35 protein-coding genes (1 of these 35 running past the window's edge) are annotated in these 57,671 nt (G+C 50.3%); 14 read left to right on the forward strand and 21 right to left on the reverse strand.

The features are described 5' to 3' along the window. Positions 1-176 precede the first annotated feature (176 nt). Genes uxaC through BUB18_RS28505 form a run of 7 tightly spaced genes read right to left on the reverse strand, consistent with a single transcriptional unit; the run spans position 177 to position 12,759 of the window. Complete coding sequence (gene uxaC, locus BUB18_RS28475; RefSeq protein WP_073087731.1) at positions 177-1,583, reverse strand: glucuronate isomerase; 1,407 nt, start codon at positions 1,581-1,583, stop codon at positions 177-179. Between the two features lie 21 nt (positions 1,584-1,604). Further along, positions 1,605-3,260 (reverse strand): UxaA family hydrolase, encoded by a 1,656-nt coding sequence (locus BUB18_RS28480; RefSeq protein WP_073087732.1) that lies wholly within the window; start codon positions 3,258-3,260, stop codon positions 1,605-1,607. 2 nt (positions 3,261-3,262) lie between these two features. Beyond that, entirely contained in the window at positions 3,263-4,726 is a 1,464-nt protein-coding gene (locus BUB18_RS28485) for a tagaturonate reductase (protein WP_073087733.1), read from the reverse strand. A 12-nt stretch (positions 4,727-4,738) separates the two neighbouring features. Beyond that, a complete protein-coding gene (locus tag BUB18_RS28490) occupies positions 4,739-5,914 on the reverse strand; it encodes a glycoside hydrolase family 88/105 protein (RefSeq protein WP_073087734.1) in 1,176 nt (391 codons plus the stop codon). Further along, positions 5,904-8,135 carry a glycosyl hydrolase family 28 protein gene (locus tag BUB18_RS28495; protein WP_083550977.1) on the reverse strand — a complete coding sequence of 744 codons (2,232 nt, stop codon included), beginning with the start codon at positions 8,133-8,135 and terminating at the stop codon, positions 5,904-5,906. Before BUB18_RS28495 ends, BUB18_RS28490 begins: the two co-directional genes overlap by 11 nt. A gap of 15 nt (positions 8,136-8,150) precedes the next feature. Continuing rightward, positions 8,151-9,788, reverse strand: a complete 1,638-nt coding sequence (locus BUB18_RS28500; protein WP_073087735.1) for a RagB/SusD family nutrient uptake outer membrane protein — start codon at positions 9,786-9,788, stop codon at positions 8,151-8,153. A gap of 19 nt (positions 9,789-9,807) precedes the next feature. Beyond that, positions 9,808-12,759: a SusC/RagA family TonB-linked outer membrane protein gene (locus BUB18_RS28505; RefSeq protein WP_073087736.1), complete on the reverse strand. Its 2,952-nt coding sequence runs from the start codon at positions 12,757-12,759 to the stop codon at positions 9,808-9,810. 227 nt (positions 12,760-12,986) lie between these two features. On the opposite strand from BUB18_RS28505, the gene BUB18_RS28510 reads away from it, so the two are divergent. Beyond that, positions 12,987-14,009 carry a LacI family DNA-binding transcriptional regulator gene (locus BUB18_RS28510; protein WP_073087737.1) on the forward strand — a complete coding sequence of 341 codons (1,023 nt, stop codon included), beginning with the start codon at positions 12,987-12,989 and terminating at the stop codon, positions 14,007-14,009. Positions 14,010-14,061: 52 nt separating this feature from the next. Here BUB18_RS28510 and BUB18_RS28515 read toward each other — a convergent pair whose 3' ends face one another. The 3 genes from BUB18_RS28515 to cobA all read right to left on the reverse strand — a co-directional run bounded on the left by BUB18_RS28515 (position 14,062) and on the right by cobA (position 17,284). Then, a complete protein-coding gene (locus BUB18_RS28515) occupies positions 14,062-15,699 on the reverse strand; it encodes a glycoside hydrolase family 43 protein (protein ID WP_073087788.1) in 1,638 nt (545 codons plus the stop codon). Positions 15,700-15,819: 120 nt separating this feature from the next. After that, complete coding sequence (locus BUB18_RS28520) at positions 15,820-16,512, reverse strand: Crp/Fnr family transcriptional regulator (RefSeq protein WP_073087738.1); 693 nt, start codon at positions 16,510-16,512, stop codon at positions 15,820-15,822. Beyond that, the gene (gene cobA, locus BUB18_RS28525) at positions 16,499-17,284 is read right to left on the reverse strand and encodes a uroporphyrinogen-III C-methyltransferase (RefSeq protein WP_245805754.1); all 786 of its coding nucleotides are present in this window, start codon (positions 17,282-17,284) and stop codon (positions 16,499-16,501) included. The genes BUB18_RS28520 and cobA overlap by 14 nt, the downstream gene beginning before the upstream one ends. Before the next feature lie 180 nt (positions 17,285-17,464). Between cobA and nirB the strand changes: the two genes are divergently transcribed. From nirB to BUB18_RS28590, 13 genes are all read left to right on the forward strand, one after another. Further along, the gene (gene nirB / locus BUB18_RS28530; RefSeq protein ID WP_073087739.1) at positions 17,465-19,960 is read left to right on the forward strand and encodes a nitrite reductase large subunit NirB; all 2,496 of its coding nucleotides are present in this window, start codon (positions 17,465-17,467) and stop codon (positions 19,958-19,960) included. A gap of 24 nt (positions 19,961-19,984) precedes the next feature. Beyond that, entirely contained in the window at positions 19,985-20,353 is a 369-nt protein-coding gene (gene nirD / locus BUB18_RS28535) for a nitrite reductase small subunit NirD (protein ID WP_073087740.1), read from the forward strand. A gap of 94 nt (positions 20,354-20,447) precedes the next feature. Continuing rightward, on the forward strand, positions 20,448-21,749 hold the full coding sequence (locus BUB18_RS28540) for an alginate export family protein (protein WP_073087741.1): 1,302 nt from the start codon (positions 20,448-20,450) through the stop codon (positions 21,747-21,749). A gap of 17 nt (positions 21,750-21,766) precedes the next feature. Continuing rightward, a complete protein-coding gene (locus BUB18_RS28545) occupies positions 21,767-23,050 on the forward strand; it encodes an MFS transporter (protein WP_073087742.1) in 1,284 nt (427 codons plus the stop codon). 21 nt (positions 23,051-23,071) lie between these two features. After that, positions 23,072-26,566, forward strand: coding sequence for a nitrate reductase (locus BUB18_RS28550; RefSeq protein WP_073087743.1), 3,495 nt, complete (start codon positions 23,072-23,074; stop codon positions 26,564-26,566). Next, positions 26,567-28,003, forward strand: a complete 1,437-nt coding sequence (locus tag BUB18_RS28555; RefSeq protein WP_073087744.1) for a rubredoxin — start codon at positions 26,567-26,569, stop codon at positions 28,001-28,003. 241 nt (positions 28,004-28,244) lie between these two features. Next, positions 28,245-29,147 (forward strand): helix-turn-helix domain-containing protein, encoded by a 903-nt coding sequence (locus BUB18_RS28560; RefSeq protein WP_073087745.1) that lies wholly within the window; start codon positions 28,245-28,247, stop codon positions 29,145-29,147. A 155-nt stretch (positions 29,148-29,302) separates the two neighbouring features. Beyond that, positions 29,303-30,067 (forward strand): SDR family oxidoreductase, encoded by a 765-nt coding sequence (locus BUB18_RS28565; protein WP_073087746.1) that lies wholly within the window; start codon positions 29,303-29,305, stop codon positions 30,065-30,067. Between the two features lie 146 nt (positions 30,068-30,213). Then, positions 30,214-30,813, forward strand: a complete 600-nt coding sequence (locus BUB18_RS28570) for an RNA polymerase sigma factor (protein ID WP_073087747.1) — start codon at positions 30,214-30,216, stop codon at positions 30,811-30,813. Between the two features lie 85 nt (positions 30,814-30,898). Next, positions 30,899-32,065, forward strand: coding sequence for a FecR family protein (locus BUB18_RS28575; RefSeq protein ID WP_073087748.1), 1,167 nt, complete (start codon positions 30,899-30,901; stop codon positions 32,063-32,065). A gap of 235 nt (positions 32,066-32,300) precedes the next feature. After that, positions 32,301-35,588 (forward strand): SusC/RagA family TonB-linked outer membrane protein, encoded by a 3,288-nt coding sequence (locus tag BUB18_RS28580; RefSeq protein WP_073087749.1) that lies wholly within the window; start codon positions 32,301-32,303, stop codon positions 35,586-35,588. Between the two features lie 26 nt (positions 35,589-35,614). Then, positions 35,615-37,258, forward strand: coding sequence for a RagB/SusD family nutrient uptake outer membrane protein (locus BUB18_RS28585; RefSeq protein ID WP_143160134.1), 1,644 nt, complete (start codon positions 35,615-35,617; stop codon positions 37,256-37,258). Positions 37,259-37,487: 229 nt separating this feature from the next. Continuing rightward, entirely contained in the window at positions 37,488-37,931 is a 444-nt protein-coding gene (locus BUB18_RS28590; protein WP_073087750.1) for a hypothetical protein, read from the forward strand. On the opposite strand, the gene BUB18_RS28595 is transcribed toward BUB18_RS28590, so the two are convergent. From BUB18_RS28595 to BUB18_RS28650, 11 genes are all read right to left on the reverse strand, one after another. Next, positions 37,928-39,037 (reverse strand): calcium:cation antiporter, encoded by a 1,110-nt coding sequence (locus tag BUB18_RS28595; protein WP_073087751.1) that lies wholly within the window; start codon positions 39,035-39,037, stop codon positions 37,928-37,930. The genes BUB18_RS28590 and BUB18_RS28595 overlap by 4 nt on opposite strands. A 348-nt stretch (positions 39,038-39,385) precedes the next feature. Beyond that, entirely contained in the window at positions 39,386-42,241 is a 2,856-nt protein-coding gene (locus BUB18_RS28605) for a M1 family aminopeptidase (RefSeq protein ID WP_083550982.1), read from the reverse strand. 62 nt (positions 42,242-42,303) lie between these two features. Further along, positions 42,304-43,443: a helix-turn-helix domain-containing protein gene (locus BUB18_RS28610; RefSeq protein ID WP_073087754.1), complete on the reverse strand. Its 1,140-nt coding sequence runs from the start codon at positions 43,441-43,443 to the stop codon at positions 42,304-42,306. 107 nt (positions 43,444-43,550) lie between these two features. Next, complete coding sequence (locus BUB18_RS28615) at positions 43,551-44,135, reverse strand: RNA polymerase sigma factor (RefSeq protein ID WP_073087755.1); 585 nt, start codon at positions 44,133-44,135, stop codon at positions 43,551-43,553. Positions 44,136-44,234: 99 nt separating this feature from the next. Next, on the reverse strand, positions 44,235-44,828 hold the full coding sequence (locus BUB18_RS28620; RefSeq protein ID WP_073087756.1) for a collagen-like protein: 594 nt from the start codon (positions 44,826-44,828) through the stop codon (positions 44,235-44,237). Positions 44,829-44,887: 59 nt separating this feature from the next. Continuing rightward, a complete protein-coding gene (locus BUB18_RS28625) occupies positions 44,888-45,916 on the reverse strand; it encodes a PorP/SprF family type IX secretion system membrane protein (RefSeq protein ID WP_073087757.1) in 1,029 nt (342 codons plus the stop codon). A 24-nt stretch (positions 45,917-45,940) separates the two neighbouring features. Then, positions 45,941-47,944 (reverse strand): OmpA family protein, encoded by a 2,004-nt coding sequence (locus BUB18_RS28630; protein WP_073087758.1) that lies wholly within the window; start codon positions 47,942-47,944, stop codon positions 45,941-45,943. Positions 47,945-47,960: 16 nt separating this feature from the next. Further along, the gene (locus tag BUB18_RS28635) at positions 47,961-48,965 is read right to left on the reverse strand and encodes a PorP/SprF family type IX secretion system membrane protein (protein WP_073087759.1); all 1,005 of its coding nucleotides are present in this window, start codon (positions 48,963-48,965) and stop codon (positions 47,961-47,963) included. A gap of 24 nt (positions 48,966-48,989) precedes the next feature. Beyond that, positions 48,990-53,093, reverse strand: a complete 4,104-nt coding sequence (locus BUB18_RS28640) for a PKD domain-containing protein (RefSeq protein WP_073087791.1) — start codon at positions 53,091-53,093, stop codon at positions 48,990-48,992. A gap of 26 nt (positions 53,094-53,119) precedes the next feature. Further along, complete coding sequence (locus tag BUB18_RS28645) at positions 53,120-53,461, reverse strand: T9SS type A sorting domain-containing protein (RefSeq protein WP_073087760.1); 342 nt, start codon at positions 53,459-53,461, stop codon at positions 53,120-53,122. A gap of 17 nt (positions 53,462-53,478) precedes the next feature. After that, positions 53,479-57,671, reverse strand: the 3' end of a protein-coding gene (locus tag BUB18_RS28650) for a T9SS type B sorting domain-containing protein (RefSeq protein ID WP_073087761.1). The gene runs 4,714 nt beyond the window's last position; 4,193 of the gene's 8,907 nt are visible here — the last part of the coding sequence; the start codon falls outside the window, past its right edge; it ends in the stop codon at positions 53,479-53,481.

The raw sequence follows: 57,671 nt of genomic DNA on the forward strand, positions 1-57,671 counted from the left end.
AGAAGACTATTTATCAACACAAAACCTTAATAAAAGCCTTTTTTTTTCTAAAAATAGAAAGAGGCTATCTCAAATTACTTTTGAGACAGCCTCTTTTAGAGTTTAGTCTTGTGGCCAGCGGCCACAAGACTAAACCGCTTTGAGCGCCTGCCGAAGGCAGGTGCTCAAAGCGGTTATTATTTCCAGCCAAAATAATTACTGGCATTATTATAACAAATATCCTGCACCATACTTCCCACCAACGCCATATCATCCGGAATCTCTCCTTTCTCTATTTCCTCCCCGAGCATATCGCAGATCAAACGGCGGAAATACTCGTGACGCGGATAAGAGAGGAAGCTGCGGCTATCCGTGAGCATGCCTACAAAGCGTGATAACAGCCCCATATTGGACAATGCGTTCATCTGCCGGGTCATCCCCTCCTTTTGATCGAGGAACCACCAGGCGGCGCCAAACTGCACTTTACCGGCCACGCTGCCATCGTTAAAGTTCCCGGTCATGGTGGCCATCAGTTCATTATCTGCCGGGTTAAGGTTGTAGATGATGGTTTTGGTCAGTTGATCATTGCTGTCGAGGCGATCCAGGAACTTCGCCAGGGCACGTGCCTGGGAGAAGTCGCCGATGGAATCCCAACCGGTGTCCGGGCCGAGCTGGCGCATCATACGGGAGTTGTTGTTACGCAGGGCCCCCAGGTGATACTGCTGTACCCATCCTTTTTTCCAGTCCATTACGGCCAGTTCAAACAGCAGGGCAGATTTGATTTTACGTATGTCCGTGGCAGTTAGCTCCTTTCCTCCTCTTACTTCGCTGAAGATGCTGCGTACTTCTGATTCCGTATAGGCGTCCGCGTATATTTCTTCGATACCATGATCCGAAACGGTACAGCCGTTGGCCGCAAAGAAGTCGTGACGCTGTTGCAGTACCAGCAGCAGGTCGTCATAGGTACGGATGCTCGCATTGGCAGCCAGTTCCAGCTTTTGGAGGTAGGCGTTGTAAACAGCGGGATTATCCACGTTCATGGCGGCATCAGGGCGGAAAGCGGGGAATATGCTGATACCGAAGTTTTCCGCTTTCATCTGCTGGTGGTAGCGCAGGTCGTCCGCCGGGTCGTCCGTAGTGCACACCACTTTAACGTTGCGACTCTTCAGTAGTCCGCGCACGCTGTATTCCGGCTGTTGCAGCAGGCTGCTGCAATGGTCAAACACCTGCCGGGCGGTGTTACAATTCAGGATATCATTGACCCCGAAGTAGCGCTGGAGCTCCAGGTGAGTCCAGTGGTAGAGCGGGTTACGTAATGTTTTAGGAACGGTGGAGGCCCATTTTTCGAATTTTTCGTAGTCGGACTTATCCCCGGTGCAATAGCTTTCATGCACGCCGTTGATGCGCATTGCGCGCCATTTATAGTGGTCGCCATAGAGCCATGCCTGGGTGATGTTCTCAAACCGGGTATCGGCGGCTATCTGCGCGGGTGGCAGGTGGCAATGGTAATCGATAATGGGCATATCCTTCGCGTACTCATGGTACAGTCGTTCGGCAGTACCTGTGTTCAGCAGGAAATTCTCGTCCAGAAATTTCTTTCTCATCAGATTGTGGAATTTGAAAAATTACAATGAAACACCTCTTTTCCAGGGGATAAAGTCATCCTGACCATTTACTACAGATTTCGCCGGAATGTTTCCGCTGGCTACTTCTATAACGTAGTCGAGTATACGCTGTCCTGCTTCTTCAATGGTTTCCTCACCGTCGATGATGGTACCGGTGTTGATGTCAATGATTTCAGGCATATGCTGGAATAGTTTGGTATTACTGCTCAGTTTAAGTACCGGTGCGATGGGGTTACCTGTCGGGGTACCCAGTCCGGTGGTGAAAAGGACGATATTGGCACCACTGCCTACTTCGGCGGTGGTGGATTCCACATCATTGCCTGGTGTGCAGAGCAGGTTCAGACCTGGCTGCTGTACTTTTTCCGGATAGTCCAGCACTGCTGCTACTGGTGAGGTACCGGCTTTTTTGGCGGCACCTGCAGATTTGATAGCATCGGTAATCAGGCCGTCTTTAATGTTACCGGGAGAAGGATTCATGTCAAAACCGGAGCCAGCTTCTTCCGCGCGTTGTGCATAGGTACGCATGAGGTCAATGAACCGGTTGGCATCATCGGTGCTGCGGCAACGGTCACTCATTTCCTGCTCCACGCCGCAGAGCTCAGGAAATTCGGCCAGGATGACAGATCCGCCGAGGGCTACGAGCAAATCGCTCGTATAGCCGATGGCCGGGTTGGCAGAAATACCGGAGAAGCCATCGGAGCCGCCGCATTCCAGTCCTATCGTGAGTTTGCTGAGCGGTGCCGGCTGGCGCGAAACCTGGTTGGCCTGCATCAGTCCTGCGAATGTTTGTTTAATGGCATTGGTAATGAGCAATGGCTCCGAACCGGTTTGTTGCTGATCGAGTATATACAGTGGTTTGGAGAAATTCGGATCTCTTTTTTTGATTTCGTCCTGCAGCATGCTGATCTGCGCGTTCTGGCAGCCCAGGCTCAATACTGTAGCACCGGCTACGTTGGAATGGGTGATATATCCCGCGAGCAGTCCGCACAGCGTTTGGGCGTCCTGGCGGATACCGCCGCAGCCGCCTTCATGCGTGAGGAATTTAATACCGTCCACATTCGGGAAAATGCGTTTGCTGCTTTCTGCATTCTCTTCGGCGGTCCAGCTGGTTTCGGTAATCTGTTGGATGTCGCCGCCCGCCTGCTGTACCTTGATTAGCTGTTGCATGAAGGAAGCATATTTATCCGGCTTGGCGTAGCCCAGTTCTTTTAGCATGGCGTTTTTCAGCACTTCTACGTTCCTGTTTTCACAGAATACGAGGGGGATCACCAGCCAGTAGTTGCCGGTACCCACGCTACCGTCTGCACGATGGTAGCCCATGAAGGTGCGGTCCTTCCATTTGCTGATGTCCGGAATATGCCAGCCGGTGCGTCTTTCGGTGGACAATGCATAACCGTTGGCGGCATGCTTCACATTTTCAGTGGAGATGCGTACACCTGTTTCCAGCTCCGTTTGTGCCTTACCTACCAGTACGCCGTACATGGTAATTTTCTCCCCTTTTTGCAAAGGTGTGGTGGTAAATTTATGTTTGGCCGGAATTTTTTCCTTAAGCGTATAGTCGGTTCCGTTATAGTTAACTACGCTGCCTGCTTCGAGGTCTTGTAATGCTACCAGTACATTATCTGCAGGGTGCACTTTTAATACTTTCTGCTTCATGATCAGGAGATGATTATTTCCGCCGCTACTCTTTCCAGGTAAGCATTCACACCTTCCCTGATCAGGGCCTGCAGCATATTTGTTACTGTTCTTGAGAAACCTGGCAGGACGCTGAGGTCGCTACCCCAGTGTTCACTATTTGCCAGGCTGATTTTCACTACCTCGGGCAGCTCGTGTTCCTGCCAGAGTTTTTTATAGTAAGATGCAAAACTATCGTCTACAGCGAGGCCGTGGTCCTGCTTCATAAACAGCAGGTGTGCGGCGAATCCGAGGGCGATCAGGGCGGGTACCTGCTGCATGCGCTGTTCATAGCGCAGTAGGATAGGCACTACCCTTGTTTTCAGCTTAGATGTAAAGTTGCCGCAGATGCTCAACCATTTGTGGTCGATATACGGGTTGCGGAAACGGTCCTGCACAGCGGCAGCAAAACGCACAGCCGCATCCTGGCGTATATTGCTGTCCGTTATGGCAGGAATAATTTCGTGCAGCAGCAGGCCTTCGATATAGGCAGCCATGGCTTCATTATTCATGGCGGCTTTTACCGTTTCGATGCCTGCCAGCGCTGCAATGCCGCAGCTGAGCGTGTGGGCGCCATTGAGCTGGCGCAGCTTCAGCTCACGGAATACATTGATATCCGGTGTGATCACTACACCACTATCCGCAGCCGCGAAGGATAAAATCTCTCTTACCCGCTCGCTGCCTGATTCAATGGCCCAGAGGCGGTAGGCTTCCGACATAATCAGCAGCTGATCTTCATAACCACAGTCGATATCAGCTGCACCGGGGATAATAGAATCCACCAGCGAGTTACAGAAATGGTTATGGGTGGTTAGCCACTGAATGAAAGCGGCTGGCAGCTGGTTGTAAGCAGCCAGTTGCTCCACAATATTTTTCAGCAGTAGCCCATTATCCGGCAGCAGTTCGGTAGGTACTATTACCATTCCGCTACCGGCGCTGCCGTTGAAATGCTGGTATCGTTTATAAAGGAATGCCAGCAGCTTGCCGGGGAAAGAGGACGGCACACCCTGTAATACATTTTCTTCTACGTAGGCGATGCCCACTTCTGTAGTATTGGAAATCACTACCTGCATATCTTCGCTGGCAGCGCATGCCAGGATCTGCTCCCATTGGGTACTGGCAGTGAGTACGCGACTGATACTCGCGTTTACGATGTCCTGCTGTACTTTTTTACCACCTTCTACCCCGCGGATACACTGTGTATACAGGTTATCCTGGTTGTCGAATTCGGCGGTAGTACCACGGGAAGTGGATTTCACCACCACTACCCTGCCATTGAAAATGCCCTGTTTATTGGCTTTGTCGATAAAGAAGTCCGGCAGTCCACGTAACAATACACCGGTTCCGAATTGCAGCACTCTTTCAGGCAATGAAAAACAGTCAGCTGCAGGTAGCTGGAGTGCATCTCTGTCGTGCAGCAGAGGGAGCACACCTTTTGATAACTTCATGAAAAAAGGGTTTTACTTTTTACGCATCATTTCAACTTCGTTGGCGGCGAGGATATAAGACCCTACACCTTTAGGATCGTTGTCGATCACTTTTTCGCTGAGGTAGTATTCATAGCTGCCATCCCTGTAAGGCTCGCCGCCGAGGCCTGCTACGCTTACAGTTCCGCCCAGGGTAATATCTCCCTCCGGATTTTTACGTATAAATTGTTTAAGGATACCATCATATCCTTTGTTTACAACTTTTTTATAGGAAGATGGCAGATACCCGAGGCGCATACCTTTCGCCAGCGCATATACAAACATGCAGCTCGCGGACGCTTCCACATAGTTCCCTTTACCGTTAGCCTTGTCCAGTACCTGGTACCAGCAGCCGGTTTTAGGGTCCTGAAACCTTTGTACGGCCACGGCTAAACGACCAAGGATCGCTTTCAGGCTATCCTTGCCCGGGTGGCCTTTAGGGTATTGCTCCATCGCATCTACCAGGGCCATGGCATACCAGCCCATGGCGCGGCCCCAGAAGTTGGGCGACTGCCCCGTTACTTTATTGGCCCAGCGCTGTTCTTTGGATTCATCCCAGGCATGGTACAGCAGTCCGGTTTTAGGATCTCTGCTGTGCGCTTCCATCAGCACAAACTGGCGGGTAATGTCTTTGAAGTCCTCCGTTTCGCCGGTCATTGCGGCATACTCAGCATAGAAAGGCTCGCCCATATACAGGCCATCGAGCCACATTTGCCAGGGGTAGCGCTGTTTATGCCAGAAGCCGCCGGCGTGGGTACGTGGCTGGCCTTTCAGCTGCTCACGCAACAGGTCGGCGGCCTTTTTATATTTAGGGTCTTTGGTGGCTTTATACAGCACCAATATGGCCCTGCCGTTCTTCACGTTATCGATGTTATAATCCTTCAGTTTATAGGTACGGATGCTGCCATCAGGTTCAATGAAGTGGTCCATACTTTTCTTAATATAATCGAAGTACTCCTGTTTGCCAGTTCTTTGCCAGAGTGCATTGAAGCCTTCCAGGATCACGCCCTGGTCGTAAGTCCAGCGCACCGGATTTCCCGGATGCATGGATAAGGAGTCCTTCCAAATGCGCATACAGGTAGCTGCCATGCCGGCAGCCCCTGTTTGTGCATTTGATTTCAATGCCAGTATCAGCAAAAAGGTGATTACAAAATTGAATCTATAGCGCATGTTCTACTGATGATTTTTGTTTTGTGTCTTTATACTTACTATCGGAAAAGGTGATATCTGAAGCGTTGCGTTTGATTACCGGTTCTTTACCAGAGCTGGTTACCACGTACACGTCCTTAAAATGGATGCCTTTTGCTTCCAGGCAGCTGATGCCTTCTTTCGCCTTAATCGTCATGTTGGTCATGTTGATATTGCTGATTGGCATTTCCGGTAGGCCGCGGATAAATACGGCTGATTTGGCGCCATGGCATACCAGGTTTTCTATGAAGAAGTTACGGAAGATGGGAGTTGCCTCTGTAACCGCTATGTGTTCAATTTTCGGACCAGACCTGTTTTCGCCTGCCAGCGGAATAGGATCTTTGGCAGCGTAGTACATGTCAAACAGAATGGCTTCGCCGGGGATTTCGCGCATATTGATATTGGAAACGTAGATGTTTTCTACTACTCCACCGCGACCACGGGTGGTTTTGAACCGCAGGCCTATATCCGTTCCCATGAAGGTGCTGTTGCTCACATAAATGTTGTTGGCTCCCCCTGACATTTCGCTGCCGATTACAAAACCGCCGTGTGCGTGGTATACGGTGCAGTTGTCGACGATTACGTTTGCGGTAGGCTTACCACGTTTGCGGCCCTGTTCATCCCTGCCGGATTTGATGCAAATGCCGTCATCTCCCACGTCAAAAGTGCAGTCGAGGATTTGTGCGTAATTGCAGGATTCCAGGTCCAGGCCATCGCCGTTCTGTGCGTACCATGGATTTTTAGCGTATACATCGCGGAGGGAAATATTTTCGCAGAGCAGCGGGTGAATGCACCAGGCCGGTGAGTTCTGGAAGGTAACCCCTTCGAGCAGTACGTTCTTACAGTTGGTGATACTTACCATGTTGGGCCGCAGAAAATCCTTGTAGGCTTCGAAATCGCCTGCTTTACTATCTCCCGAAATAACCCCGGGATCCTTTACCATAGTACCGGCAAAGTGCTTTTGGGTAGGATACCAGGTAGTGCTGTCTTTATTGAGCACACCGCCTTTTTTCAGCAGGTCCTTCCACTGGCTGTCGGTCATTTTACCTTTTTTCACGGCGCGCCAGGCATCACCGCCACCATCCAGGATACCTTTACCGGTAACCGCAATATTTTCCTGATCCAGGGCAGATATCGGAGGCTGGCAACGCATAGCCACCAGTCCTTCGTAGGTAGTTTTTACGAGCGGGTACTGATCAAAATCTGTCGTAAACTGCAGTACGGCGTTGGCCGCCAGGTGCAGGTTCACATTACTTTTGAGCACAACAGGACCTGTAAGCCAGAGGCCATTAGGCACCAGTACCACTCCTCCGCCTTTGCTGCTGCAATCATTGATGGCATCGTTGATGCTTTTGCTGTTGAGGGTGATACCATCTGCTTTGGCGCCGTATTGCAGGATGCTGAAGGTATCGCGGCGGAAATGCGGTTCATATACTACCGGTAGTTCGTACGCGTATTTGCCGGTGAAATCTGACTTTTGCAGCCAGTTTTCCAGCGGAATATTTTGCTGGTTGATGGCATCTGCCACCAGGGCTGCCATGCGGGTAGCACCGTAGGTGTTAAAATGCGTGTCGTCCGTTACACCGTTAGGCAGTGTTTTGTAATGCCCAGCCGGCGTTGTTTTGAACCATTTCACGGAGCCATGTTCGCCGGCTTCGCTCAGTGCCGCACTGCTGGACTGCTGCAAATCAATCATCGGCACGTTCATGGCTTTAGCCACTTCGCGCACCACTGCCGGATAATCGCCATGGGTATCTTCCAGTTTACCGCTGGTAAACTTACGACGGGCAACCGGTGTGATAAGAATTGGGTTCGCGCCTTTGGCACGGGCTTCTGTTACGAAGCGTTCCAGGTTAGTTTTATAATCGCCGCGGGGTGCTGCATACCGGGTGGAATCTTTTATTTTACTATCGTTGTGTCCAAACTGTATGAGCACCCAATCACCGCTTTTAAGCCGGGATACCACGGTATCCCAGCGATGTTCATTGATAAAGCTTTTGGTACTTCTGCCGTTTACTGCATGATTATGTATCGTCACACCTGACTGAAAGAATTTGGGAAACAGTTGTCCCCAGCCTCTTTCCGGGTTCTCTTCGGTGGGCTTATCGGCCATGGTACTGTCGCCGATGAGATACACCGCCGGTGGTTGTTCTGCTGGCGCCAGCCCGATCAGGGAAAGCAATAATAGCTGTAAAAATTTCATGGTTTCTTTCCTGTCTTAGTTATACTCCGGATTCTGTTTAAATTCATCTTTGTTGGTCACCGCATCAATCTGATCCTGCGGGATAGGTCGTACCAGGTGGTAAGCCTTCAGGTAGGCATTTGCATCCGGATTGTATTTCGCAATACGTTCCTGCAGTTTACCGGTGCGTTTCAGGTCAAACCAGCGCAGTTGTTCCCCTACCAGTTCACGGGCACGCTCATCGAGGAGGAAGTCCAGTGAAATATCCGCGGCTGTTACTGTCATTTCTGATTCATGGCCTGCGATGGCAGCGCGCTTGCGCAGTGTATTGATATAATCAGCTGCCTTGCTGGCATTGCCGAGTTTAAACTGTGCTTCTGCGGCAATGAGGTACATTTCAGCGAGGCGGAGGATAAAGGCATCGCGGGCGCTTTGTTCCTCGTTCATGGAAGCCCTGGTAGCATCGTCAAATTTTTTCATGGAGATGTAGCGGGTACGGTCAAGTCCACCGCCGTTTTCCTTGTAAATATCATTTCTGTCATAAATCCGGTACTTAGGATTATCAGGCAGTACATACTTACTGATGAAGATGGCCGTATCGCCCAGCTTCATGCCCGCCGGAGCCGTTTTTGTATTGTTACAATACCAAACTTGTTTGAAGGAGGCTTCGTAACGGGCATCTGCTTTTTCGTTGAAGAGATTCAGCAAGAAAAGCGTGGGCATATAACGGTTAAATGGACGCATGTTGGCAATATCACGCTGCATACCTGGCAGGTCGTCGTACTTCATGGTAAACAGCATATGCGCGTTGTTGGCGCCTCTGCTGTGGCCATTCGGATACAGGGTAGCATCCTTACGGTCGTCGAACACCAGGTTCTTCATGTAATTTACCGCCCAGATCACCTCCGTATTCACGAGGTTATCCATGCGCCAGAGATCTGAATATTTCGGTAGGAGTTTATAGCTATAACCACTGATTAATTTCTCGGCCAGGTCTGCTGCCTGTTGGTTCATACCACGGGTAAGGTACATCCTGGCGGCGAAGGCTTCTGCTACCGGTTTGGTAGCACGGCCGTAGTCAGAAGTGGTTAAAGGTAAATTGGCGATAGCGTAGTCCAGGTCCCGGAAGATCTGTGCATAGAAGGTATCGATTGGTGTGCGGTTAGCGGTGGTGACCACGCCATCGGTTTCCTTGGTGGTGAAATGTACACCACCCCAGGTTTCCACGATATGCCAGTAGTAAAACGCGCGCATGAACCGCAGTTCCGCGCCGCGGATTTTCTTTTTATCTTCCGTCATGCCTGAACCGTCGATGCGGTTTACCCCTGCATTACAAAGGTTAATCGCCGCATACAGCTGCTGCCAGAGGTTCTTTATCGCACCGTTGCTGGCCTGCAGGTTGTTGTAGTTCGTCAGATCCGGGTACACATCTCCTGTGCCACTGGTCCAGATATCGGTACCCATTTCAGAGATATTATAACCATCTTCCTTACCATACCACCAGCGATTGTAGGTATACACGGCATTTACGAGCGATTCAAAACCTTCCGGTGTGGAATACACGGGATCGGAGGTAGTGCTGCCCGGATTGTATTCTTCCAGCTGTTTGTTACACGCAGCGAGGGAACCTGCTGCGAGACCTGCGAATAATATATACTTGTTCAATAATTTCATAACCCTGGTTTAATAAAGATTAAAACTCAACATTCAATCCGGCCACATACATTCTGGTCAGTGGCTCGCTCAGTGCACCGCCTCTTTCCGGATCGTAGTCTTTCACTTTGCTGAAAGTAAACAGGTTTTTACCGGTCACGTACAGGCGCAGGCTCGACAGGCTGATTTTCTTCAGCACATCCGGTGAGAAAGTATATCCAAGAGAGATATTCCTGATTTTCACGAAAGAACCGTCTTTATATCCAATAGTAGAAATGAAAGGCGTACTTGCTTTAGAGCGGCTCGCATCTGGTTGTGGATATTCGTTGGTAGGATTTTCCGGTGTCCAGTAGTTGAGCGGGGCACTATTTTCCAGGCCCTGCGGATCATATTTGTTGGCGTACTCGGAGTTGATCCATTGGCCAAATCGCGCAAAGATGTAAATATTCAGGTCGAAGTTCTTGTATTTAAAATCGTTGTTAAAACCACCGGTCCATTTAGGGATCTGGCTACCGATTACCACACGATCTTCGATATTGATAATACCGTTACCATCCTGGTCTTTCACTTTGATCTCTCCTGGTTTGCGACCGAATTTCGCTGCCAGATCCGCTTCATTGGATTGCCAGATACCTAATTTTTCGTAATCAAATAACACCCTGGTAGGATAGCCAATGAACCAGCCGCTGGCAACATCATCTGCACCGCTGGCCAATGCCACGATTTCTTCATTGTTGCGGGAGTAGGAAATATTGGAGGTCCAACGAAAATCCCTGCCGCTGATGTTTACTGTGTTGATACCGATTTCAAAACCACGGTTGCGTGTTTTGCCGATGTTCTGCACCACCGAAGTATTACCGGTAGAAGTAGGCAGGGTACGCATCAGCAATAAGTCTTTGGTTCGGGTATCATATACATCAATGTTACCCGTGATGCGGTTTTCGAGGATACCGAAGTCCATGCCGATATTTTTAGTGGTAGAAGTTTCCCATTTGAGTTCCCTGTTACCTGCCTGCTGTCCGATGGTATAAGCAATGGCTGCATTGGTATCATCCCAGGAGAAAGGAATTTTAGTCAGTACTGCCGCCGTTGAATATGGTTGTACAGCATCCGTACCGGCGATACCGTATGTTACTCTCAGTTTCAGGTCACTGATAACCTGTTGGTTTTTCATGAATGCTTCGTCACTTACACGCCATGCACCGGCAACGGATGGGAAGTACGCCCATTTCATACCTGGCGACAGCTTAGAGGAACCATCAGAGCGGGTGGTGAAGGAGAACAGGTATTTACCTTTATAGTCGTAGTTCAGACGACCGGTAAAAGAAATCAGTTTAGTTCTGAAAAAGTCGGTGTTGATAGAGATACCACTAATATTGTTTTCCAGGGCGTGGTAGAGCTGTGATGGCAGCAGTTGCCCGTCGCCCTGCATGTTCCTGTTATCCCAGTTATCTGTCAGCAGGCTCGTAACACCGGTTACACCGAGGTTATGATTACCGAATGATTTATTATAGGTGAGGATGTTTTCCCAGCTGAGGAAAGTACGGGAGCTGTTGAGCGACTGACTTCTGCTGGTGGATTGTGTACCTCTGTCGATGGAAGCCTTGCTGGCGAAGATTCCCTGTTTGGTATTTTCGAGTGTAACGCCGAGGTTGGAGCGGAATTTCAGGCCGGCCAGCGGTGTAATTTCCACATAGGCATTTGCCAGTGCCCGGGTGGTTTTGGTATCGTTGGCGTAGGCATTTGGTTGTTCGTCTGCCAGCGGATTCACAGCGGAACCGGAGTTAGGGAACAGCACGAAATTACCCTCTTCATCGTAAGGAGTGGTGAGCGGCAGGAACTTGTTGGCCTGGTTCAACGGATCCCTGCGCTGGCTCTGATCGTAATAAGTGATCTGGCTCTGTACACCTACTTTGATCGCATCGGTGATGGTTTGATCCACATTGAAGCGGGTGGTGTAACGTTTCAGCTCATCTAGTTTGAATAAGCCTTTTTCGTTGAAGTAGTCGAAAGAGAAATAGACTTTTGTTTTATCGGAACCGCCGGAGATACCTGCCTGGTAGTCCTGCTGTAAACCGTCGTGGATCAGCAGATCAGCGTAGTTAGTCCAAACGTTGTTTTTAATATTTTCCAGTTCGAAGGCGTTGAAGATTTTAGGATCATCCGCTTCGCTGGCCCATCTGCCGGTAGTGCGGTTAGCTTCTCTTTTGAGGGCTACGTATTGCGGACCGGTCATCATATCAGGGTAGCCGTTTACCTGGGATACACCCACATAGGAGCTGACATTCAGTTTAGGCTTGCCGCTGGCACCGCGTTTGGTGGTTACCATGATTACACCGTTTGCACCACGGGAACCGTAGATGGCGGTGGTGGAAGCATCTTTCAATACTTCCATGGACTGGATATCGTTCGGGTTAATGTCTTCGATGCTGTTGTACTGCACACCATCCACGATGTAGAGAGGGCCGTTAGCCGCTGTAATAGATCTGTTACCACGAACCGTTACATTTACTTTTGCGCCGGCGGCACCGCTGCTGCGGGTGATGTCAACACCGGGTACCTTGCCCTGTACTGATTCCATCACGTTGGTGGAAGGCACTTTTTTGATTTCATCTCCTTTGATAGAAGCTACTGCACCGGTGAGGTCACGTTTTTTAACTGTACCGTAACCGATAACTACCAGTTCATCGAGTTTTTTGTTGCTTTGTTCCAACCGTACCGTCATCGCGCCTGGCGTAGCAGGGATGGTAAGGGATGCGTACCCCATGTAAGAGAACAATAATTCAGTTTTGCCGTCTGGCATCGTGAGGGAGAAGTTTCCCGCGGGATCCGTCTGAGCGCCGCCTGTACCGCCTTTAACCTGCACGGTAACTCCCGGCAAAGCCTCGCCGGTAGTAGCATCAGTCACCTTTCCTTTAACGGTTCGGGACTGTGCAAGTGCCCATTGGCTAAAACAGCACAGCAGTAAGCAAATCAGGTGAATTTTTTTCATAACGTCTTGCGTGAAAGTTTTTGGCTAATAAAGTTTTAAGCGAATAGGTCTGCGTTGTTCAAAAACGTGGTTCGTATTGCTGTAAAAGGTCTAAAATTTTAGCTGTCGTATGACACAAGTCTACACAACTATTTACTAAATGAGAACTTTATTTACGCAATCGTTCCCGGAAAATTCACTACATTCACGATGGGGAAAAACACAGGAAAGCCCTTGCTGTAAAAGAAATGAAGTATAAAGCAACTACGATCAAAGACATTGCAAAGGCGCTGAATCTCTCTACCTCCACGGTTTCGCGGGCATTGCGCGACAGCCATGAGATCAGTGCAGCTACCAAGCAGGTAGTGCTGGAATACGCCGCCAGGCTGAATTTCCAGCCCAATCCTATTGCTTTGTCTTTAAAAGAAAGAAAGAGCCATTCGATAGGTGTAATTGTAGCAGAGATAGCCAATAGTTTCTTTTCACAAATCATCAACGGGATAGAATCTGTTGCGAATGAACAAGGATATACGGTCATCATTTCCCAGAGCCATGAGAACTTTGAGAAAGAGGTGAGAACCCTGCAATACCTGGCCTCGCGGAGTATTGACGGCCTGTTGATTTCCGTATCCAGTGCCACGAATGATCTGCAGCAATTGAAGTCGCTGCACCAGTCCGGATTACCGATTGTATTTGTGGATCGTTCCGTGGAAGACATCCACACGCACAAAGTGGTGGTGGACAATTACCAGGGCGCCTACAATGCCACCATTCACCTGCTGGAACAGGGTTACCGCAGGATTGCCTGTGTGGCTAATTCCGAGCATTTGAACATCACAAAGGAAAGAGTGGGTGGTTACATGGCTGCATTACAGCAGTACCAGTTGAAGCCTGATCCGCAGATGATAAAATATTGTTTCCACGGAGGTATGTTATTACATGAAGTGGAAACCGCAGTAAGCGAACTCATTAAACTAAAGCCTAAGCCGGATGCGATCTTCGCAACGTCCGACAAGCTCACCACCGGATGTATGCGCATGTTAAAACGTCATAAAATAGCGGTTCCAAAAACGATCGCACTCACCGGTTTTTCCAACTCTGAACTGATTGAATTATTACATGCACCGATTACAGTGGTGCAACAGCCGGCATTTGAAATGGGCCAGGTAGCAACGGAACTGTTGCTACAGCTGATAGAGAGCAAGCGGCCAGTAAAAGATTTCAAGACCATTAAACTACAGACGCGGCTGGTATCTCCCGACAACAAATAAAAAAAAATTCCCTGGCAGACGTCAGGGAATGTTCATTTAGCCTTTCTTATTACTATTTAGTGATTCTAAACCAATCGACATCCGCAAAGCCGGCATCATTTGTTTTTGCCGTGCGGCTGCAGCACAGCCCCAGCTTGGCTCCTATCCATTTGCCGGGTTTTGCTGTGAATTCATTTCCTGCCACATGGAAAGTGCTGCCATCAGTACTGTAACTGAAATTACACTTCCCTCCCTTCGTAACCTGTACCCGGAAAAATATATCCGTTTCCGTTAGTTTGGTTACCTGCTCTACCTGTTCTTTTTTACCTTTATCCGCCTGTGCACAATGCAGGGCATTGAGGTATAAGCCATCGGCTTTATGTTCTACGGCCAGTCCTGCGTAATCCAGTCCCAGCACAATAAACGACATACGATCACCGGCCAGCCTGGGTGTAAATTTAAACTTCACCGTAGCGGTAAATTCTTCTGCCGGAAATTTTTGCGCCAGCACATTCGGCACATCCCACAGGCTGTTGGTGGAATCGGGTACCTGTGCGCCAAATAATCTTAAGCTGCCTTTTGCAGACGATGGAAAAGCCCAGCCTGCAAAAGGATTTGCCTGCCACTGCCATTGTTTGCCGATGGTGTTGCCGTTGAACTCATCTGATTCAGCCGGTGTGGAAACAGGCCATGTTTTGCCTACATCTGGTTTGCGATAGGTTAATACCGGTTCACCTTTGCCGTCTTTATCTTTATCCTCACCGATCACCGGCCAGTCGTTCACCCAGGTCATTGGCTGCAGGTGCACTACCCTTCCGTAGGCATCCAGGTCCTGGAAGTGCAGGAACCAGTCGGCCCCTTTTTGCGTTTGCACCCAGGCTCCCTGGTGCGGGCCATTGATGGGCGACTTACCCTGGTCCATCACGATTTTACTTTCGTAGGGGCCATAGATATTTTTGGAACGCATCACCAGCTGCCAGCCGGTAGAAACGCCACCAGCAGGCGCAAAGAGGTAATAGTATCCGTTGCGTTTGTAGAACTTAGGGCCTTCCAGCGTTGGATTAGCATCGTGGCCATCAAACACCAGCACCCCTTCGTCGATGGCTTTAGTGCCTTCCGCATTGAGTTGTTTTACTACGATAATGCTTTTGATACCGGCCCGGCTGCCTGCGTAGGCATGTGCGAGGTACACTTTACCATCGTCGTCCCAGAGCGGGCAGGGATCTATGAGTCCTTTACCAGCTGCTACCAGTTGCGGTTCGCTCCATGGGCCATTGATATTTTTGGCTTTTGTGAGATAGATACCGAAATCGGGATCAGGGTAATAGATATAAAATTCGTTGTTATGATACCGGATGGCAGGCGCCCATACGCCGTTACCATGCTGTGTTTTAGCGAAATGATCATAAGGCGGCTGGCGCAGCAGCGCGTGGCCTGCAATCTGCCAGTTGACCAGATCTTTTGAATGAAGTATTGGTAATCCGGGTATGGCATCAAAGCTGGAGGCGATCATATAATAGTCCTCTCCCACACGGATGGCATCCGGATCAGAATAATCCGCGTACAACACCGGATTCTTGTAAGTGCCATTGCCGTTATCTGCTACCCAGACTTTCGAAACATCATTTCCTGACTGTGCGGAGGCGGGGGAAAGTGCAAATAGTGATATCCCTGCTGGCAGCAGTACATAGGTCAGCCATACTTTTTTCATATCGTGAAACAATTCCGGGATCAAAATAGTAAATGAGCCGCAGATGCGCGGTGATTATTTACGCAATCGTTCCCGGCAAGGCTCCGGCAGCAACGCTGCTTTTGCTTTCCCCTGGCAGGCTCACATTGCTTTTGCCTGTTCCGCGAGTGCGGCCACGTTGTTTATCATCAGGTGTTTACCTTCCGTTTTGATAAAGCCATCGGTGATTAACTCATTGAGCACCCGGAAGGTGGTTTCATAGGTGGCGCCGATGCATTCGGACAGATCCTGCTTGGTAAGGGGGAGATTAATATAGCCTTCTGCGGTAGTGCCGAACTTGCGGTAGATCAGCAGGAGCACATTGGCCAGGCGTGTTTTCACCGGCATATGCGCGAGGCCGTGCATGTATTTTTCTGCATCCTGCAATTCCTTTGCATAGAAGAGCATGAGCTGATAGAGTAGTTCATTATTGACCCGCAGGGAAGCGTTGAAGAAGTCGAGGTCCACATAGCATACTGTAACCGGGCTCATAGCCGTAGCCGTTACCGGGTAAATATTTTCAGGACCACCGATACCACGGTGTCCCACGATTTCTCCCTTTTGGGCGAAGCGTACGATCAGGTCCTTTTCAGTGCCCCAGTGTTTATGCACTTTCACCACCCCGTCGAACACGAAGAACATGCCCTTTACCGCATCGCCTTCTTTAAAGAGGGTATCATTCTTTTTATAGACGATATTTTTCTTGTGTGCATGGATGGCCGGCAGCCACTCCGGTAGGGAGAGGCGGCAGAGCAGGCAGGTTTTTCCGTCGCAGGTCTGTTTATCTGATTTCATAATGTACGTCGTGCAAAGATAACTGTTGTGTGGTAAGATGGCTGAAATGCATGGGCAGGTCCACCACATTACCGATAACGATGATGGCCGGGCTACCTATGCCGGCAGCTTGGGCCACCTCGGTGATATTATATATATGTCCGGTGGCTACTTTTTCCATGGGGGTGGTTCCCTGCTGAATGATGGCTACCGGCGTATGTGCTTTACCGTGGGCGGTGAATAATTTAGTAATAGGGAGAAGATGTTGCATACCCATGAGAATAACTACCGTGGCGGACGATTGAGCGGCCAGTTTAAGGTCGGGCGAGAGGGTGCCGCCAGCTGTAGTACCGGTAGTTACCCAGAAGCTCTCTGCCGTACCTCTGCTGGTGAGCGGGATCATTTGGGAAGCCGGTACGGCCAGCGCGCTGCTGATGCCGGGGATGATCTGCACGGGGATATTATGCAGGGCAGCAGTCTCAATTTCTTCGGTGGCGCGCCCGAAAATAAACGGGTCGCCGCCTTTGAGTCGGGCTACATGCCCGTATTCATAGGCGCTGCTAACAATCAGTTCATTGATTTCCGCCTGGGTGCGACTATGCTGACTACATCTTTTACCTACATATTTAATAATGGCGTTGGGGGCGGCGTGTTCAAGGAGGGCATCGTTTACGAGGGCGTCGTATAAAACCACTTTGGCGCTGCGGAGTATGCGTATCGCTTTGAGGGTGATGAGTTCCGGATCACCCGGACCTGCACCTATCAGGGAGAGCATTTTGGCTGGATTATTCATATTACAATAAATTATATTTAATGTTTTTACGCGATCATGCATTCAAATTTAAAACTAAATTCCTTATTTTTATATCATAAATCATACGCCTTCCTCCAATTTTACATTTCTTCCGAGAAAAATTATTATATATATTATTTTATAATATTTTTAATCTCCCGATTTCAAAATCTATTTCCAATGAAAGTAATCGTAATAGGGAACGGCATGGTAGGCTACAAATTCTGTGAGAAGCTCCGTTCTATGGCAGATACCGGGACAGAACTGATAGTTTTTGGCGAAGAACCCCGCCCGGCGTACGACAGAGTCCATCTTACCTCCTACCTCGATGGCAAAACCGCTGATGACCTCCTCCTCGCCGATTTACAATGGTATAAGGACAACAACATCATATTACATACAGGCGACCCCGTTACCCGCATCGACCGGCACCGTAAAACCGTGCACACGCTCGATGGTAAGGCAGAAACCTATGACTACCTCGTAATGGCCACCGGCTCCGCCCCCTTTGTGCCCCCGGTGCCAGGCATTCATAAAAAAGGCGTATTTGTATATCGCACTATCGAAGACCTGGACGCCATCCGTGCGTATGCCGCCAACGCAAAAGCGGGTATCGTCATAGGTGGTGGACTGCTCGGATTGGAAGCCGCCAAGGCACTGCTCGACCTCCAGGTGCCGGAGTCGTTCGTGGTGGAATTCTCCTCCCGGCTCATGCCCCGACAGATAGACGAACAAGGATCTGCCATATTAGAAAATAAACTTAACACACTGGGAATCAAAGTTCTTACCAACCGTAATTCCAGCGAAGTTTTAGGTGAAAATGAAGTAACCGGGCTGGCATTTACAGATGGATCATCCGTGAACGCTGACATCATTATTGTGTCTGCCGGCATCAAACCAAGAGATGAACTGGCCTTACAGGCAGGCCTTACTTTAGGTCCGCGCGGAGGAATCCTCGTGAACGACCGGATGCAGACTTCCGATCCGGAGATCTTCGCCATCGGGGAATGTGCCCTGCATAATCAAATGATCTATGGCCTGGTAGCACCGGGTTATGATATGGCCGCCGTAGCAGCTGCTACTATTTTGGGAGAAGAAAAAGCCTTCACCGGCTTTGATATGAGTACCAAACTTAAACTCATCGGTGTGGACGTGGCCAGTTTCGGCGATCCTTTCCCCTTACCACATACCTGCCATAGTATCGTATTTGAAGATCGTTTCACCGGTGTATATAAAAGACTCAACATCACACCGGATGGCACCCGCCTGCTGGGAGGTATCCTCATCGGAGATGCGGCCGACTATAACATGCTGCTGCAAACCACCAAAAATAGTATGCCACTGCCGGCCAATCCATCTGAACTGCTCACCGGCGCCAAAAAAGACGGAGACGCCAACTCGGCCGCCGTTACCGGCTTACCGGATGATGCCATCATCTGCAGCTGCGAAAGTGTGAGTAAAGGGCGTATATGCGGTGCCGTTACTGCCGGCCTGGAAACCTTCGACGACGTGAAAAAGGCCACCAAAGCAGGTTCCTGCTGCGGCGGCTGCGCCCCGATGGTGAAAGACCTCATCACCGCCACCATGAAAGCCGAAGGCCGCTACATCCGTAACGTCATCTGCGAACACTTTGCCTACTCCCGCCAGGAAATGCTGGACCTCATCAAAGTAAAAGCACTCCGCAGCTTCGATGAAGTAATTGACGCCTACGGCCACGGCGATGGCTGTGAAGTTTGTAAACCAGTGGTGGCATCTATCCTCGCCAGTCTCTGGAATGAACTGATCCTCGACAAAGGCAACGACACCGCCCAGGACTCCAATGACCGCTACCTCGCCAACATCCAGAAAGGTGGCACCTATTCCGTAGTGCCCCGGATACCGGGCGGTGAAATCACCCCGGAAAAGCTGATCGTAATCGGGCAGGTAGCCGTTAAATACAACCTCTATACGAAAATCACCGGCGGCCAGCGCATCGACTTATTCGGCGCCCACCTCAGCGATCTCCCCTTTATCTGGGAGGAACTGATTGAAGCCGGCTTCGAAAGCGGCCATGCCTACGGAAAAGCACTGCGCACCGTGAAAAGCTGCGTGGGCTCCACCTGGTGCCGCTTCGGGCTGCACGACAGCGTGAGCTTCGCCATACAAATCGAGGAACGCTACCGCGGCCTTCGCGCACCTCATAAAATCAAATCCGCCGTTTCCGGTTGTATCCGTGAATGTGCCGAAGCACAATCGAAAGACTTCGGTATCATCGCCACAGAAAAAGGCTGGAACCTGTATGTATGCGGTAACGGCGGCTCCAAGCCACAACACGCCAAACTGCTGGCCTCCGATATCGACAGCGAAACCTGCATTAAATATATTGACCGGTTCCTGATGTTCTATATCAAAACCGCTGACCCGCTCACCCGCACCGCTACCTGGCTCAACAAGCTGGATGGTGGCATGGACTACCTCCACAACGTAGTAGTAAATGACAGCCTGGGTATTGCCGCCGAGCTCGAAGCCGCCATGCAAAACCTGGTAGACCACTACAAATGCGAATGGAAAGAGGTAGTTGAAAGCCCTGAACTGCGCAAGCGCTTCTCGCATTTCATCAATGCGCCGGAAGAAAAAGACCCTACTGTTAAATTTGAAAAAATGCGCGATCAGAAACGCGCCGCTGAATGGAAATAATTCTATCAACTAAATCCTACCGCTATGTCTGTAATCGAAACAAGTATCACCTGGTTTTACGCCTGCAACACTACCGATGTGCCTACTAACGGTGGCGTATGTGTGAAGCTGGCAGAAGAACAGATCGCCCTCTATTACTTCGCCCGCCGAAATGAATGGTTTGCTACCCAGAATATGTGTCCGCACCGCCAGCAAATGGCTTTGAGTCGCGGCATGACCGGCACCGTTAAAGACGAGCCTAAGGTAGCCTGCCCTTTTCACAAGAAAACCTTCTCCCTGCTGGATGGCCGCTGTATCTCCGATGACGCGGAATCCTCCATCACTGTTTACCCCGTAAAAGTGATTGACGACCGGGTATACATTGGTATTGCCAAAGAGCTTATGGAAGTATAGCGCCTATATAAAAGGCGAAACCCGGCAGCGGGCAGGCTGGCCGGGCTTCTGACTCAAAAATGATTGGCTCACTTTTAAAATCGATCTAAGTTACATGAAAAAACTGTTTCTTAGCGGGGCTTCCTTTGTCTTATCCGGACTATTTATCCGACCGGCATATGCACAGTTATCCATCAACGCTCAATTACGTACCCGCTCCGAATTCCGCGACGGACAAGGAGCTCCCCTTCCGGCCAATGCCAAACCGGCATTTTTCACTTCCCAGCGCAGCAGGCTGAATTTAGGCTTTAATACCTACCGCTTACAGCTGGGCCTCACCGTGCAGGACGTAAGGGTATGGGGCCAGGATGCCTCCACCATCAACCGCACTACCACCGCGGATAACAACGGGTTCCTCCTGCATGAAGCCTGGGCCGCGGTGATGCTTACCGATACTACCGTAAAAAATTACACCCTGAGCCTCAAAGCAGGCCGGCAGGAACTGGTGTATGATGATAGTCGCCTCCTGGGCAACCTGGACTGGTTACAGCAGGGCCGGCGCCACGACGCCGTACTGTTGCGTTATCAGTCCGCCAAATGGCAACTCCACCTCGGCGCCGCTTTCAATCAAAATAAAGAAAACGGCAGCGGCACCATCTACAACCCTACTCCTCCCGGTAACTACGCCGCTAATACTAACGGAGGCAGTATGTACAAAAGCATGGAGTTCCTGCATGCCAGCAGGAAAACAGGCGCGCAAACGCTGTCCTTCCTCGTGCTGGCAGATCAGTTTTCCCGCTCCCATACCGACACTGTCAATAACCTGCCGGTGAAAACCTGGGAAGCCACTACTACCAGCCGCATTACCGCCGGACTTTACTGGAACCACCAGACCAAACTGCTGGAGGCTACGGCTGCCGGCTATTTCCAGGCGGCCACCAACCCATCGTACCTGTTAAGCGCCAATGTGCTGTTTAAGCTGAGCAGTACCTTCAGCGTGGGACCCGGCGTGGATTATACCAGTCCCTGGTTCGATCCCCTCTATGGTACGCCACATAAGTTCTGGGGCAATATGGATTACTTCTATGTTGCCAGTCCGTTTGGCCGTGAGGGCCTGCAGGACTACTACCTCAAATCCCGGTGGAAGCCTTCCGCCAAATGGATGATCAATGCGGACCTGCACCAGTTTTTAAGCGCCGGCAGTATACCCGGCTATAACAAAAACTTAGGCACAGAAGCAGATATCACCGCTACGTATAGTCTTACCCGTATTATCAGTATAGAAGGTGGTTACAGTCACTATTGGAGTACCAATACACTCACCTCTCCCACTGTCAAGAACATCGCCAACTCCACCAGTAACAGTAACTGGGCCTACCTGATGCTGACGGTGAAACCGGAAATCTTTATTAAATAACCTGTAAACCAAAGTCTATGTCTGCTCAACTCGATAAAATAAAATTATTTAGTCTGAACTCCGTTCAGATGCGCACTTTCCACATCACGTGGCTGATGTTTTTCGTTTGCTTTTTCGGCTGGTTCGGGCTGGCACCGCTGATGCCCACCATCCGGGAAGACCTCGGGCTCTCCAAATCGCAGGTAGGTAATATTATGATCGCCTCCGTGAGTGGTACCATTATCGCCCGTTTAATTATAGGGAGACTTTGTGACCGCTGGGGGCCGCGTAAAACGGCGGTGCGGCTGCTGATCGCGGGCTCCTTACCGGTGTTCCTGGTGGGGCTGGCAGACAACTACACTACCTTTTTACTGTTTCGTTTAGCCATCAGCGTGATAGGCGCTTCCTTTGTGGTAACGCAATTCCATACCGGGCTGATGTTCGCTCCCTCCATCAAAGGCACTGCCAACGCCATCACCGGCGGCTGGGGCAACCTGGGCGGTGGCGTCACCAACATGGTGATGCCGCTGATTTTCGCGGCCATCGTAGGCTTTGGCTTTACCAAATCAGAAGCCTGGCGGTATGCCATGATAGTACCCGGTGTGATGATGCTGGTGGTAGCCTGGTTATATTATAAGTTCACCAAAGACACGCCGGAAGGCAACTTCGACGAAATCAACCAGCGCAAAATAGCCGGCCCTACCGACTGGAGCGTGCTGAAAGAATGGCGCATCTGGGCGCTGACGCTGGCTTACGGCATGTGCTTCGGCATGGAGATCACCTTTGACAATGTGGCCTCCTTACACTTCGTAGATACGTTTGGGTTAGATCAGGCCATAGCCGGCTTCCTGGCCGGGATATTTGGATTCATGAACATTTTTGCCAGGGCCCTGGGTGGTATCGTATCCGATAAAGTAGGTGCTAAGCATGGCATGCGCGGCAAGGGCCGCCTCCTCGGGTTCATGCTGCTGGGCGAAGGTGTGGGCCTGCTCTGGTTTGCCCATGCCGGCAGTCTGGGCCTGGCGATCATTTGCATGCTCAGCTTTGCCCTCTTCCTAAAAATGGCTAATGGCGCCACCTTCGGCATCGTGCCATTTATCAACGAAAAGAACGGCGGACTGGTGAGCGGCATAGTAGGCGCCGGCGGCAACCTGGGCGGTATGCTGTTCGGGTTCTTGTTTAAATCAGAAAGCATCACCTATATACAGGCCTTTCAGTACCTGGGGGTGATCGTCATTATTGTTTCCGTTATCATCATGGTTACCAGGTTTGTAAAACCAGTACCTGCCAGCGATATCCGCACTGCGGCAGTTGCATCCTGATCATTTTAAATCGTGCGTTCCATGGACACATCAATCAAAACAACCTGCTGTTACTGTGGTGTAGGCTGCGGTATCATCGTGAATAAAGATAAGCGGGGAAATATTCAGGTACAGGGCGATCCCGATCATCCTGTAAACAGAGGTATGCTTTGTTCCAAGGGCATGAACCTGCACTATACCGTAATGGACACCTCCGACAGGCTCCTGTACCCCGAAATGCGGTACCACCGGAGCATGCCAAGGCAGCGGGTTTCATGGGACCAGGCGCTGGAACGCACTGCTGCCGTGTTTGGCAGCATCATCAAAAAATACGGGCCGGAGGCTGTAGCTTTTTACGCCTCCGGACAATGCCTCACAGAAGAATATTATGTGGTCAATAAGCTCATCAAAGGATACATCGGGAGCAATAACATCGACACCAACTCCCGGTTATGCATGAGCAGCGCAGTAGCAGCCTACAAAATGGCATTGGGCGAGGATAGCGTTCCTGGCAACTATGACGACATCGCTGCCGCGGATTGCATCTTCGTTGCCGGCGCTAACCCCGCCTGGTGTCATCCTATCCTCTGGCGCCGCGTGGAAGCCGCCAGGGCTGCCAACCCTGCCCTGAAAATTATTGTGAGCGATCCACGGGTAACGCAAACCTGCGCCATGGCAGATATTCACCTGCAAATCAATCCCGGAACAGACATTACCCTGCACCACGCTATTGGCCGCGCCATCATCATGCAGGGCTATACGAACCAGGCCTTCATTTGTTTGCATACCAACGGCTACGAAGCCTATCGCAAAAAGGTAATGGAGCGTACGGTAGAAGAAGCAGCCCTGATCTGCGGGGTGAATGCGGCGGACATCTACACCACTGCGCGCTACATCGGCGAGGCAAACGGCTTCATGTCATGCTGGACCATGGGCCTCAACCAGAGCGTGGTTGGCGTGAGTAAAAACCTGAGCCTGATCAACCTCCACCTGATCACCGGTCATATCGGCAAGCCCGGCAGCGGACCTTTTTCGCTTACCGGCCAGCCCAATGCCATGGGGGGAAGAGAGGTGGGTGGACTTAGCAACCTGCTCCCGGCCCACCGGGTGCTGAACAATGAAGCACACCGCGAGGAAGTGGCCGCATTTTGGGGCGTCAACAGCATCTCCCCGAAACCCGGATTAACAGCCACTGAAATGTTTGAAGCGCTCGAAGACGGCCGCCTCAAAGCCATCTGGATCATGTGCACCAACCCACTCGTGAGTTTACCTGATGCGCGACAGGCAGAAGCCGCCCTGCGCAAAGCGAAATACGTAGTGGTACAGGAAATTTCCAATAAGCCGGAAACCCTGGAATATGCCGACGTAGTACTCCCCGCCGCCGCCTGGACGGAGAAGGAAGGCACCATGACCAACGCCGAACGCCGCATCAGCTACCTCGCGCGCATCACCGATGCCCCCGGTGAAGCCCTGCCAGACGCGGAAATCATCTGCCGCTTTGCACAAAAAATGGGCTATACCGGCTTCGACTATACGAACAACGAGGAAATATACAAAGAACACACCCGCCTCACCAGCGGGACCAATACCGATATCAGTGGGCTCAACTACAGCATTATACAGGAGCATCGCAGTATTCAATGGCCCTACCGCAATGGCAAAGGCACCAGCAGACTGTTTACAGACCATCAGTTTTATACTTCCGACAAAAAAGCGATGATCCACGCTGTGGCGGATGAAAACAATTCCGTACCCGTAAGTCCGGAGTTCCCGCTGATTTTAACCACCGGCCGTATACGCGACCAGTGGCATACCATGAGCAAAACCGGGAAGGTTAACAAGCTCAAACAACATATCCGCGAGGCTTTCCTGGAAATTCACCCCGAAGATGCCGTAGAACGCGGCATCCGCCATGGTGATATTGTGGAAGTTTTGAGTGTAACCGGCAACGTTAGAGTGAAAGCTGCCCTAACGGATAGCATTAAACAGGGCGTGGTGTTTCTGCCGATGCACTGGGGAAAAATTTTGCAGCAGGACCTGCACCGGGCTAATAATCTTACTTCGCGTTTGCTGGACCCGATTTCCAAACAACCCGATTTTAAATACAACGCGGTAACTGTCCGCAAATACCAACAGCCTAAGCGAAAAATTATCATCGTGGGTGCAGGCGCAGGTTCCAGAGGCTTTGTACGCTCCTACCGCGAACTGAACACCACCGATGAAATACTGATCTTCAGCAAGGAAGACCTGCCCTTTTACAACAGGGTAATGCTCCCGGACTACATCTGCGATACGCTGGAATGGCCACAGCTGGTGACCATGAGCAGAGAAGAGGAGAAAGATTATAATATCACGCTGAAGAGAGGCGTGTATATTACCAGTATTGACCGGGAGAACAAAACTGTGACCGATAACCATGGTGAGGTACATCACTTTGACGTACTGCTGCTGGCTACGGGTAGTCGTGCCGCCAGACTAAAAGACGTACCGGATATACGGGGCATTTTCACCATGCGTACCCGCCCCGATGCTGACCGATTTAAATCTTATGTAAGTCCTTATAAAGGCCGCGTTATGATCACCGGTGGCGGGCTGCTTGGCATTGAGCTGGCAGCCTCGCTCCGGGAAATGGGTATAGCCGTGGGCGTTATTCAACGTACCTCCCGGCTGATGGACCGGCAGCTGGACCACACCGCCGCCCAGCTACTCCACGAAGAACTGACCGACAGAGGTATTGAAACTTATTTTAACGATGAGATTTCCCGCTTCGATGGCGATGAGGAAGTAACGGGACTATATATGAAGAGTGGCCGGTATATTCCCTGTCAGGCCGTAGTGATGACCATCGGCACCCAGCCTAACACTGAGCTGGCAGTAGCCGCAGGCCTGCAATGCGAGCGGGGTGTAACGGTTAATGAATATTTACAGACCAGCGATCCGGATATTTTTGCCATCGGGGAAATCGCTTCCTTCAGGGGCACGCTGTATGGTATTACCGCAGCGGCGGAGCAACAGGCAGCAGTGGTTGCCGCTTACCTCTGCGGAGATACCGGCAGCTATTATAAAGGGTCGCTGTTTATGAACATCCTCAAAATGCACGGCACCGACATCTGTTCGCTGGGCATGGTGCTCACGCCAGATGATCCTGCCTATGAGGAAATTATTTTCATGGACAAGGCCAAGCGCTATTATAAAAAATGCATTGTTCACCAGGACAAACTGGTGGGCGCCATTTTGATTGGCGACAAATCCGAGTTTTTAGAGTTTAAAGATTTGATACAGCAAGGCACAGAACTGAGCGATAAGCGCCTGCAGCTGTTACGTTCCGGCAACAAGGGCGATTCCGTGATCGGCAGGCTGGTGTGCAGTTGCGGCAACGTGGGCGAAGGGAATATCAAAGCAGAGATTGACAAAGGCTGTGACACGCTGCCTGCGCTATGCCAGGCCAGTGGCGCTGGCATGGGTTGTGGCAGCTGCCGGTCCGAGGTGAAGGCGATATTGGAAAAATGTTTACCCGAAAAATCAATACTTGTATAGATGCTGAAAGCAGATCAAACCATACAGATCAACTTCACCGGCGGCATTGTACCTGCCGGGCAGCTGATGAAAATAGTGGAGCTGGCGGCAGACCACCAGTGCCGGGAGCTGCGGTTTGGGCACCGGCAGCAGCTGATGCTGGATATTCCGGTGAACAACTACGAGGCGTTTATGACCCAGTGTCACCTGGCGCATATACCCCTGGCGGCAGGGCCTAATATTGTAAGCTCTTACCTGACCACGGGATTGCTCATGCATACCGGCTGGCTTACCGAGGGAGTGTACAAGGAAATTTTTGACCAGTTTGATTATCATCCCGCGCTGAAAGTGAACATCTGCGAGCAGTCGCAAACCTTTGTGCCTTTGTTTACCGGGCATATCAACTGGGTATCATCGGCGCATTCCCATTACTGGTACCTGTACCTGCGACTCCCGGGCACACAGGAACTGATGGCATGGCCAATGCTGGTGTACAGTAATCATATTGCGGCGCTGAGCAAGGCGGTGGAACAGTACATTCATCAGGCACACTCACTGGAAGGGATATACGAATATGTAACGAAGGGGAAAGTGATCAGCTCCCGGGAGAAGGAGCAGGAGTTATCCCTCCCTCCTTTTCACCTGCCCTACTATGAGGGATTTAACCAGCAGAACAACGGCTACTGGCTGGGAATTTACAAGCGCAATGAATATTTTTCCGTTCCTTTTCTGAAAGACATGTGTGCTATCTGCCAGCAAACCATGACCGGTGCGGTATACATTACGCCCTGGAAATCGCTCGTGATTCAGCATATCAATAAATGGCACCGCCAGCTCTGGGACTATATCCTGGGCAAGCATGGCATTAATGTGCGGCATGCCGCCAATGAGCTCAACTGGTGCGTGGAGGATGACTGTGAGGACGGGCTGGTGCTGAAGCGCCATATTATCCGGTATTTCGACAGCATGGATACACGTACCTACGGGCTCTGCTTCAGTGTGCGGGTGCGGAAGGCGGAAAGTTTGTTTGGTTCTATTGTTATAAGGAGACAACAACACATCCGCGAGAGCAAGCTCAAGTACATGCAGCGGTATGATATTTTGCATACGGCGGGTTTCAACGCTAACTCTTCCCAGTTGGTATTGTACCGCGAGGCGGTTAGCAAAGAGCACCTGGGGCCTTATGTGGCGGCCCTTTGCAAAGCTTATTATGAACAGAAAAGCGAAAATGACCTGCTGGGTGATTACATCCGCGAGCAGCAGGCGGCGGTGATACCGGCGGCAGTTAAAACCATTTACCAGTGCAGTGAATGTCAGACGGTGTATGATGAGGCGTATGGGGACCCAGATCAGGGCGTGCAAGCCGGAACACTGTTTAATGAATTGCCAGCGGAATATTGCTGTTCGGTATGCGATGCACCGGTGACTAATTACGCACAAGTGCTCAAACCCGCGTAGAGACGCCTCGCAGGCGTCTATCAAAACACAAGCTCCGCTAAAATCTACTCGGCAATCCCTTTTACAGAGAAGAAATTTTAGCGGAGATTTACTCGCATAGACGCCTGCGAGGCGTCTCTACTTCCGAAATAAAATGGTCAATAAATCGTATAATTACGCTACTAAATAGTGTTTCCTTTTTAAAATAATCCCATATCTCCCAAATTCCGTAAATTTGAATTTCGCAAAAACGGAGGCAGGTATGACCAGATCATCACTTGAAAATTTTTACCGGGAAACAACCGGCAAGATGCCGGAAGGCGTTAATAAAGAGCTGGGGCACTTTAACGTATTCAAAATAGCTGATACAATCACTGCATTCAAGAACACCGGGGTGATGCCCTACAACCGCCGTTCCTACTATAAAATCAGCATGATCAGTGGCCGTAACCGCGCTGAATATGCGGACAAGGTGATTGAAATAGAAAATAACGCCTTACTGTTTGCCTCTCCGAAGATTCCTTATCATTATGTACCGCAGGATGAAAATCAGTCCGGCTATTTCTGCATATTTACCGAAGAATTTTTGGTGCCCACCAAAAGTGGTGTGGTATTGGATGAGCTGCCGATTTTCAAATCCGGCGAGGTCCCCATCTTCAAGGTGAATGAAGAAGAGGCGGAAGAAATAACCGGCATCTTTAAGAAAATGTACCGGGAGATTTCTTCCGACTATGCTTTTAAATATGACCTGCTGCGCACCTACCTGATGGAGGTGATTCATTTTGGCCAGAAGCTGCAGCCATTGGGCACTACGCAGCCTGCGCATTCTGCTGCCACGCGGATATCTTCTTTATTCATAGAGTTGCTCGAAAGGCAGTTTCCGGTAGAACCGCCGCAGCAGCGGTTACAGCTGCGTACGGCCAAGGATTTTGCGGATCGGCTGGCCGTGCATGTAAATCATCTCAACAAAGTATTAAAGGAAAATACCGGCAAAACTACCACCGAGCTGATCAGCAGCCGTATTGTGCAGGAAGCAAAGATTTTGCTGAAGCAAACCAACCTGAGCATTTCTGAAATCGCCTACGGGCTTGGCTTCGAGGAAGTGGCCCATTTCTCGAACTTTTTCAGAAAGCAAACCAACATCTCCCCTGCCGGTTATAGGTAAATACCCATTATTTGAATTTTGCAAATGTTAGATTGATTACCGTAACGATAGCCGTTGCGGAATATTGGACCTTTGTGTAGTCAATCAGGAAATCACCTGATAACTAAACAAAACGGTGCTGATTGATCTTTTTATAAATAACAAAAATTCAGAAAATGGCAACCAGTAACAAAATTGCACTCGTAACAGGCGGCAGCCGGGGCCTTGGAAAAAATATGGCGCTGGCACTGGCAAACAAAGGATTCAATGTTGTAATCACTTATCATAGCCGTAAGGATGAGGCGGAGCAGGTAGTTGCGGAAATAGCGGCAGCAGGCAGCAAGGGCGCTGCGTTGCAACTTAATGCCGGCAACACTCAATCCTTCGACACCTTCCTCACACAGCTGAAAACCACACTGGAACAAAGCTTCGGAGTATCCACCTTCGATTTTCTTATCAACAATGCAGGTACAGGCTTAACCGCTCCCTTTGCTGCCGTAACCGAAGCCCAGTTTGATGACCTGTTCAACATCCATTTAAAAGGCGTCTTCTTCCTGACGCAGAAAGCATTGTCGCTGATGAATGACGGCGGCCGCATTGTAAACATTTCTTCCGGGCTGGCGCGTTTTTCACTTCCGGGCAGCAGCGCGTATGCGAGCATGAAAGGCGGCGTGGAAGTGCTGACTCGCTATATGGCTAAGGAATTGGGTGCACGTGGTATTACCGCCAATGTGGTAGCCCCTGGCGCCATTGCTACGGACTTCAATGGCGGACATGTACGGGATAACCAGGCAATTAATTCCATGGTGGCTTCCAACACAGCACTGGGGCGTGTAGGCGTGCCCGATGATATCGGCGGCGTGGTGGCCTTCCTCTGTACCGAAGAGGCGCGCTGGATTAACGCCCAACGCATTGAGGCTTCCGGTGGTATGTTCTTCTGATTTTTACCTCCCCGCAAGGGGAGGTGGCTATTCTTATCTGGTGGGGTGCTTAAACGTTTAAGCAAAAAGATGGTTGGAATACAATTTATTACTAAATTACTGTCATAAACCAATGTCAGATTCCACCAAAAATCAACATTCAGCCTTTGCCAGTCGCCAATACAGCAGAAGAGCAAGCACTATTATTACAGATAGCCGACGGGGACGCCGCTGCGTTTACGGCTATTTTCCATCGATACAGCAAACAGGTATTTGATGCGGCCATGGTGTACCTGAAAGATGCTAACCTGGCCACCGAAACCGTACAGGAAATCTTCCTGAAAGTATGGCTGCGCCGGTCGGGACTAACGGAGGTAGACAATTTCCGGGACTACCTCTTTATACTTACCCGCAATCATATATATGACGGTTTTCGCAGGCAGCTGGTGAAATTAAAGGTCTATGACATTCATCAGCAGCAACAACCCACCATGCAGGCCGATGCCGACCACCTCCTGCTGGAAAAAGAATACGATGGCATACTCCGCGCCGCCGTATCTGCCCTGCCTACGGAAAGGCGTAAGGTATACCAGGCCCGCCAGGCAGGCTTCAGCAATGAAGAAATTTCCCGCCAGCTCAACATCTCCGTGCATACCGTTAAAAAGCAAATGAGCCTGGCCATGCAATCCATCCGCACTTTTGTGAGTGCCCGCGTCAAAAACGACGTCCTCCCCATCCTGCTTATCCTGATTACTTTCCGACGCTAAATTTTTTTTTCGGTGCAAATACTCCTTTTGAAATAGTTGTTCGTCTTTATCCTGAATACCGCTTGCAAAACAACTAAAACCGCTGATGAAGGAAGTACAGCTACTACTGGAAAAATATAAACAAGGCAGCATCACTGCCGCGGAGCTGGAGCGCCTTCAGGAACTAAGCCTGCAGCCGGATGCTGTGGAAATCATCAAAACTGATATTGATACGCTGCTGCAACAGGGAGCGCCCGACAGCGGCTGGCAACCAGCCGATCATCCGGAGATACTCACCTATATCCTGACACAACCTACGCTCAAGGCTACACGCTCCTGGCGCAACAAATGGCTGCTGGCAGCCGCCTGCCTGGCAGCATTAGCCATAGGCACCGGCACCTGGTTTTATCAGCAGCAACGCCCACCCGCCATTGTTGCCCAAAAGGCAAAACCAATACAACCCGGCAGCAACAAGGCTATGCTGGTATTGGCGGATGGCAGCACCGTAGCGCTGGACAGTGCCAACCTCGGCCAGATAGCTCGGCAGGGAAATGCCAGTATTAATAATAATGGAGAAGGAATTACCTACCAGACTAATGGTAAAGCCAGCACGATTGTATATAATGCTATAGTCACTCCCCGTGGCGGCCAATATCAGCTCGGCCTGCCCGATGGGAGTCGCGTGTGGCTCAATGCAGCCAGCAGCATCCGCTTCCCTACAGCATTTGCGGGTAAGGAAAGAAGAGTGGAAATATCCGGTGAAGCATATTTCCAGGTGGCACCAAATGCGCAACAGCCCTTTTTTGTAACGGTGAAAGGCAACAAAACCATGGATGTGCAGGTACTGGGTACCAGCTTTAACATCATGGCCTACCCGGATGAACAAATGATTACCACCACCCTGGAAAGTGGCGCGGTACAGCTGTTGCATGCCGGTAACAAAACACAACTGCAACCCGGCCTGGCAGGCAGCCTCAATGAGGCAGCCACCTTCGACGTAGCCACCGCGGACATGGAAGAAGTGCTGGCCTGGAAAGACGGTAAGTTCCGCTTCCGCAACACCAACATCCAGACCATTATGCGGCAGATTGCCCGCTGGTATGATGTGGAAGTAAGCTACGCCGGCGACCTCTCAGACGTACGCCTCACCGGGGTTATTTCCCGGCGCGCCGATGCGGATGACCTGCTGCAGATATTATCTGCCACCCAACGGGTAAACTTTGAAACAACAAACAATCAAATAAAGGTGAAACCTTTTCACCAGGAACAGTAACTATTTAATCCACTTATGAATCAAAAACTGAAAGGTTATGAAAACGTGAATGCTAACATCTGATTGCAAAAAACCGGAAGCACGCCAATGCTCCCGGTTATAACATGGCAATCCAACTTCCATTTGCAGAAATCAAAATTGAACTTTTAAGCCACAAAACAAAAGTATGGAACTCCTTTGTACCTGCAAAGTCCGCAGAAAGGGCAGGCCTTTGCACAAAAAATTATTGCTTATTATGCGATTAACGGCGATACTAACCTTAGTATTTACACTTAATCTGAGCGCCAAAACATTCTCCCAGTCGGTCACCATCAAGGGTAAACGACTGGCGGTATACGACATATTCAACAGCATCAGCCATCAAACCGGGTATGAATTTGTGTATGATGAGCACCTGCTGCAGAAAGCCGCGCCAGTAACCTTAAACATGCAAAGCGCCACGGTGCCGCAGGTACTCAATGCCTGCCTCAACAGTCGTTTGTTTTCGTACAGCATCGTCGATAAAACAATTGTAGTGTCGCCTCGCCCGCAAACCAAAGAAACCCTGACCGCCAACCCTAACATAGCCATCCAGGGCAAGGTGGTGGGTGCCGACGGGCAGCCGCTGGTAGGCGTATCCGTACAGGTAAAGGGTACCAGCAGAGGTACGGCCACCGGCGTAAAAGGCGAGTTCACCATTGATGCTAAACCGGGTGATGTGCTCGTGATCAGCTACATCGGTTTTGCCCAGCAACAGGTAACCGTAGGCAACGACACCAACCTTACTCTCACCCTGCAGCCACAGGATAGTCAGCTCAACGCAGTAGTAGTAACGGCCCTCGGCGTAAAACGCGCGGAGAAATCCATCACCTACTCCACTCAGCAACTCAATGGCCTGGAACTTACCAAAGCCAAAGATCCTAACCTGATCAACACCCTTAACGGTAAGGTTGCTGGTTTAACCATCAGCTCCAGCGCCTCCGGTGTAGGCGGTTCCGCCAAAGTAATCCTGCGCGGCAGCAAGTCGGGCCTCGGCTCCAACCAGGCCCTGTACGTGATCGACGGTGTACCCATGAACAACTCCCTCACCAACCAGCCCAGCAGCATCTACGGTGGTACTTCTTCCTATGATGGCGGTGATCCTATCTCCAACCTCAACCCGGAAGACATCGAAAGTATCACAGTGCTGAAAGGCGCGTCAGCAGCGGCATTGTATGGTAGCCAGGGAGCTAACGGCGTTATCCTGGTGACTACCAAATCGGGCAAGTCAGGAAAACCCGCGGTAAACGTATACAGCGGCTTTAACATCTCCCAGGCAGCCTACCTGCCCGAATTCCAAAACAACTACGCACAAACGAAAGACAGCTCCACCCAAAGCTGGGGTGCTAAAATCAATAACCCGGTAAAAAGGGATAACCTGGATCAGTTTTTCCAGACCGGGCAGATATTTACCAACGCGATCAGCCTCAGCGGCGGCAGTGATAAGGCACAAACTTATTTCTCCTACGCCAATACCTCCGGTCGCGGCATTGAACCCGGTAATGATATAGGTCGCCATAACATCGACTTTAAAGAAACCGGCCACTTCTTCGACGACAAGCTCACCGCCACCGCCGATGTGAACTATATGACCCAGAAGATTGAAAACACGCCACTCTCTGGCTTCTATTTCAATCCACTCACCGGTTTATACCTGTTCCCGCGCAGCCTGGACATCACCCAATACAAGAATAATTTCGAAGTAGGAGATCCCGGCCGTAACTACCTGCCGGTACAAAACTGGCCGCTCAATGAAGACGTACAGCAAAACCCATGGTGGATCGTAAACCGCAACCCTAATTCCCTTCGCAGGAACCGTTTGCTGGCCAACGCCAGCCTGAAATACCAGGCCAACAACTGGCTCAATATCCAGGCCCGCGGAAGCATTGACCGCATCAACGACCTGTACGAACAAAAAATATACGCCGGTACCCAACAGGTGCTTGCCAGCCCTAACGGTAGCTACTATTATGGCAATACCACCACTACCCAGCAGTATGGCGACCTCCTCGCCAACTTTAGCTTCCCTGGTAAAAAAATCAGTATCAACGGTTTGGCCGGCGCCAGTATCCGCGATATCAAAACCCAGGGAGACGTGATCAGCTCCGGTAAAGATGGACTGTACCTTCCCAATATTTTCACCATCCAAAACGTGAAAACACTGGATGCGCGGATCTCCGGTACAGCACAGGAAAAACATAGTCAATGGCAGTCAGTTTTTGCCAGTGCCAACATCTCGTATAACGACTGGTTGTTCCTCGACGTAACAGCGCGTAACGACTGGGCATCCAACCTGGCGTACACACCGCAGCTATCCTACTTCTACCCTTCCGTAGGTTTGAACGCTATCCTCAGCCAGGTGCTGCACCTGCCGTCCGCTATCAGCTTTGCTAAAGTGCGCGGCTCCTACGCCATCGTGGGTAATAGTCCGCTCGCCTACCAGAGTAACACCCCTGGCGCCAAACTGGGTAGCAGCGGCAACATCGTGGTAAGCACCGCCAATCCGTTCAACACCCTGAAACCGGAAAAGACAAAATCGCTGGAACTCGGCACAGAATGGCGCTTTATCGATAATCGTTTAAGCGTGGACGTTACCTACTATAAAACCAATACCACCAACCAGACCATGGAAATTGCCGCTGCCTGGGCAACGCTGAACAACACCGTATTTATCAATGCCGGTAACATTCAGAACCAGGGCGTGGAAGCGATGGTGCGCTATGACGTTTTTACCAAGGGTAAATTCCAGTGGAACACAGGCCTGAACTTCGCTACAAACGAAAACAAGATTATTGAACTCTCTCCGCAGGTGGACCGTTTCACCCTCAGCGGTGCTTCCGGTGCTAACTATGCTTCCCAGTTTAAAGTAGGTGGTTCGTTCGGAGATATCTATGGCACCGTATTGAGCAGAGACGCGCAGGGCCGTATCCTCATCAAAGACGGCAAGCCGGTGAAACAGGGCGGCGACATGGTATACCTCGGGAATTCCAATACCAGGTGGCAGCTTGGCTGGAACAACAACCTGAACTATGGCAATTTCAGTTTCTCTTTCCTGATCGATGGTAAGTTCGGCGGCAAGGTGATGTCTGTTACACAGGCGATGATGGACAGCTATGGCGTATCCAAAGTGAGTGGCGAAGCCCGTGATGCCGGTGGTGTAAAAATTAATGGTGTGGACGAAGCCGGTAACCCGGTATCTACCATTGATGCCGCTAACTGGTACTCGGTAATTGGCGGTCGCGAAGGCGTATCCGGCGAGTATATGTACAGTGCCACTACGGTGCGACTCAGAGAAGCCGCATTGGGTTACCAGGTACCGCTGAACAAAACTTTTGTGAAGTCCCTCAAGTTTTCACTTACCGGCCGTAACCTGATTTACTTCTCCAAAAAAGCACCGTTTGACCCTGAGCAAACGATGTCAACCGCTAATGGCCTTGGCGGCGTGGACGCCTTTATGCTGCCCGCAACCCGCTCCTATGGCCTCACGCTGAATGCAACCTTCTAATGGTATCACTGAAAAAACTGAATAGGATGAAACTGATTAATAAACTGCGTGGATATAAAGTATGGGTGACTGCCGCACTGCTGATTGGCAGTATGAGCGCCTGTACAAAAAATTTCGAATCATATAATACCGATAATACCGGGGTTACTGATGATCAGCTGGCCCCTGATTTCAATGTACTGGGACTGTATTTGAAATCTGCCGAAATGTCTATTTACAACTTCTCCGGCGGAGGCGATCCCAACTCCTTCCAGGTGCAGCAAAACCTGAATGCCGACTGCTTTTCCGGGTATTTCATGTCGGCCACTCCGTTTGGCAGTGGTTTGAACAATATGAACTATTCACTGGTAAACGGCTGGAACGGTGAAGCCTATAAAGTAGGTTACCTCAACGTAATCGCTCCGCTTACCAAACTGCGTAGCACCGGTATCGAAAAAAACTTCCCGGCTGTATGGGCGGTAGCGCTGATTACGAAAGTAACGGCCATGAGTCGCGTCACCGATATCTACGGGCCTATTCCGTATAGCCATGTGGGTGAGAGCAATACCAGCGTGCCATTTGATAGTCAGCAGGACGTTTATAAACGTTTTTTCCTGGAGCTGGACACGGCCGCCAATTACCTGCGCACGCAGATCAGCAGCGGTAAAGCGTTACCTTTCAACTTCGCACAGTTTGATGTGATTTACAACGGTAACTTTACCCAGTGGCTGAAGTTCGCTAACAGCTTACGCTTACGTCTTGCTACACATATTAACTATGCCGATAAAGCCCTTGCCAAATCAGAAGGGGAAAAAGCTTTGGACCCTGCTAACGGAGGGCTGATTACTGCCAACGCGGATAACATGACCGTAAAGATCACCGGTGCATTTACCAATCCGCTGGTGTTTATTGCCACCGACTGGGCAGATACCCGCATCAATGCTTCTCTTGCCTGCTACCTCAATGGATACAACGATCCTCGCGTGAGTAAGTATATGGATAAGTCCACCGACCCTTCCTTTCCGAATCAATACATCGGTATTCGTATAGGCAGCATCACCAGTGCCAATGCGAAAGATGATTATGTGAAATATTCCAACCTGAATGTAAACGATGGTGCCGTGCCTTCTTTCAGCAAGCAAACAGCAGTACAACTGATGACCGCCGCGGAAGTATATTTCCTCCGTGCAGAAGCTGCCCTCAATGGCTGGACGAACGCAGGTGCTGTGCAGCAGGCTTATGAAGATGGCATTGCCACTTCCTTTGCGCAATGGAATGTAAGCAACGCTGGTTATAAAGACGATAATGCGAGCGTGCCGGCAGCTTACGTAGATCCGAAGAATCCTGTCAACAACGCACCAAGCCCTTCTTCCATCACCATCAAATGGAACGAAGCTGCTACGCCTGAACAGAAGCTGGAACGCATCATCACGCAAAAATGGCTGGCGATGTTCCCTGAAGGCCAGGAGGCATGGACGGAGTTTCGCCGTACCGGTTATCCAAAGCTGTTTCCAGTGGTGAACAACAACAGTGGCGGAACGATTAACACCGATCTGCAGATTCGCAGGTTGCCATTCCCGCAGAATGAATATAATACTAATCCACAGGCGGTGCAGGCGGCGATTCAGCTGTTGAGTTCACCCGCCGATAATGGTGGCACTAAACTGTGGTGGGATCAGAAACCGAGATAATTTTGAGAATAGATATATAACAAGTGTTAAGTGGCGCCTCATTTTCTATGAGGCGCTTTTTTTTCCCTGGAATAGACCTGTGCATTCGGCACTGGTCTATTCCAGGGCGTGGCGGGGCTGGTGCCCCGGCCACACCCTGGAGTTTGATGGTGATTTACCTACCTGTTGTAACTTTTACTGCCCACGTCCGTTTTAACAGGCAAACTCCCAAACCAAAATCATTGCTGCTATGCGTACTGTTAAAGCTATCTTGTTGCTCAACGTATTATTATTCACGGCCTTCGGCTGTAAGAAATATGAAAAACCGAAGCCCGAAATCATTACCTGTATCAGTTTCGGTGTTTCCTGTGTCGCGGTGAAATATGTTGGTAAAAGTTGTCAGGATGTGATCCAGTTGGTAGACCCCAGGATGCAGGCGGGTTTTAAAAACTACACGGATACCATCAGTAATGCTTTCTTTGGCGAACCGCTGAATCCACGCGCCATTCCGCATACCATGGGTGTTGTAGGACTACCGGATTCCGTAAAAGATGGCAACGTATTTTACATGACGCTGAGTGGAATTGACTCTTCAAGTTATCACCCGGCAAATTGTTACAGTAATACCTTTATTGTTAAGTATGCTGCACTCAGCAAAACACCCTGCGCTCCAGGCACAGAGATTAAATACTAAGGCACAATGGTGATAAACAGGTAAGTAGCCAGTATCACCAGCTGTACAATGCCCTGTAAAACGTTGGTCCGGCCTGCGCCAAATGAAATATTGATGGTAAAAAGTGAGAGTAACAGTAGTAAGGTGGACTTACCATCAATACCAAGTGTGACTTCAAAATTCATGACGTAGCACACGATGGCCACCGCCGGAATGGTGAGTCCGATACTTGCCAGGGCAGAGCCCAGTGCGAGGTTCAAACTGGTTTGCAGGCGATTGCGGGAGGCGGCGCGAATAGCGGCGAGTCCTTCCGGCAACAGGATCACAGCGGCAATAATAATACCTACCAGGCTCTTAGGAGCACCCAGGTCTACAACAATACCTTCGATGGTAGGCGACAATTTCTTCGAGAGCAATACCACCACAACCAGGGAAGCTAACAACAGCAACAGGCTGCAAACGGTAGTACCTGCGGATGGTGGCGATGCATGAGCATCTTCGTCGCCTTTGGCCGCATCTTCCGGCAAAAAATAATCCCGGTGCAGTCCCGTTTGCACCGCTACAAAGCCACCGTATAAAACGAGCGAGATAATGGCCACAAATATCAGCTGACTGCTGCTATACACTGGTCCCGCAGAGGTAGTGGTATAGTTAGGCAGCACCAGGGTTAATACGGATATAGCCGTGAGGGTAGTCAGCGCAGCGCTTACCCCCTGCTTGATGTACGCCTGCTCCTTGTATTTATAACCACCAATCAGTAACGACAACCCAATGATACCCGTGAGGATCAGCATGATGGCCGCAAACACCGTATCCCTGGCCAGGGTAGCACCTCCTGCGCTTTTTGATAACATCATGGAAACGATCAGTGATACTTCAATCACGGTAATGGCTAATGCAAGAATCAACGTACCAAAAGGCTCTCCCACTTTATGCGCTACCACTTCGGCATGGTGTACTGCCGCCAGCACCGTAGCTATCAGCGAGGCTCCCATGATCACGGCAAACAGGCCGCTCTTATACTGCGATGCCAGTGCTAAGATGATCAGGCCCAGCATTGGACATATGATTGACCATAATGGCAGTGCTATTTTCCAACGTTTATATAAAAAATGATTATACTCCATGGGGGTAAAATATGAATTCCCGCTTAAAGGGACATTAAAATGAAATTAGAACTGCTGAGCCTCCTGCGGCACTCCCGCAATTATATAGCACAATGCACAATCCGTACATCCGCTGTATTCCGCTGCTGCTTTACCTTTACATCCGGACTTTCATCCATCCTGATAAACCATCGGTAATCAAAACAAAAATTTCCTGTACAGGTTCATTTACCGGCGGAAAAGAACGGACAGCACCAGTAATCAATTCTAAGGAGCGTTATTCGGAACCTGTTTATGACCCCATGGAGGATGCACCAAAAAGCACACAGCTCACACCGATGGTGACAGCTGCGCGCGGCAGGTGCATCCTTATTGCTTTTCTACTGTGATGTAAAAATTTTCGTCATCCACCCCAACATCTTCCGCATTCATTTTTTTCAGTGTGGTGACTTTCCATTCCGCCTCCGGATACAGCCATCCACCTGGCTTTTCGCCGATGGTATATTTTACCGGCATATCAAATCCGGCTACAGTGCCTGCCCAACGGTATCGCAATTGCAATCCGCCGGCTACATTTTTAAGCGAGTATTCCAATCGGGGAATTGTGGTAAGTCGCAGGTATTGATCAAAGAAGGGTTTTAAATTCCTTTTCATTTGGTGAGATATAAATGCCTCCAGGGAATCGGAGCTGAGGGTCCTGTAACGATACTGGCGCTGAATATTGTTGAGGAGCGTGTACCAGGCACTGTCGCCGGGTAATAGCTGCCGCAGGGTATGTAACATGAGACTGGCCTTGGTATACATATCCCCGATGTCATAATGAATGTGATTTACATTATACACGCCTATCACCGGTTCCTTATTCAGCACGCCGGTTTTACTTTCCGCTACCGTGGCTGCTCCCACCGCTTTACCGAACAGCATTTCCGTCATCAGCACTTCCGCATAGGTGGCAAAGCCTTCGTGTATCCACATGTCGGCGATATCTTCGGAGGTAATGGCATTGCCCCACCATTCATGGGCCGACTCATGCCAGATAATTGATGGCAGTATCAGCAAACCAGTATCATTGAGTATTTTCCCAAAGCACACAATACTTTGGTGCTCCATAGGATACGGGCTTTCCACCAGTTTAAATCCATCCCGCGGAAACGGATAAGCCCCAAATGCTTTCTCAAAGGTGGCCAGCATTTGCTTTACCTCCGGAAACAGTTTACGGGCGCGTTCCAGGTGCATCGGCAGTACATAATAGTCCAATACCAGCGTATCACCGGTTATGCTACGGTACTGATCCGTAAAATGGCTGTACTTCCCTATGCAGAACGACACATTGTAGTTATTAACCGGGTACGTCACCCGCCATTCATAACGGGTACTGGTATCCCCCAGGTTTACCTTTGATAGCAGCTGACCGTTGGAGATCTCCGTATAGCCTGCCGGTACGGTAACGGCTATACGCATACTGTCCGGTTCATCGGACTGATGATCCTTATTAGGCCACCATACACTCGCTCCCGATCCCTGGCATACCATCTGCGTCCATGGATTACCGGCAGGGTCCTTATCATATAGTATGCCGCCATACATAGGCAGGCGGGCATCGCCTTCCTGGGGCTGGCCGTGGTACACGATGGTAACAGCTGATTGGCCGCTGATCAAAGTATCAGGCAGGGTAATAAACACGGCGTCGTATTCCCGGGTATAGCTGACCGGTGCATCCTTGTATAGCACACTGTCGATGACCATGTTTGCGTATAGGTCCAGCTGAAACCTGCTAAATGGTTGCATCACCCGGAACTGTATTTCATTACGTCCACGGATATATTTTTTTTCGGCAGATACGGATACATCCAGGTTATAAAAGGTAACGTCGTAGCAGGTACGAAACGGGGATAGCATACCCCGTAGGGTATCGCGACGGGTAAACCCATTCTCCCGGTTCGATAAGCGAATGCCGGGGACAGCCGCGGTGTCCTTAGTAGTGGTCAGCTTTACCGTATCAGGAATATCCGGCAGCAGGATATTGAAATTTTCCCAGAAGGCGGTATCATATCGTTGGGGAATGAGCTGCCCCACGGCAGCCGCCTTACTGGCCACACCGGCATCGAAAGGCTTCACACTGTCGGTGGAGATACCGGTAACCTGCAACAGGAAGTCGCCCTTCCAGGGTGCGTTATGTACCTGGCGGCTACGACTGTTTACTACTAACTCCCAATGGCGGTGTACCTGTTCCAGGTACCATTTGCCCTTATAGGGCTTGTATTGAATGGTGGTAATAGCATCCTGAAAGGTAAGGCTGGCTTTCATGAGGCGCGACATAATCGTGTATGCCACTCCTCCCATACCGTGTTTATTAATCCAGTTGGCACCATCCGGTGTGAGCGACCAGACCACCTTCACGATGGCGAGTGTGGAGTCTTCCAGGTAAACCGTTCCCTTCGTAAGCGCTTTTTTATGTGGCTTGCGGGGCATGTAATCAACGATGAGCAGCCGCCGGTCCCCTTCCATGATAGCCTCGCGATAAACAAACCTGTACAGGTAAAAATTATCCGGATTCAGGAATGAGCGTGGTGCGTCCGGTGATTTTTGCAGGTCCTCCATGAGGGAGCTGTAAGCGGTATTGGTGATATTGCTGATCCAGTTGTAAAACCGCGGATCATCCCTTGGCGGCGTTTGGTGCTTGCGCCCTTTTACCAGCCGGATCTGATCCTGCTGGCCAGGCTGGCGATATACCTTAAAGATGTCCAGGACAGATTCGTTATAATTGAGGGTATCCTGCCCCATTCTGATATCCTCCCGATAAAATGCGGATAGTCGTAACCGTGCGGTGTCGTAATTGGCAGGCATGCGGGCAATGGCTTTTTCAATGAGGGACTGCCCATTGGGTGTACTAATGATCACAGGGGCCAGCTCCATGGAGGCTTGTTCCAGGTTCACGTTCAAATGGCCGTCTTCCTGCGGCACAGGTATAACCACCCGGCGGTAGCCCATAAAAGTAATCACCAGTGAGTCGGGCCGGTCCCACAAGGGTATTTTCAGGAGGAAGTCGCCATGGCCATTAGCGGTAGTGCGGCTACTTTCATGCAGCGCCTGTACAGAGGCATAGGGTAATGGTGTTTGTTGCCGGGCATCCCGGATTTTTCCGGAAACCACCCGGAACGACTGTTGACTAAAAACCAATAAACTACAAAGAGAAAATATCAGGGCCAGGCAATAAAATCGCATATTCTTTTTTTAGGGCAAATAAAGGATAACAGGGCTGCCTACCTACTCAAATCCGGATTTGATCACTCCTTATCGGCTTCACCATGGCCCACTTCCGCGATTTGACGTAAATATTCGGTGGGCGATGTGCCGGTTTGCTGTTTGAATGCCCGCTGAAAAGTTGCCTGCGAGTTAAATCCTGATTCGAAGGCTACCCCCATCAGGGTCATATGCCCAAATCCGGGTTGCCGTACTTTCTGCTGGAAATCGGCAATGCGGTATCCATTCACAAACTCATTAAAACTTTTATTTACATATTGATTTAATACCAGGGAGATGGTTTTGGCGGCTATGCCCGTATGTTTCGATAACAAGGCAAGATTAAGCTCGGGCTGCAGATACAGTTTCTCCACTTCCATCGCATGCCGGAGCTGCGCTACAATGGCATCGGTGTTGGGTGGCGGTGTCACCCTAACGGCTGTACGCAGCTCTTCCGGTTTAGCAGGCGCGAGTAAACCCTTGATGCCAATGGTATAGAGCAAAGCTACCAGCGGTATGTAAACAGGGGCCCAGCCTACCAGGTCCAACAGCTTGTTGGACAACGATGGAATGACGTACGGCACAAGATAAATAAACCAGATGGCTTGAAAAACCAGAAATATCCCGATAAAGGTACGCAGCCAGCGGCCGTAGGATCCATTCCCGCTATGCACTTGCAGGTAACGGTAGGCTAATACTAGGTAAATAGTCACTGACATCCATCGCGGGATATCCGCATATACATTATAGGTATCAATAAAATTCCCCCATGGGGCGGGGCGGTTTGGGAGCAGGCCCAGCAGCACCCCGGAAAAGAAAATAATCGCTGCCAGCTGCCCACCCACGTCTATTAATACCGGTGCAAAATGCCAGCGTTGCTGCTTTGTAAGCCTGAAGCCCGGCTCCAGCGAGGCCATGATATAAAAATACAACAACGGCCCTACCGGCATTACCAGCACGCCGGGAATAATCGCACATAATACGTTGATGACTACTGATATATTAAAGATGGGTAGTTCATTGATCAGCAGGTTAAAGCAGGCCAACCCAAAAATAGCCATCACCCAGGCCAGGAACCGGTTGGCAGGGCGCTTTCGGGCGCCTGCAAAAAGTAGTACAGTCAGTATGATTCCCTGCAATACCCCCATCAGCAGGATGGTGTGGAATATACCTGTCGAGGTCATAGAACAAATATCCGTTTAGCTGAACTCTACCTTAAAAAAATACCGGGATGATGATCATCCCGGTAACGAATATACTAAGATATTGTTGCTTCAGATATTTACACTCTTTAGCACATTACGGTTTCCGAAGCGGCCATCTGCCGCCTTAAATTCATGAGTGCATAACGCACACGACCCAACGCTGTATTAATACTAATACCCACCGTTTGAGCCATCTCCCGGTAATTAAGCCCGGCGTAATACCGCAGGATCAATGCTTCGCGCTGTGCTGCAGGCAGCCGGTCCAGCATGTCCTCTATTTCCCGGTACCGCTCACCGGTGATGAGCCGCTGCTCCGGACTAAAATCCATGTAGTGCAGGCTGTCGCCAATGGCCTCATTAAAGCGGGTTACCACATTATGCCTGGTTTCGGCCTTCCGGAAATGGCTGATGCAAAAGTTATGGGCGATACGCACCACCCAGGGGCAAAACCGGTTATTATCCGTATACTGCCCCGATTTCAAGGCATTGATAATCTTAATAAACACCTCCTGGAAAAAATCTTCTGCCAGGGCTTTATCGCGTACCAGCAATACTATGGTTGTAAAAATCCTGTCCTTATGTCTGTACACCAACGTAGTAAAGGCCGGGTTATCGCCTGCTAAATACAATCGGACTAACTCCTGATCCGAAAGATGGTTATACTTCTGCATACACATATTATCATACGATGAATGAATAGATTTTACTTCGAGGGAAATGAGGGTCCCTCTGGAAAGAGGGACTACCGTGTCTAAGATGTTATTTGTTGTTTAGTCCACAAGGTTGAGATACGCTTTTACCACATCGTAGTTATTCCAGTCAATCACACTACGGGCAGCTACACCACCAGGAATAAGGATGTAACGGTATTGCTGATATTTGGTGCCATTTACGGACACTGTACCAATGCGCACATTTGATTGCAGGATTATACCGCCAGGCACCAGGATATTAAATAAAGAGAAACTACCGTAGAATGGCAGTGCCAAAACCTGAGGGCTGGCGGGTGTGTTCAGGTTGATATACACTTTCACATCTGACTTGCCGATCATATCAGCCGTAAGTTTTGATACCGCGATCTGGCCATACCAACCCACCGTATCAATCACGCCACCTGGTAAGTGCTGGGTATCAGCAGCAAAAGGAACATCCAGCCAGGCTGAATAAATTACGTTTGCAACACCGGTATCACCTTTAGCACCGGTATCTCCTTTAGGACCAGCAGGTCCCTGAGCACCATTCTGACCGGCAGGGCCTTGAGCCCCGGCAGGTCCCGGCTCACCATCCTTGCTACAGGATACCATGAACATTACAACAGCGGACAGGATCAGTGCATAGGGCAAAAAGCTTCTTAACTTTTTCATAATTGTGTTTTGTTTTTTGTGTTTTTTGTTAGTGATTATTTGGTTGATTGAATTTTATTTTACCATACGTTTCGCGGACAAGTATCACCATAGCGGTTCCCCAGCAATATCCCGATCATAATCTCATGGGATCCTTTGGTCACCACGTTCAGCGAGGAAGCGGCATAGTCATAGGAATACCCGATGTTTACCAGCGAACTGATATTGACGCCGAACATCCCCGCCACGCCATCATTCACCCGGTAGGAAGCCCCGAACCAGAGGCGGTCGCGGTACATAAACCGTGCATTTACATCCCAGCTCAACGGTGCCGCCGTGATCATTTTCATCATCACGCTGGGCATCACATTCAGGTCATCGCTGAGCCAGAGGCGGTAACCGGCGGTGAAAAAAAGGTGGGGTATCAGCTTACCCTGGTAAGCTGAGTCACCCACCACTTTGCCGTTATCGAAACCTAATTTCTGCGGAACTATATTTTGCGCGGAGGCACCCATAAAGAAATCGGCTGAATACAACCACAGGCCCAGACTCACATCCGGCCGCCAACGATTCAGAATCCCACCGGAGCCCATGGCCGGGTCGTTAGGATCGTAGAACTCCACCTTACGAGTATCCAGCGAAACCTGCTGCATGCCTAAACCAATACCAGCACTGAGACTGGTACGGGGCGATAAATTAACATGGTGCGCATACGCCCCTGTGATAGAAAAGCGGTTTATAGGGCCGGCCTTATCATTTAAAATGGTAAGACCCATACCCGGATGCGGCGGCGGTGTGGTATAATCCTGCCAATACCCCTTCCCTCTTGGGTTTTCGCCTTCGGGATTGAAGCCGGTAGGCGACGCTTCTGCATAGTCGGACTTATGCAGCGGCCCATGCAGGGTGAGATAGGTGGTTACCGGAGCCCCGTTGATGCCCGTCCACTGGTGCCGGTGGCTCAGCCGCAGGTCCCAGTAGTTTTCAATGCCCGCTACGGCAGGATTGATGATAAACGGGTTCATGATATACTGGGTATAATGTGGCAACTGTTGCCCGTAACCAACATGCAGCCCTAATATCAGCAAGCCTGTAAACACAATTCTTTTCATGTCACTAAAATTTTAGGTTAACCGTTATTGCTTCAGGATCGAGAAGGTCGTTCTCCTGTTGAGGGCGCGGCCTTCCGGATTATCGCTGCCATCAGGCAGGGTGTTTGGCGCTACCGGCAGGGAAGCTCCAAAGCCTTTCCAGGTGAGGCGCGACTTGTCAATACCTTTGCTGATCAGGTAGTCCACTACGCTTTTAGCACGGGCTTCCGACAGCTTCTTATTATGTTTCTCCGAACCTTTACTATCCGTATGTGCACCCAGTTCTATCTCCATGGTCGGATGCTCGTTTAACATACTTACCAGTTTATCCAGCGATGCAAATGATTCCGTTTTAAGAGTGGCCTGGTCAAAGTCGTAGTACACGTCCGTAAGGGTGATCGGCGCCGGAGGTGTGGCCACCGGACTGATACAGATGGCTGGTGTGGCCAGTGATTCCGCATCCAGGTCATCCGGTGCATTTACCTGCCCCGATCCATTCGTATAGCCGGTAGCTTTAGCATCTACCTGTAACCTGGTATACTCCGGAATACTGTAGGTATAAGACCCGTCGCCGGCGGTAGTCAGTGTAGCCACTACCGTATTGCTGGCAGGGTCTTTCACCACCACGGTAGCTCCGGCTACCGGTGCGCCACCCTCGCAGGAAACAATGGTTCCGCTGAGCTGACGCGGGGCACGGTCCTTATGCAGGAAAAATAATTCCAGGCAGCAGGAAGCGTCCCTGTCAGACCCCAGCAGCACATCATCCAGCAGGTTGCGGTTGTTACTGCGGCTGCCGAAGTAGATATCATCTTTTACGGAGTTTACGGGAGCACCCATGTTTACAGGGGTTTTCCAGTTGCCTACCGTACCGCGACTACTAAAGAAATCATATCCTCCCATGCCGGTACGGCCATCGGCGGAAAACACGAGTGTGCCGGTAGTAGCATGATAGAAAGGCGCCTGTTCGTTGCCTGCGGTGTTGATCACTTCACCAAGATTGCTGACAGCCGTCGGTAATCCGCTGCCATCAAGCGTTGCGGACCAGAGGTCAAATCCACCGATGCTTCCTGCCCTGTCGCTCGCAAACAGCAGGTACTTCCCGTCAGACGTCACAAATGGCTGCTGTGCATTGGCGCCGGGTACATTTACTGCATCCGGCAAGGCTACCGGCACGGTCCAGCTTTCGCCACTTTTACGGGAAAGCCAGATGCTGGCGGTCTTTTTGCCATGCGCTATATTCCAGCGGGTGAAATAGAGCACCTGCCCGTCAGGAGATACGCTACCACTGCCCTGATGCACACCAGCCGGCTGCTCGAGTCCCAACAGGTGAATGTTAGCGGCGTTGCCAGCTTCATAGTCCGCGGTGTAAAGGCGGTTGATAAAGCCATGGTCATCGCTGGCATTTTCCGGGCGGGTGGAGGTAAACACCAGCTTATCAGGACTCAGCCACAGTGGCGCATAGCTGGCGCCGGTGGCGTTTAAGCCCGTTGGTGCTTTTGTTATTTTATAGAGATGTAAATCTTTTTTCGACAGCTCTTTCGTTATAAAATCGAGGTTCGCAATTTCCCGGGCGGCGGCGGTCGTGTACTCGTCCTGCGCAGTATACGCAGCTGCAAACTGCCGGAACACCTGCCCTGCCAGTTCATATTTACCCAGTGCGCGTAACGATACGGCATAGTAATATGCAGCCAGTGGATAAGCACTTTGATTACTTTCCATTACGCTGGCATAATAGGGTGCTGCTTTTTGATAATCGTGCAGCAGCCGGTAGCTTTCTGCCAGTTTGTAAGTAGCCTCCTGTTCACTGCTCACAGCAGGTTTAGCCTTATGATCCGCTGATACGGAAGTGGCTACGTATGGCTTATAGGATTCCTGACGAACTGATTTTCCTTTTGCCACCAGGTATTTTTCGTAATAGGTAGCAGCGGAATTAAAGTCATTCTTTTTATAGTAATCATCGGCCGCACGCAGGTAGTTATAGGCCAGCTGCGCCTGGGCAGTCATGGCCATCAACAGTGTGGCAGCGGTAGTGAATATTAATTTCTTCATGGTGCTTTTGTTGTGATTACAATCTTGGACAAACGAAGTCGACCCCTGGTGTTTTTACCTTTTTCCTTCCGATGAAAGTGATGGAGATTTCAAAACTGTTGCTACCCCGGTACATTTTTGACAGGTCGGATGTGGTAATATCGTAGCTGATACCCATCATCATATTTTTGTAGAGGAAACCGGCGTGGGTGGTAAACGCATCTTCAAAGCGGTAGTTGAGGCCCAGCATCACATCCGCATCCAGGGCTACGTTGTATTGTCCGTATGCACCAATCATTTTTTCCGAAGCCGTACCCTGTTTCAGGTACAGCACATTTGGCGTGAGTGCAAAGCGATCGTCGATATTGAGTTTTACGCCGGCGTGTGCAGTAACGCGCATGGGTATACGCGCATCGCCGTTGGTGCTGAACTGATCCGTGGGGCGTGTGAGATGCATCACGGAAAAGCCGCCATAGATATTGTATTTCTTGCCGGGAGTACCGTCGAAGTACAGTGCACCAGCGCCTGCATCAAAGCTGCCGGCAGAGGTACGGGTAAAGCCATCGGTATGCGGATTGGATGGATTGTAGCCGGTAACGGGATTCCACTGCTCGCCAAAGGTGAACTTAGCGGGATCGAAGCGGCGCTGGATAAAGCCCGCCTGCAGTCCGAAGGTCAGCTGGTGGTAGTGGCTGGCATCCAGCTTCACGCCGGTATAGGCGGCGCTGATGTAGCCGGTGGTATAATTATAGCCCGCATCGCCGGCGGCCTGATTCAACACGCTGGCGCCGAAGTTTACGTTTTTGGAAGTAGGTACTTCCGCAGCAATGCCGTAGGTTTTGAAGGGACTGATATTGCCCCATTGCGTACGGTAAATGGCTGCCACGCGGTAGTCACCGTCAAACGCACCCGTGAGCGCCGGGTTTAACCAGGCCGGGTATACGTAGTACTGGGAAAAGTGCGGGTCTGTTTGCGCCATCAGCCGCGGTGCAGCAAGGATGGTCAACAGCGTCAGGAACAATGCAACAAAATTCTTTCTCATTGCGCAGTATTTATAGTGTTAGTGTTATTTCAAAATCGCCACATAACCGGTGAGTGGCTGGAACCCGTTCTTCAATTTGATCACGTAGTAGTAAGTACCTACCGGCAGTACACCGCCTTTTGCGGAGCCGTCCCATGGCGTACTATAGCCTACACTGTGAAATACCTTCACGCCGTAGCGGTTAAATACTTCCACTGTGGCTCCGGGGTAATCGCCCAGGTTTTTAATGAACCAGGTATCGTTGATACCGTCCCCGTTAGGCGAAAACGCTGTTGGCGGAATGACTGGTTTCAGCACTTTTACCGTCATCTTATCGCTGGCCATGCAGTTGTGTTTGCCAATGGCAGTGAGGGTGTATTCTCCGTCTTTCATTGCGGTGATTTGTGGCGCGAACACGGAGGCATTCGGGAAGTCGCCTCCGGGCGTCCATCTGAACAGCAGGTTCACCGAGTCATTGGCCACGGGGCGGAACTGCACCAGCGTGCCTTGCGGCACCACGAAGGACGGACCGGCATCGATCACCGGTTGCAGGTATACGATCACCGTGCTGTTGAAGGCGGCGGAAGTACAACCGGCAGCATTTTCCACGGTCAGCTGTACGCCGTATTCGCCCGGCTCGGTAAATTTCTTCTGCGGGTTGCGATCGGCGGAGGTGCTGCCATCCCCAAACTGCCATGCCCATTTGGTGATGGTGCTGGTAGCATCAGTGCTCTGATCTGTAAACACATTATTCATACCCTGGCAGAGCGTATCTGGTGTTACACTAAACGAGGCCACAGGCTGATCAAAGAAATTATTGAATGGCTGAACAGCCGTATTGGCGCAGCCTGCGGCGGAGGTAGCGGTGAGGCTCACCGTTACCGGCGCTGCATTTTGATAGTGATAAACGGGGTCCCTGTCAGAGGAGGTACCACCTGCTTCACCGAAGTTCCAGCTATAGTTAAGGCTTTGGGCGCCTTTGAGCGTAGTGGTGTTGGTAAACGCAGCGATACCTTCCGGCATACATACTTTGGCGGGTACCGTAAAACCGGCTACGGGTATAGGATGTACAGTTACGTTTTGTTTGATAGTATCACTTACACAGCCATACTGACTTACTGTTGCCAGTGAAATTTGCCAGGTGCTGTCATCCGGGTACGTATAGGCGAACACGTTACCATTGGTAGCCGTGGTTTGTGTTTTATCACCAAAGTCCCACGCGTAGGTAATTACAGCCGGATTGGCCTGCGGGGTGATGGTCACGGGTTCACCCAGGCACACGTCCGTAGCAGTAAAGCCAGCTGTAGGCTTAGGGTTCACGGTAAGCACGGTGGATATGCTGTCGGAGCAACCATCGGCCGTATTGAAAATATACCAGATGGTACGCTGGCCTGCGGAGGCAACGCTCGGGAGCAGGTTACCTGCACTGTCCACCCCGGGTCCGCGGTAGAATCCTTGTCCGGCCACGCCATTCAGCACGGCGCCTTTATCCACCTTTACGCCGCTGAGGGCGTTTTCACAAACGGCAGGTAATGCCGCGAAGCTCAGTTGAGGCTTGAATTTGAAAGCAGTGGTGAGCACGGAGTCTTTCGTACAGCCTTTATCGGTAGTAACGGTGTATTTGATCGTGTAGGTACCCACGGTGTTGTAGGTATGGCTGGGCGACTGCACCGCAGCCGTGTTCGGGTTAGCCGGCGTAGCGCCTGCATCTCCGAAGTCCCAGACATGGGTGGTAATCGGGCTGTTGTCTGCCACGGCAGGTGTACCGGTAAACTGTACGATACCATCGGCTGCAATACAATCCAGTGGTGAGGAAAAGGCAGCTACCGGGTTCGCGTACACGTTTACGGGGAGGGTAACGGTATCACTCACACATTTCTCTGAAACTTTTACCACGTGTTTTACCGTCAGTGCACCATATTGCGGGAACGCGGCTGTTTGCGGGGTGCCGCTACTGTCTCTCTTTATATTATTAGCACCGTAATCATAGTACCACTCCCCTATAGGCGCAGGGCCACCAAACGTAGACTGGTCCGTAAAAGTTACCTGCCCGCCGGCACAAAGGGCTGCGATATCACTGGTGAAAGCAGCGGTAGGTACCGGGAACGACTGCACGCTGAATGAAGTATCCGCTACGCAGCCATCGGCAGTAATGGCGGTCAGTTTCACGAGCGTGGTACCTGGTGTAATGAGTTTACGCACGGTTTGACCACTGTCCTTTTCGTTGTTCGGGAAGTCCCAGTACCAACGGTAATTTTTTGCATCAGCAGCGGTGGTATCTCCCCGAAAAAAAACAGAATCTTTGGTACAGCCGGTGTAGCTGACACTGAGTGCTTTTTGCGGCTTATCCTTCACCAGAATAGTATATCCTACCTGCTCGGTATTGTTACAGTTCTCTACTGCCGGGCTGGTAGACATTACAACGATATCATGATTACCTTTTGTATTGAACTGATAGGTGCCTGGTATAGCGTATTTGTAATATGGAATACCCTTTATCATTACGGTTCCTGTGGCAACCGGGCTGTTGACTGTAATATCAGTTGCCGGTGTCATCACTCCAGCCAGGGTACTCAGTTTCCACACCATTTTTGTTGGCCGGTAGGCCATCAGAATTGACAATTCTACGGGTGTATTTGTACAGGTAAAATCATTCGTTGGTTTAGTTAAATCGTAAGCATTATGAATTTCGCCAATTGCGCTGAGGTTATTGACAAGCGTTCCGGCGTTGTAGGCATAGCTTTCTACACTCCCGAGGCCGTACACGGTTCCTACAAATGCGGAATCGCTATAGGCGAAGGACTGGCCTACTGTTGCCCCCCAGCGTTTTACCACGATGGAGTATCCTGGCAAATTCGGATGGGCGTATACCTGATCAAAAGTATTACTACCATCAATCCGCAGGGATGGGATACCTCCATTCGGAATAATTAGGGTGAGGTAGTTGGTGGTAATTCGTTCCATGTTATTTCGGTAGAAGCCAACGGATTTAATAGCCTGTTCAATAGGGCTTATGAACACCATTTCCGGATCACCGAGGCCGGTATTTCCGCAGGCTCCGGATGAACTCATATACTGCGCCAGCATAATGGGCTTATCCGATTCCAGGTAATCGGCTGTATTGCTGGTGTATTCATAGTATGAATTAGGCTGCAAGCCGGTTAATCGCACACCGTTTCGGGTTACCACGGTGGCCGGATCTTTTACCACCACCCGGTAAATATTATTTTGTTTGCCAGCAGCACTGACTGAAGTCGCGTTGGGTGCGGTGAGGTAACGCTTTCCCCATGCCTCATAAGGAAACATTTGCTGACAGATATTATCACCACTACCGCCTCCATTTACCGTACAGGATATAGCGGTACGGCTGCTTCCAGCGAACACCCCTACAGGAGCGCATTCTCCATTTGAGTTAGCCAGGGTTCTGACAGTGGTACCTGTTAATTCATTACCAATACTACCGTTCACGATGCGTCCTACTACCTGGTATATATCACCTTTATTAAGTGTTATGGTGAATGGGACACCGGCGGGGCGGCTGTTTCTTGTAAGTACGGAAGGGGTTATTTCTACAATCGTATTATTTTCTTTTGCGATTACAAACATGAACGAAAAACAGTTAGCCGCATAGTTCTGCATACTGTTACAGGAAATATAGGAATACCCCCAGGTTTCAACCGGCATCAGCATGGTTGCTCCGGAGGAGGCCTGCCCAAATATGTGTGCGTATGCTACAATGGGCACATCGCTAACGATGTGAATAGCTTTGTTTGAAAAGACGCCTTCTCCCCCTGTACCGCCATAACCAGGCGGAGGTGAATACAGGCGGGCATCGTTAATACCGCTTTTCTGGATCAGGTCAGTAGCGATTACGGTACCTGCGGGAATATTATAGGTTCTTGAATAAGTGGGGCCATAAGATACGGTTACAGTGGCGGCCTGTTCGGCACTCAGGTACAGCACCATTTCCTGGCTATTGTCCTGCCCGGGTTCCATAAACTGGTGAAGTCCGTAGCCAACCCAGAACTCTTTTCCTTTGTTGGAACGGTTCTGGGCTGAGCTTTTCATGGCCACGAACTGCAACACTAACAGCGTAAACACCAGCCAGTAGCAGCGGGAACTGCGAGGCGGGTTTAATAGGTTGATCATCTGTTTCATGTTATTGGGTTGACTGGTTATTGCTTCAGAATGATTTTGCTGGCACTGGAGCCATCGTCGAAGGATACACGCAGCAGATAGGTGCCATGACTGAGGTCCGGCGTTAGTAGCTGCGACTGCTTCCCGTTTACGGGCCATTGCCGGATCAGCTGTCCTGCTATGGAATACAGCGCCAGCTGTTTCATGTTGCGTATTCCTTCGATATTCCACTGGCTCACGGCAGGATTGGGAAACACCCTTACTGCGTGGGCCCGCAGCTGGGTACTGTCTACCCCCTGGCGGCTGCAGTGTGCAGCTGCATGGGCCGAAGCCACATGCAGCAGTACACCCGCTAATGTTATTAAAAGAGCTTTCATCATTGCCATAGATTTAGCTATTAGCGAATCAGGTTTATTACGCCTTTTCTTTCAGTCGCTGTACCATCCGTTAGTGTAAAGCGGCTTACATAGATGTATACACCTGATGGCAGCGCTTTACCTTTGTATGAGCCATCCCATCCCTGCTGTTGATTCATCGTTTCAAATACTTTTTCACCCCATTGGTTAAAGATGGTCAGGTGCATGGTTTTGATAATGTAGCCATACACGAGGAGCACATCGTTTTTACCATCGTTGTTTGGTGTGAAGGTGTTTGGAATGAATATGCCGTCTGGCAGTGTTTTACCGCCGGCAGGATCTGATACCTGTTCCTCACAGCCCAGTGCTTTCACGAGCAGTGTGTAGTCGGTTACCGGTTCCAGGCCGGTGAGCTCGTGGGTGAGTCCTTCAGGGCCGCTGGATGGATTTACCCAGGTGTTACCACCGTCGGCAGATACCATGTAACCGGTGGCATAAGGCACCGCATTCCATTTGAAGTGCATGAAGTGCACACCGATAGAATCTACTGTTACCACAGGTTTAGTAAGCGGAGGTGTTACTTTCACTACACCGCGTACCCTTGCACCGCCGGAACATCCCTGGCTGCTGCTTTCTACGAACACCATGGTGTCGGTAGTGATACCGGTAATCGTATAGCTGGTACCGGAGTGCAGCAACGTACCGCCTGCAGGCGCATCGTACCAGATGTACTGTGCGTTTGGCTGCGGATCTTTTACCTGGAAGGTAACATCGCTGCCTTCGCAGGTCATGATGGAATCCTGTACGAGCACAAATGGTTTCGGTTCAAACACCTCCACGTTTACGGTCGTATCACCGATACAGCCTTCTGCTGCTACAATGCTCAGTTTCACCTGTTTGGTACCTGGCGTTTTGAAATAGCGCGCAGTGTCCTGCCGTACTGCGGTGATGGTATCGCTGAACTCCCATTTCCATTTGGCGATGCCTACCCCGTTGCTGGTGGTGGCGCTGCCATTGAAGGTGGCCAGGTCGTTGATACAGTTGGTGTATTGGGTGGTAATTTCTACTACCGGCGCTGGTATAACCTTCACCGTTAGTACGCTTTCGAAGGTATTGTTACAGCTTTCGAAAGCCGGGTGTGTGATGCGGATAGGCACGTAATACATACCCGGTGTGCTGAAAATGTAGGTGGAATCCAGGACGTAGCGGTAGTAGGTTCTTCCATTTACGGAGATAGAATCCACCGGCACCGGATTTTTGGTCACTACATCTGCATGCGGCGTGAGGTTAGGCACTTCGCTGAGCTTCCATACAATTTCATTAGGCTTCACCTGGATGAGCATAGAGAAACGGAATGGCGTTCTGGCGCAGGTATAGTCGTTAGAAGTAGCTGCCGGATTATTTACGTTAGTATAAGCATTCAGGATGTTCAGGTTTTTCACCAGCGTACCGGCGTTATAACCGTAACTTTCTACTGAACCTTCCCCGTAAATAATAGCGGTGAATGCGGAGTCGGAAGTAACCGTGCTGGGCCCTGCCGTTGCACCCCAGCGTTTCATCACTACCGTGTATCCGGCAGCGTTAGGATGTGGATAGGTATGGTCGAATACATTAGAACCATCGATCAGCAGGGAACTTAAGCCTGCAGTCGGGATAATGACATTAAGATAGTTTACACGGATCGACTCTTTGGTATTGCGATAGAAGCCGATATTATTGATACCTTGTTCTACCGGGCTGATATATACCATTTCAGGGTCGCCGTCCAATGTGCTGGTACTGGTACATTCCCCACTGGAAGGCATATACTGTGCTACCATGATCGGCTGATCTGCCACAATTACATCGGCAGTACCGCTCTGGTATTCGTAATACAGGTTGTTTACCAATCCGGTGAGTCGTGTTCCATTCACGGTTACTACGGTGGCCGGATCTTTTACCACTACACGGTAGATGTTGGTCAGCAGGTTGTTAGCCGCTGTATTAGCCGCCATCGGGCTGGTGAGGTATTTACGTCCCCATGCCTGCGACGGGAAGTTTTGCTGGATCATATTATCTCCACCACCAAGGGTACCTACGCAGGACAGCCTTGTGCGGCTACTACCGGAGAATACAGCCATAGGATAACAATCTCCCGCACTGTTCTGCACAGAGCGTACATGGCTTCCTGTGAGATCATATCCTTCCAAACCGGATTTGATGGCACCGAGCACCTGGTATACCTCACCTTTCATGAGGGTAACCTTAAACGGTACGTTGGCTGGCCGGCCTTCCCGTGTAGGCGCTGACGGTGTAATTTCTACCGTTGTATTATCGTAGTGTGCCACCACGTAGAACCAGGAGAAACAGTCATCACCATAGTACTGCCGTGTTTGCAGGGTGGCATAGTCATAGCCATATGTACCTACCGGCAGCAACATGGTAGCACCGGAGGATGCACTACCGTAAATGTGCGCATATGCTTCAATAGGCACGTCACTTTCGATGCTGATCCCACGGTCGCTGAGGCCTTCATCCATCAGGCGGGCATCAAATGCGCCCATTTTAGGGATGATCTCAGAGGTGATAGCGGTATTAGCCGGTACCTGGTATAGTCTTTCATAAGAAGTACCGTTGATACGTACGGTTACATTAGCAGCCTGGCGTGCATTGAAGTACAGCACCATGTTCTGGCTGTTACTAGTACCAAAAAACTGGTGGTGGCCATATGCTACCCAGAACTTCGTACCCCTGTTGGAACTGTCGGATGGTTCCATGAACTGCCTGCCTGTTCCGGAGGTAAATTCCATACCGGTGAAGTAATCCATGTAATGCACGGTGCTGTCGGTGATCACATTTTTATTTGCATTCACCACGCTGAGGGAGTCTGTCCACCATGCTTTGGCGGTATCTGTCATCGCCAGCTTAATGTTCTTCTGGCTCTTGATAAAGCCCTGCCAGGAGTCCACATAGAACTGGTTGATCAGGAAATCATAGTTCGTAGCGTTTGGTGTAGCATCTACATCTGTATAAAAATACATGTAGGCACTATCCTTTGCATTAGGCGGTTTCACGCCGGAGTACCTGCGTATAGTCAGGTCCGTTGGTATGTTCACGCCTGGTTTCCAGGTGATTTTAGCAACGGTATCCGTACCAAACATCCAGGTTTGAGTAGTACCTGGCGCCGGTGCAGCCGGTGTGGCTGGCAGCACCGGAGGTATTACCTGCGGCACAAATTCGTAGGCACCCATATCCGGCACCCCTTCTGTAAGAACACCTGGGCGCGGGTTACCATTGATATCGGTTGTATTATCCGGCCCCTGTACGCCACGGCCATGGATGGCCCATACTTCCGGATTGTTTACATCCGGGCGCAGATCAGTTTTGCTGATAAACGCCGGCTTGTACACGATGCCGCTCAGCTCCTGCATCCTTGCCGTCTGGAAGGCTGGCAGGGTGGCGTAGTCCGCCGCAGGGGTGTTGTTGCGGATCAGCACCGGACCGTTGGTGTAAAGGTTGTTGTAGTCCGCAATGATGTAATCGCTGTTGTTGTAGTACACAGCGCGACCACTACTATCATGTGCGAAGATGTTATTTTTCACCTTCAGGTTACCATCGCTGGCATAGCCAAGGAAGTAGGCAGCGTAGTTGTCGGTAGCACTGCGGGAACTATTGAGGACGGAATTATTGTAGATATTGGTGTTATCGCAACCATCGCTGTAGAGGCCATAGGAGCTTGCTCCCAGCGTCTGTATATTGATCACGTTATTGGAGATATTACACTGGTCTCCTTCATCGGCCAGTAAACCAGTGATATCACCGGTATTTCCGCGCATCGTGATCTTATTGGCGGTAACATCTCCCTTACCTATAAAAATATCAGGACCAAAGAGATAGATGCCGTATACACGGGTAGCAATACCTGAAACATTGATGTTATTTCGGGCCAGTACCAGTGTGGAATCGGTATAGTAGTTATAGATACCATAACCGTTTGTACCCATGGCGTTGCCGGCAAATTCCACGGTGTTTTCCGCTACTACAGTATGGTAAGTATAAGCGGTATAGATACCATAGTCGTGACTGTTCTTCACGGTATTTTTTTCAACACGCAGGAATGGTCCCTGGTTGGTGGAAGTATTGAGCCAGTGTATACCGGAAGATCCGTTGGTGATGGTATTACTAACGAGGGTGTTATGTGCCCCGTACACGCCATCTCCAAAAATACCTGCTTTGGCATTGGTGGTATTATTGG

Source organism: Chitinophaga jiangningensis, from assembly GCF_900142605.1.
GTDB classification, from domain to species: Bacteria; Bacteroidota; Bacteroidia; order Chitinophagales; family Chitinophagaceae; genus Chitinophaga; species Chitinophaga jiangningensis.

Bases quoted from the DNA above. Each gene is read 5' to 3' on its own strand.
- BUB18_RS28555 (WP_073087744.1), top strand. From the start codon at position 26,567: ATGCTGAAAGCAGATCAAACCATACAGATCAACTTCACCGGCGGCATT.
- BUB18_RS28485 (WP_073087733.1), bottom strand. From the start codon at position 4,726: ATGAAGTTATCAAAAGGTGTGCTCCCTCTGCTGCACGACAGAGATGCA.
- BUB18_RS28610 (WP_073087754.1), bottom strand. From the start codon at position 43,443: ATGACCTCGACAGGTATATTCCACACCATCCTGCTGATGGGGGTATTG.
- BUB18_RS28520 (WP_073087738.1), bottom strand. From the start codon at position 16,512: ATGAAATCAGATAAACAGACCTGCGACGGAAAAACCTGCCTGCTCTGC.
- BUB18_RS28515 (WP_073087788.1), bottom strand. From the start codon at position 15,699: ATGAAAAAAGTATGGCTGACCTATGTACTGCTGCCAGCAGGGATATCA.
- BUB18_RS28545 (WP_073087742.1), top strand. From the start codon at position 21,767: ATGTCTGCTCAACTCGATAAAATAAAATTATTTAGTCTGAACTCCGTT.
- BUB18_RS28645 (WP_073087760.1), bottom strand. From the start codon at position 53,461: ATGATGAAAGCTCTTTTAATAACATTAGCGGGTGTACTGCTGCATGTG.
- BUB18_RS28510 (WP_073087737.1), top strand. From the start codon at position 12,987: ATGAAGTATAAAGCAACTACGATCAAAGACATTGCAAAGGCGCTGAAT.
- BUB18_RS28575 (WP_073087748.1), top strand. From the start codon at position 30,899: ATGAAGGAAGTACAGCTACTACTGGAAAAATATAAACAAGGCAGCATC.
- BUB18_RS28625 (WP_073087757.1), bottom strand. From the start codon at position 45,916: ATGAAAAGAATTGTGTTTACAGGCTTGCTGATATTAGGGCTGCATGTT.
- BUB18_RS28580 (WP_073087749.1), top strand. From the start codon at position 32,301: ATGCGATTAACGGCGATACTAACCTTAGTATTTACACTTAATCTGAGC.
- BUB18_RS28615 (WP_073087755.1), bottom strand. From the start codon at position 44,135: ATGCAGAAGTATAACCATCTTTCGGATCAGGAGTTAGTCCGATTGTAT.
- BUB18_RS28480 (WP_073087732.1), bottom strand. From the start codon at position 3,260: ATGAAGCAGAAAGTATTAAAAGTGCACCCTGCAGATAATGTACTGGTA.
- uxaC (WP_073087731.1), bottom strand. From the start codon at position 1,583: ATGAGAAAGAAATTTCTGGACGAGAATTTCCTGCTGAACACAGGTACT.
- BUB18_RS28585 (WP_143160134.1), top strand. From the start codon at position 35,615: ATGAAACTGATTAATAAACTGCGTGGATATAAAGTATGGGTGACTGCC.
- BUB18_RS28630 (WP_073087758.1), bottom strand. From the start codon at position 47,944: ATGAAGAAATTAATATTCACTACCGCTGCCACACTGTTGATGGCCATG.
- BUB18_RS28490 (WP_073087734.1), bottom strand. From the start codon at position 5,914: ATGCGCTATAGATTCAATTTTGTAATCACCTTTTTGCTGATACTGGCA.
- BUB18_RS28595 (WP_073087751.1), bottom strand. From the start codon at position 39,037: ATGGAGTATAATCATTTTTTATATAAACGTTGGAAAATAGCACTGCCA.
- nirB (WP_073087739.1), top strand. From the start codon at position 17,465: ATGAAAGTAATCGTAATAGGGAACGGCATGGTAGGCTACAAATTCTGT.
- BUB18_RS28500 (WP_073087735.1), bottom strand. From the start codon at position 9,788: ATGAAATTATTGAACAAGTATATATTATTCGCAGGTCTCGCAGCAGGT.
- BUB18_RS28550 (WP_073087743.1), top strand. From the start codon at position 23,072: ATGGACACATCAATCAAAACAACCTGCTGTTACTGTGGTGTAGGCTGC.
- BUB18_RS28635 (WP_073087759.1), bottom strand. From the start codon at position 48,965: ATGAGAAAGAATTTTGTTGCATTGTTCCTGACGCTGTTGACCATCCTT.
- BUB18_RS28605 (WP_083550982.1), bottom strand. From the start codon at position 42,241: ATGCGATTTTATTGCCTGGCCCTGATATTTTCTCTTTGTAGTTTATTG.
- BUB18_RS28640 (WP_073087791.1), bottom strand. From the start codon at position 53,093: ATGATCAACCTATTAAACCCGCCTCGCAGTTCCCGCTGCTACTGGCTG.
- BUB18_RS28505 (WP_073087736.1), bottom strand. From the start codon at position 12,759: ATGAAAAAAATTCACCTGATTTGCTTACTGCTGTGCTGTTTTAGCCAA.
- cobA (WP_245805754.1), bottom strand. From the start codon at position 17,284: ATGAATAATCCAGCCAAAATGCTCTCCCTGATAGGTGCAGGTCCGGGT.
- BUB18_RS28620 (WP_073087756.1), bottom strand. From the start codon at position 44,828: ATGAAAAAGTTAAGAAGCTTTTTGCCCTATGCACTGATCCTGTCCGCT.
- BUB18_RS28560 (WP_073087745.1), top strand. From the start codon at position 28,245: ATGACCAGATCATCACTTGAAAATTTTTACCGGGAAACAACCGGCAAG.
- BUB18_RS28565 (WP_073087746.1), top strand. From the start codon at position 29,303: ATGGCAACCAGTAACAAAATTGCACTCGTAACAGGCGGCAGCCGGGGC.
- BUB18_RS28590 (WP_073087750.1), top strand. From the start codon at position 37,488: ATGCGTACTGTTAAAGCTATCTTGTTGCTCAACGTATTATTATTCACG.
- nirD (WP_073087740.1), top strand. From the start codon at position 19,985: ATGTCTGTAATCGAAACAAGTATCACCTGGTTTTACGCCTGCAACACT.
- BUB18_RS28540 (WP_073087741.1), top strand. From the start codon at position 20,448: ATGAAAAAACTGTTTCTTAGCGGGGCTTCCTTTGTCTTATCCGGACTA.
- BUB18_RS28495 (WP_083550977.1), bottom strand. From the start codon at position 8,135: ATGAAATTTTTACAGCTATTATTGCTTTCCCTGATCGGGCTGGCGCCA.